Below are 43325 nucleotides of genomic sequence, written 5' to 3'. Positions count from 1 at the left end.
CTCACCGGATCACCAAGGGAAACCAGATCAGGTCTTCCATCCCCGCCCAGATCCATAAACTGAAGCTGCTTTGCGCTTGCCAGTGATGGATACTCTGTTACCTGTTTAACAGGAGCAAAAGAGACCCTGAGGTCTTCACTATCAATATGCAGAGGACTCATATTGCGTTTATAATACCATCCACCCTCTTCCCTGACAACCATACCAGTGGTTCCATCACCATACAGATCAGTCCACTCAGCAGCACTCCCCTGCCCCGAAAACCGTATCCCTTCAAGCTCACCCGGATCGGTTTCTCTGATTACTGTATCGATCTGCGCCTGCGAATACTCAAACTGAAGTGGTGGAAGTGCTTTTTTGTTGTATTCGCTTTCAGAAACTTTTTTGTATCCACATTGTTCTATCGAGGTAATAAAGGTATATACCTCCATCCTCTCTCTTTCTCTCTCTCTTTCTCTCTCTCTTTCGCTATCGCTATCGCTATCGGTATCGCTATCGTCTCTATCTTCCTCCCCCTCCCCCACAGTAGAGTACCGAATATCAGTAGACCTCACCAAACAGTTCTCCCCAACACCGATTTCACCCTCAAAATGATGAAACATCAGAACCCGGCGACACAACCGGTAGGTGCGAATCTCAAAACCCGCTCTGAATGAAGAAAACGGGTCCACTCTGCATGGCCACGGGTTTTCTAATTCACCATCGTCATTTAGTGTCGTATCATCATCGGGCATAGGGTTATTTTTATCATGCTCACCGTAATCGAAAACGGTTTCAAACATAAAATCAGACCGGTCAAAACTGGTATCCGGGACAAGTGAAGGATTAAGAAAAGGCGTCTTATTACCGTACCATATCCGCTTTATGTAACGATTTGCTGATCTTGAAATGTCGGTGCGATTCTTTTCACTGATACACTCCGGTATAGTATCTGAATTTTCACTTCTGTACTGATAAAATATCACATTCCCCTTGTCATCATAACTCATTGTAATCAGCCATTTGAATATTCGGGGATTACCGGATGAATTCTCAGGATCTGCTATTCTTGAGTTTTCATTGAGGCCATAGACAGAGGTAATATTCTCTTTTGATATGACTCTCCAGTGAGAAGCATTGGAATCGATATGAGTCCATCGCTCTATGCGTGCAAACAGCCCTTCGGTGCGGGGGCGGTATCGTTTGATATCATATAGATTCTGGTCATAATTATTAAAGGGTACATCAGGTATCCACTCATCCCCATCCAATTTCAGAGCCGGCACCAGATCTTCCGCTTCAGAAAGAATGAACACATCGGATTCTTTGCTGTCCAAATAGCGAGGCAATCCCTTATCGGTCTTTCTGGTGATTGAAGGAAGAGAGAGGTTCCACCCCATACCGAAAATCCCATTACCTGCACCCGAATCGTAGGATAACGAAAGCTGTGGAGAAAACTCAGAGCGCCCCGGAGTAACATAGATAGGAACAGACATGGAACCAGTTCCTGTAACGGGATTGGCGGCAAACTTTTCCCCGATACCTCGAATCGCCCCACCACCTTTGGGAAGGGAGATGGAGGGGGTGGAGGATTGTTTTTCCGAAGATTCGGTTTTAGAGTTTTCGGCAGATGTATTCATATGGACCTTTGTGAAAAAATAGATATCCAATCATCAACATTTATTTTTAGTTTAATGCAAAGAGTTCAGTATTGTACATTCTAAGAGACAAAAAATTACTATTATTATGCCTTAACCGCAGCCATTTCTTCTAAATATTCATTAATCTTTCTAACAGATGGTGCCTGCCTCTCCATTTCTTTAAAATGCAGACTCAATCTCCATCTCCTTGTCCACGTAAGAGTTTCCGCATTAATAATAGCATCTTGGAGAGATTCCTTTGTAAGATTATCAAGCATTTTCATAATACCTACTTTTACATTCACCACTCTTAAAGCATTGTCCATTTGATCTTTTCCGAAAGGTATTATTACCATCGGTACGTTGTAATATATACATTCTTTTATGGTAGCAAGCCCGCCATGCACAACAGCAACACTTGAGTTTTGAAGCACTTGAGTTTGATTAGCCCATCGGACAACTTCAATTCTGGAATCACGCCTAAAAAAAATTGGTGGCCTATAAAGGCCAAACAAAGAATAACCAACTGCGAAATAAAATTCTTTTTCATAAACCGCTGAGAGTTCACGAGTAGTATCGAATAACTTTCTTGCCTTATCTTCATAATCCCGTACTCTTGACCCTGCTGTTACAAACACTTTCCTTGAACCTGTGGCCGGTTCGGCGTCTAAAATACAAGGCTCTACATAGATTGTTTTGCTCCGATGCACGAATTCAGGGTGATCCAACTCCTGAGGGCACGTGATAAGCTCATGTACATCTTCAAGTGGTGCAATAAACTGCACGATACTGTCTGTTGATCCATTGTACTCATTTCCCCCTGTAACAGCATTCATAAGCCACGCACTCTCTTCAGGAGAATGAAAGGCCATAAAGCGCAGAGAGGTTATGGCAGGATCTTCATCAGGATGACGAAGAAACGTTGTAGTGATCATCATCGGAACATCGTATTTGTAATGAATAAGTAAAGCCTCTAAGGAAACAAAAAATCCAGCCAGAATTAGGTCCGGCTGAAAATCGTTTATAATATCATCAAGCTCGCCATTTGCAATTCTTCGGCAATGCTCCATCCTTGAATGAGCATCGTGAGGCCTTTCCACCTCCAGGCTTGAATACCCGATGTCATACAGGCCATCAAAGGCAACGTCTCTGGGCCATTCCGGATCATGTGCGTCCAGGATTCTTTCACACTCCGGAGTACAAAGAAATCGGACCTCAAAATTATCATCAATACCATAAGTACTGGGGTTCAGTAATTTTTCCGCAATTGCCATCACAGGACGCCAATGTCCGGGTTCATATCGTATATCAGGCCAAATCAATACTTTTTTTGTTGTACCCATTATATTTTACCTTTCAAAAAATTATCGTGTGACCATTTTCTCTATACTGTTTACACTACTTGTACTGCTCTCAGATTTTGAAGGATAATTAAAGATCAGGAAAATATCCTCGACTTCAGCATCTTCTGGTGTATCTAGTTCAAATTCCCAGTCACCCAATGGAGAATCATATTCTCGGCTAAAGTCAGAGAGATTAAATACTTTAACCAAATTACCAATATCATCTGATGCACCAAATTCAGTACCATCAACTTTGAGCGTAAAATCACCAGAAACAGTTTCTTTTAGCTTAAGAATTACCGATATTCCTCCTATCTCAAGATCGTTTTCATTTGCTCGTTTAATGTAATCGGCAATAATATGGTAGATGTGGTTTTCTTTAAGGGTCACTGTTTCAGCATTACCCGTTAGAATTCCTTCAAGCTGAGCAGGAAAAGAATTCTTCAGACTTATAAGATGTGGAACATCATACATGTTATCTTCTAAACAATTTTTTAAATAGTTTGTAACAGTTGTTATAAATTGTGGAGATGAGGCTTCGCGAGCAGTATAATCAACAGTAACTATAACATCCGATATTGTATTATAATCAAATTGTCTGAATTCTTCCGGCAGTTCAAGCCTCCATTCACTGATTGCTCCAGCTCCCTCAAATGGCAAATATCTCTCATCATTGAAATTAAGCTCGAAAGTTCCGGAATCCATCTGAGCATTACTGGTCGCTATAGACATTGGAGTAATCGGATTGACTAAAAACCGCTTATCCTGTTCATCATCAGACTCAGCGTACCTTCCTTTGGTTAATTCCGAACTTACCCTTACTTTACTGTTAACTAATTGTAGTTTTGCATTTATACTGGTGTATGGACCACTTACACAAGGTATTGTAACTCGAACAGATTTGATTCTTCTGAAAAAGTGCCCCTGATAATCGAAATCAAATATTTCTTCAGGCAAACTAAAATCACAGGTTCCATTTTCTTTCAAGCGCAGCAGAGATAAGGGTTCAAGCATTCTTAAAGATACACTTTTGGTAATCTCATGCTCTCTTCTGTTTCTTTCTGAATACGAATTATCTAATTGCCGCAATTGTAACATCAATCTATTTCCGGCCAACAATCCTTTTTTTGAGGATTCCCATACTTCGGGAGTAATATAGGAACTACCTTTTATACCAAGCTCAAACTGATAAGCTCTTTCAGCTTTCTTTGCTGCACTATACGCAAGATCATAAAGAGTATTATAGGTCTTAGTAAGCTCATCAGACATCCATTGATATAATTGTTCATTGGAAAATTTTGACTCCATAAGCTCTTTAACTTCCAAAGCCTGCTTTACTTGTTGTTTATGGTTATCTAACTCCAATTGTGCAATTTGTATTCTGATTTCAGACGCGAGGATCTGATTATCTATATGTTTAATTTCTTTCTTCGCAACTTCTTCCTGTAGCTTCCAATCATTCCAGCGACGCTCATAAGAAGCTGTTGTTCCAAGAATGCTCGCAGCTCTGTCAAAGATTCCAGCAGTTTGTGTTAGAGCATTTCCAGCTTTTTCCAATGATTCAGAAGTCTTACTACCTCCCCCAAAAAGCCCAAACGCTAACGCTCCTCCTGTCATACCCAACAATGCTCCTCCAAACCCATCAGGTATAAGTGAAGCTGGTCCTGATGCCATTGTCAGCATCTGACCAACAAGATGGGTCACAGCAGCATTAGACATATAATTAAGCTGAGATTTTTCCTGATCAGTATATTTATCAATCTCTTTATAATATTCATACCTCTCTTCGGTAATACTCCTTTGCTTTTTAAGAACCTCTTTAGCTTCAACAGCCTCATCTAACGCACATTTTCGTATATCTGTGGCTAATTTAAGCATTTCGCTTTCATGATTTTGTCTCAAAACAGCAAGCTGTTCTGCATCTTTCTTCTCTATTGCAGAAAGTAACTCTGAACCAAAAGACTTGAGTTCATTGCATAGTTCGACTGCTTTTTGATAAACGATCGAATAACGATAGACACTTGGAGAAGTTTGCATATCCCTGAGAATAGTACCAATGTCTAATCCTGATCCTACCGCCCTTGCAACCATTCCCGGATCTATAGGTGGTGCAAACAGAGGGATCACTCTTTTTACACCATCAATGTTCATACTGTGACGAATTTTAAACAATCTGTCTTCAACCACGTTCCAATAAGAGAGAAGATTTGGATTGGTTGGAATGCAGAAATAATGCATTGTTGGTGCCATTCTTAACAGCTGAATAGAACGATAGGGAACATTTTCAACTGTAGGATCGTATCCATAATTGTAATGATAGTAGTAGTATCGTGAGGGATTTCTTCTCGCTCTCCAGAACCTAACCTTCAATGGTGGAGGTGGAGGTATGTAGTTTTCAAGCTGAATAGTAGTATTAGAAAATTCATCTAATCCTTTATCTTTCAGTTGTTGGTAGGTCATTCCCGGCATCTCATGTAGTTTAGGTAAAATCCTTGGTTTTTCACCTAAGACCTCTGTAGCTTGAACGTAAATATTAGTAGCCTCATTTATGGCTTCCATGTGATCAAGCCTGAATAGGCTATCCCCCCAGTTGATAAGATTATCAAGGTACTTCATTACTACTGCTTTTTGATAAGCAGCGACTCTTATTCTTGCAATAAGATGTGGTTTGAAAGGATCATTTTTCCAGATATCAATCAATGATCCTAACGGTGTATCATCATCTTTATTACCAGATTTTGCCACAGCCTTATATATCGAATCCTGTACTCCTCTGTTTGCAAAGAGTGGCAGAAAATTCCAATATCGTGCTCCTGGAGGAAGCGACCATGCCCAACGCTGCGTTTTCTCATAGGTGGTAAACTCACTACCAGGATTGAATATGAAATGAAACCAACGCATTGCTTCTTCAAACTGATGATCTTTACTCAGTCTTGTCGCTATATATAATGGTAAATGGAAAAACATCTCCCAATTATAGATTCCATAGGGACTTTCCAGGCAAAAATCATTAACCGGCGCAGGATAATTGCCAATGATAGCATTTGAAGGCAAGTATTGGTAAGCAAAAGAGAGATTAGCAAGATGGCGGGCGTGTTCATCGCCGGCTATTTGATACCCCATGGGATAAGCCTCTTTTGCATTAGCCTGTGTTGCTCGGTTAAGAAGATCATCTATTGAGCTTAAATTTGCTTTTCTCTCTAATTCATCAGCAAGAGGATGATAAAAGTTTTTTATTTCATGATGAACAGTAGGATCATTCTCCGCAACTACGCGCTTGTCACAGCTAACAGGATTCAAGTAGAATGTTTTTCCATTCTGCTGAAAGAAAAAAGGCCTGTAGCTTCCATCGAGAAAAGATAGATTAGATGGAAAGCACACATACGTTTCTGGTGTTTGTTTGAACAGAGGGTTATTCTTTGGATATTCCAAAGAATCAATTTCTGTTTCGTTATTTTCATCACATTCTTCTGCCCTGTTGTGGCGCATCGAAGTATTAGATGGAATTGTCGGAGCCTCCATAACATCAGGACTCTCATCAATTGAGTGGAGAGTTGCGCTATTATCGTATCCGAACTCAAACCTTGCAATAGAATTTATTGACTCATGTTCTTTTGTAAACACCTCTTCAACTTCTTCATAGTAATATCTTTTCCTTCTTCTTCGAAATAATCTACGCAACCTCCTCCTTAAAACTTTCTTTTTTACCACTATCTCTTCAATAACACGACTAAATGCATATACAACAACATCAACTTTTTCTGCGGTTACTTCGGCTTTGAAATGAAATAAATCAGTTGGCTCAATCTGTTCGTGATCAATATTTTCAAGCGCATGGATCAAAGTATTTTGAGAGATTCTTTTTGCGCTCCATTTTCCATTAGAGTATTCACTCCAGGCCAGTTTTAGTTCAAAATACCTGATAGTTTCTTCATATTTTTCATCATCATCAGATTTTTTATTACCTTCTTCTTCAGATACATCCCTTTCAATAACCTTCTCTTTAAGTTCGATAATAGGCCAAAACAGATATATTTTATTACGAAATGGCACCGGAATTACCAGATCAGAGTTGATGTCAAGATCCACCTTATCCCATGGGCTCCAATGGCTCAGTCCCGTTTTATTCTCGACATTTCTCCTGTAATAATAGGAATGGGGCGAATGATAGGTTCTGCCAACAACATGTAAAACGCTTTGACTTTCATTTCCCTCGTGGTATGAACCAATGATCTCCAAATTGGAAACATCACTGAGCCCGGATGCATAAGCCTTGAACGCTTCTTCTGTTGAATGCTTATTTAAATCCTTTTTCATCAGTTCTGTTTCAAGTTCCTGGAAAAGAGGTGTTTTGTCATCCCTGAATTCGGGATCCAACCAGTTCTCGGGATAAAGAAAGATTTTGCGATTCGCTTCCCAAAGCCTGTAATTTTTCATCCACTTCCATTGGAGTTTCGTTTTATCATCAATAAGCACATCAGGTTCAAAATTAAGTACTGCTCTTTGAACAAACATTTGAATTGTACTGTTAGCCTGAACTATTCTTGTTGTTTTTACGACCGAATCCATACTTACATCGATAAGAAACCGTGAATAAATAGCGGCTATATTGTAAAACTCTTCTCTGCAATCAAGAAACACCCAAATATCCTCATTGAGCACACAGTCTTCGTTAAGACCATAATAATCCTTTAGTTTTGGCAAATTTGCTTTAACTGTCTCAAGAAGAGGAGTCCCTTCCTCACCCCTTTCAAACTCATCTCCAAGTTTGTGTAAAAGTAGTGTACTGAGTATTTCAAGCTGAGAAATAGTAGGATCTGGATTTGGACCTTCTTCATCATCGAGATTTCCAATATACCTTTCTGTGAACAAATAGGCACACAGAGCGTCTCTAAGTCTTAATCTGATTTTATCTCTAATTGGTTCGCCATAGTCTGCCCATTCCTGAGGTGTAAAATGAGATTGAACAGCAGACATAAGAGCCTGGCTTTCATGCAAAGAATTATTTGATTTCGGTTCTGGCGGTGGTGGAGGTTCTGCGCCATCTCCATCAATTTCAGGGTAATCATAAAAAATATTGTACCCCAGGTTCGCCGAAACACCTGTTTTATCCAACAGAGTGATGGCATTATTTAATAAAACAAATGTAGAAACAGATTGTAAGTCATCATCATCTAAATCAAAATGAGTCATAATTTCTTCAATGTCATCAATTGACCAGTTTAGCATTCTTCCAACTTGCCGTTTTTTCGCGATTAAATTAGAATATGTAAACTTTAATATTTCAAAAAAATCAATAATTTCTCTTGCAAATGGTAACTCAGTATTGAGTATATATATGTCAACTAGTCTTAAAAACCTTCTAAAATTAGCTTGTAAAACAGGACCATCGAACTCGACTCCAAGTAAATTCATTAGTACTCTTATATTTACTAACTTATTATCAATAAGCTCCTGTAACAAAAACTTAATTTCACCAGATGCGATATTCATCTTTTTTATCAGATAAGCACTATTTGCTATTTTATTTAGATCTAACTCTGTATAGCGTACAGTGTTTTCTGCACCTAAGAGATCAACTACGTAATCATCACTTTCTAAATCCCGCCACAAACAACTTATATTAATTATCTGTGAAATATCTTCTAATCCATCACCTTCAGGTGCAATCCAATTGATGGTAACAGGATACACTTTCCCCTTTTCAAGATTCAAATCATCTGGATCCAGTTCAATAATTTCCCCATCTTCATCTTTTTCGGTGACCGTTACTATGATTTCTCCTATATCGGGCAATTCATATTCCTCATCTACCCACGAGTTAACAGTAAGTTCATAATTACCACTTTTTTCAACAAAAAGATTAGTCTCCCAAAGCGCATTGCGAGTATCAACTGGTAGTTTTTGCACTTCAATTTCACTACCAGCAATAATCTGCACGGAAGGTATATAGTTTGGCTCTGATATAATCTTTCCTGATTTTAGACTTCTTTCCGTAGAATATCTTCTGCTCCACCCGCCTTTACTGTTTTCTACCCATCTACCCAGAAGTTTTTCGCTATATTCAGTACAATTTAAAACCTGCTCCATCAAAATTTGAGTTAAATCATCAGCAATACCTACTTCAGAAGAGATCACATTTATTATTGCTTTCTCAATAAGATCTTCACTGTTATTTTCGTATTCTTCATCCTGCTTCAGCAGTTTGACTTCATGATGTGCTTGAAGTATAGTCTTTAATTCATCCTTTTCAGAAGGCACCCAACGTATATCTTCAGAGTTTTTTCCTGTTAATAAGTATTCAAACTCTTTTAAATTTATTTTAAATTTTCTTAACTTTTTAACAACATCTCTCATTCCATATAGAAAGTCTGTATCAAAGTAATTATTAAAAAGAGGCTTGAGTCTATAAAAATCAGTTATACTGATACCTAAAGTTTTTGAGAAATCTGCCACTCTAAACAGTGTACCAAGATTTGGAGCAGACAAATCTGTTTGCCTTAAAATAGCAACAGCATCTTTTACTATAGTAACATCAGGAAATTCATGAACACAAATCAAAGTAAGATCTTCATAGCTGATTCTCATAGCAGCTAAAAGCGTTTGCACATCCCCACCAAGTTTGTTACGACTATCAGTTTGGAATTTACCACGAGGTTTATAGGTGGTATCGTTTAACATTTCCCTCCATACCGATGCCCGTTCAGGAGAGTGAATTTTGGAGATAAACAAATCTTCAAGCTGAGATGAAACTCCACGATTGAGGTTCACAACGTTAACTCTGCTGCTGTACCATGTAGCTGCTTGTAACGGTGATACAGAGAAATCCTCAGCAACCCTGAGATAAATATAAAGATCATCAATATTTAATCTTTTATCAGGATCAATATCGTATGACAGTAACTGGTCAACAGTAAAAAAATCAAGATTTAAATAGGTACAAAGTCTTAAAAAGCGAGCCATAACGGTAAACCTATCAGAATCAGTACCCCCTATTCGCATCTCATCTACCGCACCTCTTTCATAACTATCATCCTCTTCACCTTCATTTTCCCCTTCAATATAGAGAGCACCGTCCCAATTAACTATCGCGGTAGACAGAATATCCAAAACACCATCAAACGACAATCCAGACCGTCTCATGAATACGCCTACATTTGAAAGATCGCTTATCCATCTTCCTTCTCCTTCATGCTCTAAGCCATACCCCCATAGTTCACATGGCCTACATCTATTATGTTCAGAAGGTTCACTGGCCACAAGATCCCACATGCTATCTGTCATTTCGAAAAAGGAGCATTTCTCCTCTTTACAGCTTTTGTCTAAAATGTTTGTACTCTTATTTAATACATGGTAGAGCTGATATCTTTTGCATTCTCTAAGCTGTAAAAATTCATTTATTTCAACAAAGGGAAGACTAAAGGGAAGTTTGGCAGGATAAACTGGTATATCCATTACTTCATAGGCACCGTTAACATTATGTTCGGGTATCACCCTGCGTTTTTGTGCATCTTTTCCGGTTTGCGGGTATGGCTCAATATAGTATAGATTACCTTGACCATCCGCCTCAGTCTCCTCCACCATTTTAATGACATATCGCCATCCATCTCCAATCAAATGACAAATTATGTCATCGTTTTCATCATTTGCATCCTCAGCTATGATCTTCGAATCGTCATTTTCCTCTGGTTCTTCTTCAGGCTTTAAAGGCTGTCGATAAAAGGAGTCATCAATGAAAAAACCTTTTGCTGCAAATGATTGGCGCACGAATGGAGGAAGATCAATCTCTTCAATTTTACTGAAATCAGAATCCAAATAATTCTCGAAATCTTTGTCCCCATTATCCCTGAAAAAGAAACTACGTATACATGCTGCATTCTGTAAGGCCTCATTGACCAGATCTATATAGGCAACGGGTCCGTTAGTGTTTCTGCAGGAAAGATCAGTCTGGGCAAGATCGGGTCTTCTTTCAAACAGGGTTGTGCGGGTTTCACGGTTCAAAAACTCCAGAAGATCTACTGTGTATGCTGACGGGCTAAATACAGACTGGCACTCTTCGCACTTACACTGATTTTGATTACCAAAAAGTGTGACGATGTCAGGAATAGCAGGGGGTATAGCTCTGGGCCTCTCTTGTGGCTGTACTTCCTCACTTTGCTTCGACACCTCCTTTGTTGCAGTGCTCATTGCACCAAAAGTAGTGGTCGCAATACCAGTTGATAATTTTTCAGGGGCATTAGTTTCTGTTATTGGGGGAAGTGATTGACCTTTAAAATCAGACTGTTGATTAAAAGTCCCCATCAAAAACAATGCCTGGCTTGCGGTATGCACCGCAGCATCATGAATCGTATGCGCATCATCAATACCATCTGCAATCTCAGCAAAATCTCTAACGAATTCATCACCGTTACGATGAGCTATAGCCATAGCAGACGTTAGCTTTTTCTTCAAAAGACCATTTATAGCTTTAAAACGGGGGGTTAGTCGGTAAATTCTTTGTACTGTCAAAAGTTTGTTATATAAATTTGCCCGTTCCTTGCTGAATTCACCATCCTCCAACAATGTATCTGGGTCGATGGTTTCTGCAAAATCAAAGTCTTCTCGGCCTTCTTCATTTAAAAAACTTTTCACTTCCTGCCAACCAGCCCAATGGTCGTTTTCTTCTAATTCTAATGCGTTTAATTCATACCTGAACCGTTGCATTGCAAAGGTAGCAATGATTCTCTTATACAGAATATGAGCATAATTTTTCCTCTTCTCTAAATCGGATTCACCAGGAACATTTTCAGGCCACCTTTTTACTTCATATTCTCCATCCTCAGATACGGTAGTGCTCTCACTTTTTACTTCATCATCATCCACAGGTTCGTCTTCAGAATCGTCCTCATCTTCATCTCCAGACTCAACGTCATCAAAGTTCTCAATTCCATCGATTATTTCATCCCAATCATCTTTTTCGAGAGTTACAAAATCTTCCAGTGATTCAAATTGAAAGTCAGTGCATTCGCTATTTTGGCTTTTAGCATATTCAATCATGCTGGTAGATAACGGTTCAAATTCATCTGCAAAGAAATAGATGTCAAAATAGAATTGCAGCCGCTTGATTTCTTCCTTTGGAGAAGGACCATCTTCAGTTGTTGTTGCCAACTTAATAGCTCCCTCTTCCTCATCCTCCTCTTCAATCTCTTTCTCAATGTGTTCCCAAAACTCATCTATACTATGGGAATATCTTGCATATATCTCTCGTACTTTTTCATCAAGAGTTCCAAGTTCAGCCAAATGTAAAAGCCTACTTGTATCCGTCTCCTCATCAATCCCCAGTAGCTCCTTATAAATAGTTTCCCACTCCTGAGATATTTCACTAAGGTTTTCTTCCAGATCGGAAGGTAAAATATCCTGAACAATTGCAGAAACAAGTATACTGTGTAGTCTGCTTGGCGAAAGATTTCTCAGTTCATAAAAGGTATTGATAGTTCCGGCTTTTATCAGTGCATATATAACCCTACTATCTATCAAATCAGGGAGATCAGGTGCTGTATCTTTCAATGCATTCTTAAGGTCATTAAATAATATCAATGCACGGGAGCGGTTTAAAATTTTATTTTTAGGTTGGTTTGTGACCTCAGCTATATATTGCAATATCTCAGTTTTCCAAAATGCTTTAATTACAAGTTCATCAGTTAAGCCAGCCTCTTCAAATGCCTCAGACAAGTCATTGTATTCAGATAAATCTGTATTGGAAGGTAAATCTACCCTTAAATCTATGGTAAGATTTTTTCTGGGATTTCTATAAAGAGATGATTTTGTCAGAACTTCCGGGACTCCATCTTCCGGGACTCCATCTTCCGGGACTCCATCTTCCGGGACTCCATCTTCCGGATCTCCATCTTCCGGATCTCCATCTTCCGGATCTCCATCTTCCGGATCTCCATCTTCAGGATCTCCATCTTCAGGATCTCCATCTTCAGGATCTCCATCTTCAGGATCTCCATCTTCAGGATCTCCATCTTCGGTTCTCTCAATTTTGGCAAAGATACTAAGCTGTTCCGGTGAATTTATACCTAAAACTGACAAAGGGTCATATTCAATGGCATATTCACCTCTGTTAGATGTTTCAGCTGTGCCTATTAGTGTCTCCTGGAATTCCCCGTCCCTTAAGGCCAAATTTACCAGTTTTACTTCTATTGAACTCACCGGGTAATCTAAGGTGTTGGTTACCGTACCAGTGACTTTATACATTTCGGGTGGTTGAGGTAGTGTAACATTAAAAATCTCATTAGCTGAAGGTGGGTACTGTACATTGCCCTGAGCTAGCAGATGATCACTCTCGTTATAAACCCTCACAATGAGGTTTGGATAGGGTCTTGTTGTCTCACCATGCTGAAAATCATCTGATGTATAGCTTAAGCTGTATACACCTGTGGCATCAGTTTCTACTGAGCCCAAAAGATATTCTGTAGTACCAACCAAATCAAAAATTTTCACAACACCTGTACTATGGGGCGTGTTGTCTGCATTATGTACTACTCCGCTAATGCTCCAGCTTGAAGGTTCATCATCATCATCATCATCGTCGTCATCCTCGCCCCCACTGTCGAGGGTAACATTGTAATGAAAAGGTTGTGTTACATCGGTGATAACTGATGATGACCAGATCACCCGTTCATCATAATCTAAAATCTTAATAACCAGATTTGGACTCGTACGGTTTACATCACCACGCTGAAATTGTGATTTTGAATAGGTGATAGTATAGTTTCCATCATGTCCGATGCCATTTTCACCCAGGTAGTACTCCACCCCATGATAACTATCAAAAGCCTGAATTTTTCCCCTGTTAAAGGGAGTTCCATCTACATTATATACAGTTCCATAAATATTCCACACATCAGGTACCGGTGAAGACATCGTGTGCCCCTTTCAGTTTTTCAATATCGAACAATGTAAATAGTTTCTAAACGCTTAAATATATTCTTAAAGACAAAAACAGATGTTACCAATTGTACTCTATAAAGAACTACTGTTACAGCTCATCTGAAATGCATCAATTTGGGTGTCAATTGAAGTTAGCCTGAAGTATGTAATGCATTCCGAAAATTTTATATTTAACTTTTAAGTAACATACTATCAATCTAACTACGAAGTCAAACTTTTTTTTTCCATTTTTTATTTTTTATGAAAAGCAGCTCATTTTTGACGTTTTTAAACCGTTTTATAACCACTTTTTAAGGTCCGCGTCTAAATTTTTGGAAAACCACTCGAAATGGAAGGCATTGATTTAGTACGGGATGGAGGATCACAAAAAGGCCAGTAATTAAAACTGGAGGTGACTTGTAAGGAAAAGTGCTTAGAGATCACTGTGGTAATATAGGTAAACCTTTTTTGTTATCTAAAGGGTTTTTGCATGGAGATAGTAGAATACAGCCAAGAGGTGTAGTGTTAGAGAAATACCCTCCCACACACATCACTCCCAATGCTGAAGCAAGACACATAAAATAAAGTTACTTTTGGTTAACGATCAGTGCTACGTATCAATTTTTGGTCTAAGTTTTACCTCGGATACATAAGCCACATCCTCCCAAAAACCGCCGTTTGAGAAGCATTAAATGAATATTATATTATGAGTATAATTCCAAAGGACATCGTCGCGAATACTGATCAGGAGCGCATTACTATGACTATACAAAAAATATCCCTTGATGGCGATTGGCAGTTTTCGCAGGCTTCTGAGGATGTTTTTTATCCGGCCAGAGTACCTGGCTGTGTTCATACAGATCTTTTTAGAGCAAACCTTATAAAAAATCCCTTTTGGGGGTGTAATGAGAAAAATCTTCAGTGGATAGAGAACTGTGACTGGATCTATAAAAGAACCATCAATATCCCAAAGACACTTCTTAAAAGGGAACATATTGAACTTGTCATGGAAGGGGTCGATACACTCTCTACAGTGTATTTTAACGGAAATACAGTAGGTTCTACGGAAAATATGTTTACCGGGTATCGTTTCGATATAGCGCCCTATATTCGTGAAGGCCATAACAGTATTACCGTTAAATTTCATAACCCGATGGATTACATTGCCCAAAAGCGAAAAAGTCACTCCTTCGATGAGTGGAACGATCCTGTGGGCGGAGCTTCCAACATTCGAAAAGAGCAGTGCTCTTTTGGCTGGGACTGGGGGCCTCGGTTTGCCACCTGTGGAATCTATAAACCGATCTCTGTTCAGGGATGGTCCCACAACAGAATCGAATCGGTCGAAATCAGTCAGAAACACTACTGTGATCATGTCAGATTATCAATTAACCCATCACTTGTTAAAGAAAACAGAAAAGACTACCATTTCCAGTACTCTGTTTCTCTAAATAGTACCGTTATAGCGAAGTCAGCTACTTCTGAGATGCTAATCAATGATCCTCAGCTTTGGTGGCCAAACGGTCTTGGTAAACAGCCGCTCTATAACCTGGATGTTTCGCTTTTTTACAAAGACACATTAATTGACAGTTACAGTAGCGGCATTGGTTTGCGTACCATAATTCTTGACAGGCATACCGATTCCCAGGGTGAAACGTTTCAGTTTGTCGTTAATGGCAAAGCTGTTTTTGCCAAAGGTGCTAACTGGATACCAGCAGACAGTTTTGTGACCCGAACAGATGAACACACCTATGATAATCTGCTTTGTTCAGCCAAAGATGCTAATATGAACATGATAAGAGTCTGGGGTGGCGGAATTTATGAAATGGATATCTTTTATGATTTATGTGACAGGTACGGACTATTAGTATGGCAGGATTTTATGTTTGCCTGCTCTCTTTACCCGGGAGATGATCATTTTTTGAGTTTGGTTTCTGATGAGGCAACCGGTCAAATAAAAAGACTGCGTAACCATCCCTGCATGGCTTTATGGTGTGGTAACAATGAGCTTGAACAGATTCAGGATCTTAGGACCGGCAGCTCAAAAGTCAAACTGAATTACGAAAAGGTGTTTTACCGTTTACTGCCTGAATTAGTAAAAAACTATAGTCCACCGATCCCCTACTGGCCCTCATCACCCCATAACCCGGAGGGTTACAACTCAGGGTTCAACAGTGAATCTAAAGGTGATGCTCATTTTTGGGATGTGTGGCACAGCAGAAAACCAGTAAAAACCTATGAACAAACCAATTTTAGATTTTGTTCTGAATTTGGAATGCAATCATACTGCTCCGAAGAAACTGCCAGAAGTTATACCGATGATCTTAATGTTTTTGCCCCTGCTATGGAAAACCATCAGAAACATCCGGCGGGAAACCTTATAATTATGGAGTATATATCAAGATTGTACCGTTTCCCCAAAGACTTCTTCTCTCTTTCATACCTTTCACAACTCAATCAGGCATATTGTATGAAAATTGGTGTAGAGCATTTCAGACGATCTATGCCCCATACTATGGGAGCACTCTATTGGCAACTGAATGATTGCTGGCCCGGAGCATCCTGGTCGGGTATTGAATATGGAGGACGATGGAAAGCGCTTCACTTTCATGCAAAACGTTTCTTTGCCCCGGTGCTGGTATCTGCTCGGCTAAAAGGTGATGAATACGCGGCTAAAGCAAATACAATCATAAATACTATATTCACCGCGGATCTGTACACTACAAGCGATCTTCCCGAAACACTCCCTGTAAAGTTATGCTGGACACTCTTTTATAAAAACGAAATTGTCGCTCAATCGAGTATTAAATGTATTCTTAACTACGGTGAATCCAGGCATCAATCCAGTATCGATTGTACCGACCATATAAACCGGCATGGAAGAAACAATTTAGTATTACGTATCTATCTCAAACATAACGACAGTGTCATTTCGCAGAACACAGCGCTGTTTACCGCCCCCAGGTTCCTTGATCTTCAAAAACCTCATATCACCTACGATATAAAACGCGTCTCATCATCACACTATTCGATTCTGTTTAACAGTGACACCTATGTTCACCAGTTGTTTTTCTCTATTGACGGGATTTCTGTTAATGCAAGTGACAACTATTTTGATCTTTTTCCGGGTGTCGACCATAAGGTGTTATTCACTACGAAAGAAAAATTGGCGGAAGAGGATATGGGGAAAAGAGTGCGGTTATTTTCTCTTACAGACAGTTCATATTGAATGAACCGGAAGTGTGTACCCTAAAATAAACAGACAGTTTGCGATTTCTATAAAGCAGGTCTAAGAAGCCAACTTTAGCTCTTAGTTAGGCTGAACCCTGCACTATTGTTCCCATTTTAACCACTTCATTTCGCTTGCCTTAGAGTCCACATTTAGAACAGTTCACAATATTTTACTAAATTTTAGCCTTTAGTGCCCAATAGTATTAATACATTTTTCTTCCTTCAGCCCGGGTAAAATGGTAATTTTATAGGTATGGCAACCAAACTAAAGATCATTAAGGATTGGGATTAAGCGCTAAGCTAACGGTTTAATGTGTATCATACCAGCTCTGTGCTTTTTCAATACATAAAACTCATGAATACTAAAACAGCAGCTTTTAAGAAAACCCTTCTGCTCAGTGCGGTGATTCTATCCAGCGCCACTCTGCTTTCAATAATCTTGTTTAGTTTTCGCCCAGCAGAAGAGAAGATCACCTACACTCTTTTCCCTGCCGACCCTCTTAAAGTAAGCACAGTGGAAGATTCACATGATGGTGGAAACTCACGTGTAGTATCCTTTAAAATGGATTCACTTCTTCATTTTCAATATACCCTAAAAGGCGGCTTTAACTATCCCTATGCAGGAATAAAGATAAGGCTGGGTGAAACCGATACCTGCGGAATAAACTTTTCACGCTACGACAGCATCGCCCTGAGTATCACTTCAAACTCAACAGACGCGGTGCGGGTATTCTTAAAAGAATATCATGCCACAATTTTTGATCCCAATGACCCTACCTCCTATATCTATAAAGAGATAGAGTATGTTCCGGGAACCGGCCAAAACGAAAGAGTGTTTTCGCTTCAAGACTTTACCTCCCCTGCATGGTGGGTAATCGATAAAGAGTTAGAGAAGGAGATATTTCATCCACTACAAAGAGTCTCCTATATTGAAATACTAAATGGCCTGATTCGCTCAGATGAGGACACCATAGGGGTAGTGGTTTCAAACATTGAATTAAGGGGTAAAGACACCAAATTTTCCTCATTAATAACGGGGTTACAGCTTTTTATATGGATTGGAGCCATTTTTTGGACCCTGCCACTACTAATCAGAGCCTACAGAAGAGAACTAAAGTTTAAAAAAAGACATTTAAGCATGCTTCAAAGCAGCACCCGTGTTGAGCTAAGTGATAGCGAAAACGAGAGTGCTTCACGGATTTTTCAGTACCTGGGTCAAAACTTTACTAACCCCGAGCTCACTCTTGAGAAAGTTGCCCGGGGTGCAGGTGTTGCCCGTAACCGTGTAAGCGAAGAGATACGCTCACAGCTTAACACAACATTCAAAGGCTACCTCAACGACCTTCGTCTCAATGAAGCTTCCAGGCTTCTTACCCACACCCAACGGCGCATTACCGAGATCGCACTTGCCGTTGGCTTTAATAATATCAGCCACTTCAACCGCCTGTTTAAGGAACGATACAAACAGTCCCCAAGAGAATACCGCACCTCTACGCAAAAACAACAAAACAGTGAAGAGGTAAGGGACTGTACTTGCAGTAAAACATGACCTTAGGATAACTTAACATTTAAGCAACGCCTTACATACTTATTATTAAGTTCTTATTCCTTTACAAACCTTGCCCCGAAAATACCATCCATTCCATGTTCAAAAGGATTAATCCTTACCAACCCTTCACTGTCCACATAAAAATCGGGGATAGAATCGGGCACTTCATCGAGTTTAAATTCAGGATAATTGGAAAGAAACCATTCAACCTGTTGTTCGTTTTCCTCGGGTTCCAGAGAGCAGGTAGCATAAACCACAACTCCCTGTTCACCCACTAATCCCGCGGCACTGCCAAGAAGCTCTCTTTGCAGCGTTACTATGTGCTCGATATCCTCTGGTGTTCGAGCCCAGCGTCCATCGGGGTGGCGCTGTAGCACACCGGTGCCGCTACAGGGAGCATCAAGAAGCACCTTGTCGAAGTGCCCTGTAAATGGTGGATTAACACCATCACTCACCAGAGGATAGATATTACCGGGATGCATACGGGATGCGGTCTGCAGTACCTTTCTTAGCCTGGGTAGTTTAAGCTCAGCTGCTACGACCGTGCCCGCTTCCTGTAGCAATTCGGCCATAAGTATGGTTTTTCCACCCGGTGCAGAACACATATCGAGTATATGTTCACCACGCTTTATATCCATAAGGGCAACAATCCACCCTGATGAGGGTGCCTGCACATTGCATAAGCCGTGTTTAATGAGGCGGATATTTTCAGGATCGAGAGACTTTTTCAGTCTGTAATAAAGGTTGAGATATCCGGTGGCCTGATCGCAAATATCCCGTACATCAGCCTCAAACTGTTGACGGGAAATATCGCGTAATTTTCGGCGCAAGTAGGTTGAAGGCTTCTGATTATTAAATGTTAAAAGTTTTTTAGTCCGGGCCAGCCCGTACCGCTCCAACCACCTCTCCACAATCCATCGGGGGTGGGAGAATTCAACAGACAACCGTTCTATAAGATCTTTTTGTGGATCGGGAAGAGAAATTTTGTGTTTATCTTTTATAACATTTCTCAGTACCGCATTTACCAGCCCCGAAGCAGCCCGGGTGTCTTTAGCAGCCTTAGCCTGATTGACAGACTCATTTACAGCGGCATGATCGGGTACTTTATCCATGAAAATTATCTGGTATACTCCGGTTTGCAGTATACGACGCAGCGCATCTGAGTGCCTGCCCTGATCTGCCGATACATACTTATCAATAATATAATCAAGCAGTTTTCTCTGTCGCACCACACCATATACAAGCTCAAACACAAACCTGCGGTCTCGGTGATCCATTCTGCTGCTCTTTATTGCTCTATCCAAAATAGCCTGTAAATTTTTATTTTGACGATCGAAGTCGGATAATACCTGTATTGCAAGTTGTCTTGTATTCATCCTAAAACAGTTCCTTTTTTTAACTTTGTTCCACGCACAAATGCCCCCGCGTCCATCTTTTTTCTTCCCTCTGGTTTCACTTCAAGAATTTTTAAGCACCCGCTACCACACTTAACCATGAAGTAATCCCGTTCTACTGCGCAAATTTCACCCACCTGGCCACTACATTCACACTCCCGGTGAGCTTCTGCCCATTCAACAGAGAGTCTCTTTTTATTATATATTGTATAGCTTCCGGGAAAAGGCTTAAATGCTCGTATTTTGTTAAAGATCTGCCCTGAAGTAAGCCCCCAGTCTATTAATGCTTCACTTCTTGAAAGTTTAGGAGCTTTTGACTCCAACTCATCACTTTGCCTTATACTCTGTATAGTGCCGGTATGGAATTTTTCCACTACCTCCTCTATAGCATCCGCTCCCAGAGTACTTAATCTTGTATAAAGCTCAGGGGTGGTTTCCTTTGAGCCCACAGCAGTTTTTTTCTGCAGCAGGATCTCTCCGGTATCGATGCCTTCATCTATTCTAAAAACTGTTACTCCGGTTTCCTTCTCTCCAGCTTCAATAGCTCGGTGAATAGGGGCTGCACCCCTGTATTTGGGAAGCAGTGAAGCATGCACATTGATCGTTCCAAACTCAGGGATCGAGAATATCTCCCTGGGCAGTATTCTGTAGGCGATAACCACAAATACTTCTGCGTTTAGATTTTTCAGTTGTTCTGCAAATTGTGGGTCTTTAAGCCTGGGGGGTTTTAAAATCGGACCCAGACGATGAGTTTTGGCGTACTCAAACACCGGTGATTCTGCAAGTTTAAGTCCCCTGCCTCTGGGTTTGGCAGGAGTAGTAACCACACCCTTTATCGTGTGCTTGTGTGCCAGTTTCTCTAAAGCAGGTATTCCAAAATCTGCACTACCCATAAAAACTATGTTCATAACCAAAAACCATTATTTTCCGGATTAGGGGTTTTCTTTAGTTAAAAAGAAAGAAAATACGATATTGAAACCCTATACCCTACAAATTTTAACCCAATATGGTGTTATTACGCCACCTTTGGTTTATAGAGGTTGCTTCTTAGCGCTCCATGAGCTAATTTGAAAGAACCGCATATTTTTCATTTCTCAGCAGCTCTTGGGAGGCATTATGACAAGCCCGTTTACTCCTATTGAAAACCCCAGCCTTTTCTGTCGGTTCTGTTCTAAAATAGTTCCCGCACAGCTTGATAGAGGAATCGCAGAGAATGGAAAAACTATCGACAAAAAATCGACCTTTGAATACAGTTGCTCAAAATGCTTTAAAACATCCTGCTACTGTGGAAAAGATTTGCTTGAAATAAACGGTGAGGATGAAACTGATGAAACCCGCACCTATTCACCTCGTGAACATTATTTCATCGGCGAGGAAATTTTCCATAAGACATTTGATGAAAACGGTCTGGTTGTAGGCAAGGAAAACGGTTCTAACGGTAAAATACTGGTGCATTTTGAAAAAGCTGGCCTCAAAAAACTCATTCAGGATATCTGATATAGCCGATACCGATGAATTTTCTCACAATTTTACTGCTGGCTGTTGGTCTGGCAATGGATGCCTTTGCCGTTTCTATTGCAAGCGGCATTTCAATTAAATCCATGCATATCTATCAGCCGTTTGTGATTGCATCATTTTTTGGCATCTTCCAGGCACTGATGCCTGTTTTAGGATGGTGCCTGGGAATTAGAATCGCTGATACCGTGGCTGGTTTTGACCATTGGATCATTTTTGCGGTTCTTTCATTTATAGGGCTAAAGATGATCTATGAGGCCACCTTTCTTAAAGAAAGTGAAAAGGTTTCGGCCTCATTAGGGATATACACCCTTTTTATCCTGGCCGTTGCAACAAGCATCGATGCCTTTGCTGTAGGCATCACCCTCTCTCTTCTTCACTCTAATATTTGGTTTGTCGTTGTAACCATTGGGCTGGTGACTTTTATACTATCGCTGGGTGGTGTCTACTTGGGAAAATCGTTTGGCCACCTCTTTGAAAACAAAATTGAGATCGCAGGGGGTATACTTCTTATAGCGTTGGGGACAAAAATTCTCGTGGAAAACTTATATGGATGGCAGATCTTTTAAATTTTCGGGGCTAAAATGCCGAGATAACAGAAAAGAGCAGCGCTGGCCTGGATACATCTGAATAAAACTGAATGGCCATATCCAATTTAAGTTCAGTTCTCTGAATACCAGTAATGACTCCCCCACCGATGGAAAGAGTAGACATGTTACTTTTTTGGTAAGTATCATCTCTTTCACCACGCAATACATCGATAGCGTTGCCAAGGTCTTTAGAACTTAAATTGTAGCCGGCCCTGAGAAACACATCGGATAGAATCATCAACTCCAAACCGGGTCTGAAATTAAGATAATCCCCTCTCCTTTTATCCACATCCAAAGCGAGTCGTAAATTGGTTGTATTCTGCGGCACATAGGAGATTCCAGCACTAATCCCCGTGGGCAGCGGGTAAGAATTGGAGTCGTAGCCCGAGCGCATGAACCCTACGTTTTGAACTGCAAGTCCCAGGATAAGCCGGTTGTTATTTGTTCGGTACTGAATACCACCATCAAGTGCCAAACCGTCTGCAAAATACCGATCGGTTTCGGTTCCAAGCCTGTTATAGATCCACTTAAAAGTGGCACCTGCAGAGAGATCATCGAGCACTTTCATACCCCAGCTTGCAGCTACTGATGCGTAATCACTTCTGGCATGGCCTCCTGTTGCTTCACCCCGCTCATTAAACTCCTCAATCTCTCCACTGGATAACACAATCAGGTTTGCAGCAAAATTGCCATACCGATCAGATGTACCAAGATAGGCTAAAGGACCACCCCATACCCCCATAACTACCGGACGAAAACCAGCCATAATCTGAGATGTTTGAACAAACCCAATAGCACCAGGATTTGAAAGCACTCCATATATATCGTTTGGAACCGCAGTTGCGGCACCACCCATGGCCACAGCCCTTGCATCGTAACCCAAATTAAGAAAAGGGAAAGCGACGGTACCTGCACGAGAGTGCTGGGAGTAAACTAAAGCAGTGCATAGAAGAAGAGCGGATATCGTAATTTTAATTTTTTTCATTCAGGAAACCTGTTGTGCAGAGATAAAGTCGTATCTGATAAAAACATAGTTGCTGCTGTCATCCATAAAGGTAATTTCCCTGGGAAATCCATCGTTAAAAGCACTAAATGTTACAGACCAGTGTTTATTATCAGCAGACGTGTAGTTAAATTCTACGGTTTCAAGTGTTTCGGTACGCCTTAGAACGGTTGCCGTTACATCGGCCGTTTCTGTGTACCATAACAACTTAGCCCTTCTGGATTCATTTACAATGGAATCTGGTCTACTTTTGAGGATAGTGCCGTTTTCGGGCATTTTACCCAAAAGAAAACTGATAAACTCAGAAAGGGTCAAAGAGTGAGCCCAGGTATAATCAAGGGCACCCAGTTTTTCATCCATAAATATATAAAAGTCTTCACCATCCATTGCAACTCTCCCCCCAACAGAGTCACCCTCGACAACGCCAATCTGTGTTCCAAAGGGAGAGTAGAAAATTGCTCTGAAACTATTGTTAGAATCCAAAATAACATCAGCTTTGCCACTGTTTCGCCGCCCCTGATAGGAGATAAAAATATCTCCAGATCCTTTAAACGATTTAAACTCGGGCTGTGGATGGCTTAAGGGGGCTACAATAGATGACGCCGCATCGAGCTGCAGTGCTGGACGCTGTGTGCATCCAAAGAAAATAGCGATAAGTAAGAAAAATGAAAACAGGAAACTCTTGCGGTACAAATTCTTACCAGCCTTTCTACTCCTGAAAGTATCTTAATTCAATAATTCTGTTTCGGATTCGGTCACTTTCATCCGAACCAAGATCAAGACTCTTTTTATAGGCTTCAAGCGCATCGTTATAGTTCCCCAACTCATAAAGCATATCCCCCAAATGGCTGAAAAGAATAGCATCATTATTGAGTCGTTTCAGAGCTTTGTTCTGATAGAAGAGGGCTTTTTGATAGTCACCAAGTTGGTAAAATACCCAGGCATAGGAATCAAGGTACGCACCATTTCGAGGATCAGCTTTAAGCGCGTCCTCAATCAAAATCCTGGCGGAATCGAGATTTATTCCCTGTTCTGCCCACATGTAGCCAAGATAATTGGACGCCAAAGGGTTTGCTGGTTTAATCGTAAGTGCGGTTCTGAACGCATCTGATGCTTCATCATAACGCTTACTTCTTTCTAATGCACTCCCCAGTTCAAACCAGAGATAAAAATCGGTGCTGTCCTTTTCGAGTGCAATTTGTATGACTTCCGCAGCCTTAGCAAACTCTTCCTGGTGAATAAATATGTATCCCTGAAGCCTTCTTGCCATAATCCTTGAAGGGTAGTGCTTAACATATTTTTCCACCATTTCGGTGGCCTTCTCATACTTTCTTCTTCTAAGATAGTGCAACGAAAGCTGCTCTATTGCTCCGGCGTGGGTTGAGTCGACCTTAAGTACCTCATGTTGCAGCGAATAGGCAGTATCTCTCATCCCTTTTGCTAAATAGATTTTCCCCAAATAATGCTTTAAATCGGGATTATTGGGAGAGTAATCGAGCAATTTTAGAAGTAATGACTTAGCCTGATCAAATTCCTGCTCATAGAAATAGAGTATCGCAAGGGGGGTAGAGTATAAATAGCCGCTGGGACTCGATTCAATAAGTCGTTCATAGGCTTTAATGGCAACTTCATAGTCCTCGTTTTGAACATAGGCCTGAGCGCTTCCCTGCAACGCCTCTTCCAATTCAGGATCAAGCTCCAGTGCCGATTCGTAATACTCTATGGCAGAGTCAAATTGTCCCATTCTGGATTTGATTTGCCCGCGCAACGCCAAAAGTACAGCATTTTCCTGGTGGTGTTGGAAAAGCAGCCCGGCAACAGAGTCTGCAATTTCAAACTGTTCCAACTGCATTTTGTAACGAATAAGGCGCAACCCGACCTGAAAAGAGGCTGTATTGTTAAAGTAAAACTCCGACAACAGCTCAAGGGACTTTTCCACTTCTCCCATCGATTCGTAGATCAGACTCAACGTGTAGACTACTTCTTCACTCTTTTGCTCAATTATTTCCAATGCTTGCGCTGCTTTATCCAACTTTTTTAACCCAAAATAGACTGAAGCAAGCTGCCTTAGTTCAGCCTCAGTAAGTTCATGAAGCTCTCTGTTGGTGGTTAAAAGTTCTAATGCGGGTTCCAGATCTGAGGTTTGAAGATAGCTTCTAAGGAGTATATCTCTAAGTGTTTCTGAGGTAGGATCCAACTCAAAAGCCATCTCATAGAATCGTCTGGCCATTAGTTCCCGCCCCTGTCGCTCTTCACTTCTGGCACGAATGAAATAATCCTGCGCCCGCCTGAGCGCTACTACAGAGTCGGAATCCATCTGGGCATTGGGAAGTATTACCGGGAACTGAGGTTTTTTTGTTGCTGCACAACCGGTTAATGATAGTACAATCAGAGGGCACACTAACCAGATCAGCAAAGAAACAGCTCTCTTTGTAACATTTTTTTTTACCACAGGCCAGCCCTTTCTAAATACATAAACCAGATTACGCCTTGTGCAAACTATTTATTTTTTTGTTTCTTCTTACCTTACCGGAAAAATCGATAACGACTAACGAATTACAGAAACTACCAGATTGATTGAACTCTCAAAAGGCACTTGTGTTCCAGGTGATACTGATTGAGAAATAACCGTGCCAGGACTAAGAGAGGGATTATTTTCATGGTTTACCTGCCCCACTGTAAGACCATTTTCCTCGATTCTCTCACGTGCACTTTCAAGGTTCTCACCGATTAGATTTGGCACTTCGGTGTGGGTGGGCCGTGCACCCCTGGAGACCAGGATAGTAACCTCCATAGCGCGGGAGATCTTTGTTCCACCCGGTGGGTCGGTATCGATTACTTTATCTGCATCTCTTGATTCAGAATAGATCCTTCGTACCGACCCCACAGTAAAACCCTCTCTGCGTAACCTTAAACGAGCCTGATTTTCGGTATAATCTATCATTTCTGGTATTGTGGCAATCTCTTTACCACGACTTACAGTTACAGCAATTCTCCTGCCCTGTTTCACTTCTTTACCAGTTTCGGGCAACTGAGTAATAATCGCCCCACTCTCCACCTCATCATTAAACTCCCTGCCGCGCCGCTCAATGCGAAGCCCAACACTCAACAACCTGTCTCTGGCCTCATCAAACTGTAACCCGGTTATATCCGGCACCTGCACAATACCTCTGTTTACGCCAACAATATTTGGCATCACCAGGCGATCTACTATAAATAGTCCTAAAAACAACCCTATACAACCCAAAACGATTGTAAGAGGTACATACAATTTCCAAAACTTACCTGCCGGTATACTAATAGTATAGTTTTTCTTCATGAAGAATCACCAACTTCCTTCTGTCTATAGTGATATATCGTTTTTTTTGCAACTGTGAAAGTATCCTGGAAACAGTCTCTCTGCTCGCGCCTACCATATCAGCCATCTGCTGGTGAGTGGGGCGATTTGAAATCACGGTCGTAGTGCCAACCCGTACCCCCTTCTCCTTTCCCAATTCGATTATCGCTTCTGCAACTCGCCCATACACACTCATTAGCGATAAAGTGTTTATCTGGCGGTTGGATTTGCGCAAACGACGAGATAACTCCTTAAGCATAGAGATAGAAATTTTGGGACAGGCCTCAAGAAGTTGAAGGAAAACACTTCTATATAGAAGCATTACTACACAATCCTGTGCAGCCACAACCGAGGCACTTCTTGGCTCGCCATCCAAAATTGCCATCTCACCGAAAAAATCACCCTTGTTTAAGGTTGCAAGAATCGCCTGTTTCCCCTCAGAGGAATTCACTATTACATGAACCGATCCCGAAGCAATGATAAAAAATGAAAGATTCTCATCATCCTCCTGAAAAAGAATAGAGTTCTGTGCCTCAAATTTTCTGACTATCATTGCGGAACAAACAGTTCTAATCTCGTTGGTATCCAGATTGGAAAACAACGGTACACCAGAGGCCAGTGATTCTATTTCTTCGGCAGTCATCTCTTTAGTAATTATTCCTGTTAAATACTATAAAAATATAGCATAATGAACCTCTTCAGTTCATCCCCTGAGCTCATTTTCCTCTACAAATATAGTAAATCGCCCAAAATATAAACTAACGGCTACCTATAAATAGCAAAAAAAGTAATCATAGCTACTAAAGGGGTAATGTTCAATCAACTCAGTATAACTGTTGCGATACAGGTGGAACGCTCATGACTGATTGAAAGGTGAAACGTTTCTACAGAAAATTCTTTAAGCTTTCTGCTCAACTCCATGTCGATGATCTCAATAACAGGACGTTTGGCCCTGTGATCAGGTACAATCTGAATACTTTTCCAGGTAGAAAAGGGCTGAATTGAGTCTGGTAACGCCTTATAAAAGGCCTCCTTAGTCGCCCACCTTCCCGCATAATGAGTAGCAGGAACGGCCTTTGTTTCACACCACTGAACCTCTTTTTGGGTAAAAATCTTCTCTATAAAAAGCTCCCCATACTTATCAATAAGTCTGGATATTCTCGCTATTTCAACTATATCAACTCCCAAACCTTTAATCATAGTACCCCATGGTTATCATTTGCTCTGTTTAGTTCTTTGGTATATTTTATAAGGAAAAATTTTGCACCTGTAATAAAAGAAAAATCAAAGGCACACTTGCTAAATGCCCGATTTAACAATTCTAATCACCCTTTTAACGATACTACTGCTTCTATACACCCTTTTTATAGCTTTATTCACTATTCTTAACTGGATTTATCACTGCCGCGCGCACAATCCAAACAAATCCACCGCTTCCCTCTCACCGGTTTCTGTCATCATACCTTTTAGAGATGAAGCAGCTAAACTGCCTTCACTGGTTAGCTCTTTAAGCAAACAAAAATATAATGATAAAATAGAATACATCTTCATCGATGACAACTCAACAGATGAAGGTAGCTCAATTTTAAAAAAACTCTGTGCCCGATATAACCTTTCTGCCAGAATTATCCCTTTAACGATCGATCCAACCCTTAAGCTGACCAGTAAACAACAAGCTCTTGATCTCGGTGTATTGGAGTCTCAAACAGACCTAATCGTTTTTACTGACGCAGATATGGTGTTTGATCCACTCTGGGTCTCATCGCTTGTATCTTCCATGGCCCATGAGTGTGATTTTGTATTTGGACATACATCAATAATCGAGAAGAAAAAAAGTACACTATTGACCCGGCTCGAATCCTTTCAGCTTGAAACCCTTTTTTGCTTTGCTCATGCCTTTTCAGCCGCACATATCACCGGCTCATGCATGGGCAACAACATCATCTTCAAAAAAGAAAACTATCTAAGGATTGGAGGGCAAAAATCAATTGGTTACAGCATAATCGAAGACCGGCAACTTCTGTATCACTTCAGAAAAAACGGATACAAAACCAGGGCTCAGGTCCCCTTTAGCCCCAAAGCATTTACATACCCATCCCCATCATTGCGATCCTTCTCAAATCAAGCCAGACGCTGGGCTCGGGGAGGCCTTGGAGGCGGGGGGAGCCTGTTGTTTTTCGCCCTCCTGTTTTTTGCCCAAAATGTTACTTTTCTGGCGATTATTCCAGACACTTTGCCCCTCTCAGTTAAAGTTGTGGCAATGTTAAACTTTCTTTTAACGTGGCTTTTCGTTGCATCAGGTTTTAAAGCTTTTAAAGCTAAAGAAATGGTTGCTTTATTCCCTCTTTATTATATTTTCCTGATAGTAGAAACTATTATCTTTGGCCTACTGCTCGTAAGCGGCTCAAAGATTGAATGGAAAAGCCGAAGAGTGAGCTGAGGGTAAAACTTCGTGAAACCTATCCTTCTTCACTACTATATAACAAACCGATGTAATGCACGATGTACTTTCTGCGATATCTGGCAACAGTTACCTAAGACTGATGCCAAAAGCTCTGAAGTCTTTTTAAATCTTGAACACGCACGCAAAGCCGGGTGTAAATTTGTAGATTTCACTGGTGGAGAGCCACTACTTCACCCCCTTTTACCCGACTTTTTATCCTATGCAAAAAAGCTTGGCTATATAACTTCAGTCACCACCAATTGTACCATTTTTGAGAAAAAAGTCGATAACCTTAGAGGGAAAATCGATCTTCTGCATTTCAGTCTTGATGCTGATAGTGCCGAACAACATAATAAAATCAGAGGATGTGATTCTTTTGACAGTGTCCTTTCCAGTATCGATGTCGCTCTGGATAAGGGGTTGATCCCTGATATACTTTTCACCTATACTCAGGAAAACCTCGAGTTTTTTGAAGGGGTATACCGCTTAGCCAGAGAGAAGAAGGTGATGATTATCCTTGATCCGGTATTTGCAATCGAAAGTGCCGATCAATTAGATTCAAAAATACATCAAAAGGCAGTACAGTTTTCAAAACGAAGAGGTGTATATTTAAACAAAGCACATATAGTGTTGCGCCAAAGGGGAGGCAATCGGATAGAAGCTCCACGCTGTCGTGCGGTATCATCGACTGTAGTACTATTACCCGATAATACCATGGCACTTCCCTGTTATCATCATCGAGAAGAGCTGGTGCCCGTAGACGGCGACCTTTTTAATCGATTAAGTGGGCAAAGGCGCAGACGTGCAAAGGAAAATGAGGGAACATATAGCTTTTGTGAGGGGTGCCATATAAACTGTTATATGGATCCTTCATACCAGTATCGGTTCGATCGCTATTTTAGGGTATCGATTACAAGCAAGTTAAAATATGCATGGGATAAATATTTTCATTTTAAGAGGCCATTGCCATAAAGAACAACATAAATTGATTTATAATTAAGGTATTTTGTTGCCTACAGGTCAGAACTAAATTAAATTATATGAATGATTAAGTTACCGGGTTCCGGAGAAGTTGGCTACTTAATCGAATAAACTGATACCGAGGGGTTGTATGAACCACAAATCTCACTTTCAATACGCATTGTTGATGTGCATCTGCTTTCTGTTTTTTGCACATGCGGACATTGTTATCGTACCGTCTGAAGGTATTACAAGTATTACTGAAGCCATGAGTGTTGCGAAACGAGGTGATACGGTATTAGTGAAGGATGGTATATACCGAGAAGAGGTCCAGGTAAATCCCGGAGTTATTCTTAGAGCAGAAAATCAATTCAAAGCTGTTATAAACGGACGTGGACGAGGAAACGTTGTGACCTTAAGCACTGGTTCCGTTATTATTGGTTTTGAAATTAAAAACGGAACGATCGGTGTTTTTTCAAGTTCATCGCAAGCGGCGATACTAAGAAATCTTATCGTGAATAACCAGCAATCCGGTATTCTCTCAGTGGGTCATCTACCTAAAATAGAAGATAATGTTATTGCCTATAACAGTGGCTCCGGTATCCAGGGATGGGACGTAAGAACAACCAGTGCAGTAATTAGTCATAACACTATTGCATTTAACAAGAATCATGGTATTTCACTGGGTGGAAATTCAGATATTTCTGTAGAGTACAACATTATCGCGCTTAACGACCAATTTGGCATCAGGGCATCTGATGAAACGGTGCGAATAGATCTGATCGGTAACAACTTTTTTAATAACACAAAATTCACCGGTACACTTCCCGGTGATAACGTTTCCCATGATCCGATGTTTGTCGATGCTCAGCGTATGAATTTTAACCTGATGAGTGAATCAAAAAGTATTGGTCTGGGAAAAAACCACCAAAATCTTGGTGCTAGATTGGTAAACTGATATTGAACGTTTATAACCATACACGGGAGTTTAATTTATGAAGATCGGTATTTATACCGCACTATCGTGTGCTGTAGGTTTATTGATGTTTTCACAAACTTACGCAGCAAGCATTACCGTCCCTTCGGCTGAAGCAAGTACTATCTCCGAAGCTATGATCCATGCAAGAAGAGGTGATACTATTTGGGTTGAGAGGGGTGTGTATCGCGAGCATGTTTTGATGGCCCCTGGGGTAGCTTTGATTTCTCGTTCACTGTTCGGTGCTGTTATCGACGGCGGTGGAAAAGGAACTGTAGTTACTATGGGACGCAATAACATAATTTCTGGTTTTGAGATCAAAAATGGCACCATCGGCATTTTCTCTGACGGACCGGGTGTTGAAATCAGAGATTGCAGAATAGTTAATAACTGGCAAACAGGTATTATTACTGTTAGACACTTGCCTGTTATTGAAGACAACATCATCGCCTTTAACCGCGGCTCGGGAATTCAGGGCTGGGATGTGCGAACCACTGCTTCTTCAATAAACCATAACTCAATCGCTTTTAATGGTAATCATGGAATTGCACTGGGTGGAAATTCTGAAGTGATAATTGAAAACAATGTCGTAGCTTATAATGAAAGATTCGGTCTTAAAGTGCTTGATCATGAGGAAAATGTACAGGTTGTGGATAATAATTTTTATCGCAATCTTTACTCACCACATCCCTATCCACCGGGAAATTTCTCTTTTGATCCGGCTTTCATTGCTCCACGAACGAGTATGAACTTTAAGAGTGATCCGACTCTTTGCTGCAAGACAAAAAGCTCTGATAATGAAGATCTTGGTGCGCGCTTAAACTATTAAATTCATAAGGATATATAACCATGATGATTAACCGTAGAACCCCAAGGACCATTCTTGTCCTGACAATCCTCTGCGGGATGGGAATTCTTAATTCAGTTAGATCCGCCGGCCTTCCCGGCGAACATTTGCTTACTGAAAGATGGAGATACCTTTTTGCATCTCGCTCGGCTCTTTCTAATCCTGCTAACATTAATGAAGAGAACTATACATCTGTGCGGTTTCTCTTTTCTAACACATTAAGTGAGTTTAATAAAATTGAACTGGGTGTGACTGTACCACTTGGATTACATCAGGCTGTAGGACTCTCATGGTACAGTCTTGGCGTAAGCCCATATGATGGGACACGGGTCATAGATGGCATAATTGAAGAAACGGGTCAAACAATAAGCGATCAGAATAACTTTTTTGTCCTTACCTATGCCAACAACATCTGGAACCGCCTCACGGTTGGTGCGAATGTAAACTTTATTACTCAAAACGTTCCAAGTCCCGATAGTGACACTCGTACAGGTTTCGGTGCAGATATTGGTCTAACTTACAGAGCGCTACGTAATCCGCTTATCGGTGATCACATGATCGGTGTTTCCACAAACAACCTGATCAACGTTATAAATGATTCTGAAGAGAGCTATGCAAGAGGACTAAGGTTTTCACTCATCTCTAATTACTGGGAAAACAGAATTGAAAGCAGTGTCGATTTCACTTTGAAGGATTTTCTCGCTGATGGGAAAAACTTTGAAGATGGAGTTGTAACCGATTGGGATCTGACTGCTAAACTCGGTTTTTGGGTAATGAGAATGGGTAATGTTTATGGTCTTATTGGCCTCAACGATGAGACCGGGCTCGATTACACCGGTTTTGGGGTTGGTTTTAACATTCCCAGTTTTACAGGAGGACGTGATCTTCAGGCACTTTTTCAGCTGATCAATATGACTGAAGGCGATGCAACTCCGGTTTCGGTATACTTACGAAGTGATATTGGTCGTCACAGAGAAGAAATTTATGCCCGTAAAATGGCTCGTCTGATCAGCCTTGGTCCTAACCAGGCATATAATCAGGCAAGAGAGTTATTCTATGAAGGCAGATACTGGGACGCTAACATTATCTTTATGCAGATAAAACTCGAACATCCCGATTTTGGACCTAATGACTGGGTTAGCAAATATATCGGTAGATGTTTGGAAGAGCTGGATTTGCAGGAAGCAGCCGAAGAAGCGCTTACCCAGGCAAAAGCGGATTTTTCAAGAAGCGTAACCGTTCCATATGTAGACCTCAGTCTTATGAGAGTATACTACCGCCAGCAGGATTGGGGCAAAGTCCAACAGCAGTTTAATGAGCTCAATAAACTTGGTGTACCAGATTCCTTAAAATACCATGCTCACTACATTATGGGCCAGGCTGCTATACAAGAATCAGATTATCGTCGTGCAAGGCAGCTTTTTACACAAATCCCTGAAGGACACCCTGATTATGTTTTCGCCTATCATTCTGCCGCAGTAGTGAATATGCTTAATGATAATATTCAGGGAGCGATCAGTGATCTTGAGCACTGTATTCAAATTGAGCCAAGAAATAAAGCAGAGGAGGAGATCATTAACCGCTCCTATGTTTTTCTTGGATATCTCTTCTATGAAGACCTCAGTGTTGAAGGTGCCCTTGCAAGAGCGGTAACCGCTTTAAGGGAAGTACCAAGCAACAGCTACTATTATGAAGACGCCCTTATGGGGCTTGGTTGGACCGCTCTAAAGGCTCGTCAGTGGGCTGATTTAAGAGAAGCTGGTTCTAAACTTGTTGATGTGGCTACTAACAATGTGCTCAAAGCTGAAGGTAAACTCCTGCAGTCTTATTCATTCATGATGCAGGGTCAAGATGGTAATGCTGCTTCTCTTCTTGAGGACGCATCTAACTACCTTGAAACTCATCAAAAACCCTCTGAGGATGCATTGTCCCAGCGTAGATCTAACTATCAAAGGACAAGATCGAGCTACGAACAGCTTGGAAACAGGGTTCTCGAACTGGGTGAAGCACGTCAGTCTGCAGTTGTACTGGGACAGCTCGACAGCCTTCATAATCATCAGCAAAACTTCAGTAACGAAATCGATGAATTCCACACGTTTGTGGATGAGTTCCAGCGTAACACCTTCTTCTCAAGATCCTTTGAAGAGGTTGAAGACGATGTTAACTATGCATGGGCTCGTGCGCAAAGAGCAGCTACTACACATACCGATGATAGAAGCAGAGAAGAAGCAGAAGAGCTGGACAGAGAACTTGAAGAGCTGAGAAGACAGCTTGAAGAGATGGATGATGAGTAAATACCTCCTCTGTTGATCAGCACATAAGCAGTTGTTCCAATTGGAGCAACTGCTTTTTTTTTACAATGAAACACTACCAGGAGTTATTAATTGAAAAAAGCCACTCTCTTGATTTTATTTTTAATCACTCTGGCTTACCCCTTTTTTAGCCCCCGCTATTATCAGATAACTGGTATTTTAGTAACTCAGAGAAGGCCTGAAGGTGACCGGAGCAGAGGGTTTAACCTTCAAAGCCTCTACTTTAGAATCGATAATCACTCAATTAAAGTTTATGGAAGACAAACTGGCAAAACTATAGAAGAAGAGTTTGAGGTAAGCCGAACTGTTAATGATACCCTGTATATCAGACCAGATCATAGAATGGTTCAAAATGAGTACATAAAGCTACATTTCAGTGGAGATACAATTTATAGCAATAATAACTTTTTAACTAAGGATGGCCCTTCAGGCAATATCGAAGTCATAATGAGCGTCAGAGAACTTGATGCAAGAAAAGACAGGGCAATTATTGAGCTGTTTTAATACCTCTTGGCGCCAAAGGTGCACAAGGTGAAATCTAAAACAACTCAACCTTATCTTTCCATCCTTCACTAACATAGATATCACCGTTTGCATCAACGACCAAACACTCAATATCAGAATTGGCTTCAACATAGGCTTTTATTTCTGCCTTATCCATACAGAAAAGCCCGGTACTTAAGATATCAGCATCAATGGCCCGTTGAGTCCAGACAGTTACGCTTCTGTTTTTATTACAGCTATAACCGGTTTTAGGATCAAAGATGTGATGATATTTGATACCATCGACAACTCTGTATCGTTCATAATCTCCACTTGTAACTATGGCACCACTATCAATGGCAACTCTGCCGATCATTGCAGAACGATCAATTGGATGTTGTATTCCGATTACCCACGGTGTGCCATCTTTTTTTCTTCCTGATACGGCAATATCACCTCCTGCAACAATAAGGTAGTCGTTCACCCCTTCTTTTTCCAATAATTTTTGAAGTTCTTCAACAACAAAGCCCTTAGCTACCCCCCCTACATCAATTTTTAACTCAGAGGACGCGAAATAAACAGAATCCATAGATTTTGAAAGGGAAACCCCCTTGTAATTAACCTTTTCAAGGGTTTCTTGAACAAGAGCCGAATCAGGTATAGAGCGCGCTGATGCAAAACTGTTTTCTCCCAAACCCCACAATTCTTTAATCGGTAAGATCGTTATATCGAAAGCGCCCTGAAGCTCCTGGCCATACTTAAGAGAAGCACTTATCATCTCTGCAAGTTCCTCACCTACGGCGACACTATCACTCTCTCTTTGATTTATTACCCTGACCTCTGAATCGCTGTGGGTGACAGAAAATCTTCTCTCACTTACTGCAAGATACGTATCGATATCTTCCCATAATTTTTGAACATCAAAGCTCCTTGGAACAGAGATAGTTATTTCAGTAACTGTATCCATACGATAGAAAATATGGCTTTTCTGCACCAATTTATCTCCCCCACAAGAAATCATAACAGAGAAAATTACTGCACAAGCTAACGCAGAGGAAGCATTCAATATAGTTGTACTTTTTTTCATTTTTAAGCCTGTTCTTTGTTTTGTTGCCTGTTATGCCACTGAACGACTTCTTTATAAGGCAATGTGCCGCCAAATATATCAAGAGCACTGCCAATTGTTGCATCAACTCGTGATTTCCCCAGCTCTTTTGTGATCTCGAGGTCTTGAATTGATCGTATTCCACCTGCATAGGTAACATTCAGTGGTGATATTTCTCCAAGCAGTGCAATCAGCTCCTGATCCACCCCTCCTTTGAGCCCCTCAATATCTGCTGCATGAATAAGGAACTCATCACAATAGGAGCCAAGTTTTTCAAGCAGCTGAGCATTTATGGTCTGAGACGTGAGGACCTGCCATCGATCGGTCACTATAACGTAGGAATCACCCTTTTTTCTGCAACTTAGATCAAGAACGATTCTCTTTTTACCCAAAGCCCGTACCAGCTCCTCAAGCCGTTCCCATTGAATATGTCCCCCAAAAAACACATAGGAGGTAACGATTACGTGTGATGCTCCAATATCTAAGTAACGCATTGCATTCTCAGCATTAATACCACCACCAACCTGAAATCCTTCAGGAAAAGCAGCAATCGCTTCACTTGCAGCGTGTTCGTTTCCAGGGCCAAGCATTATTACGTGTCCGCCATACAATTTATCGTCACAATACATCGAAGCAAAATGCGCAGGTGATCGTGGTGATTCAAAATTAGTTATAAGTTTCTCAGAATCGGCATCCGAAAGCGATCCCCCCACTATTTGTTTCACTTTTCCCTGATGAAGATCAATACATGGTCTGAAGCGCATTATCTTATATCCTTCCTGGTACAGAGAACAATTTTCAGTCTAAGCATATAAAAATACTATATTTGTACCCGTTTATTACAATCGGTCCCAAAGATAGTTGTATTCAAATTTGCTAAATAGTGTAATATTTGTATATTTTTATCATACACAGTCCAAACCACGTTGACGTTAACTGGTATGGTTATTTCTATTAAATATTTTCAGAACCGAAACAAAACGTACGATATACATTTAAAAACGAAGTATGCCCTATGATTAAAAAGAGAAGATATAGGTTACAAAGAAAGAAAAAAGTTGGTAATATACTCAAAGTTTTTACCTTGTTTATTCCTGTTATTCTTGCAATAACAGTAATCAGATTAAATTCTTCACCATCACTTGCAAGCAATACAGCAGATCAAGAGCTTTCAGAAATTACTGAATACCTTGATTCCCTAAACAGGGAGATCGATTTAGTGAAAAAGGATTTAGCGTATCTGCGCTATGTCAGAAGGGGTGAAATTGGTCCCGGACAGGGCATGTTTCAAGTTTTGGATGATATGGGTATTTCCACAGTTATGAGCCTCGCAATTGTTAACACACTTACAGACACAGTTGAAATTGTAAATCACAGAGTGGCAGAAAAATTTGAAGCACTTATGGATTCTACAGAACCCGAACGAGTGGTATCTTTTTCCTACAAGCCCAACCCCTCTGTTGAGCATCGATTAAAAGATGATGGATCTGGCGAGTTTGTGTATCAGCGCATCGACCACCCTACAACCATTGAACATAGAATCTATGAGGGTGTTTTGGAACAGGGAGCATCACTTGACCAAACACTTCGAGCTATGGAAATCCCCGGATCAATGGTTGGTGTTGTCAATGGAATTTTACAGTGCAAAATATCTTTCAGAACCGATGCGCGCGCCGGAGATCGATTTAAGGTGCTGCTTAGAGAGCGTTTTTTTCAGGATTCAATACGAATTGAAAGCCATGTACTTTATGCGCACTACAATGGTGTCAGAGCAGGAACTCATGAAGCGTACCGATATGAAGACTTCGATCCAAAATCTTCCTATACTGCCCACTATACCAGAGAAGGTGAGGCACTTATTTATTCTGGTCTCAGATACCCTCTTGATCGGTTGCATATTACATCTCCTTACGGTATGAGACGCCATCCAATTACTGGTGTACGAAGTATGCATTGGGGGGTAGATTACCGAGCAGCTACCGGAACACCGGTTTACGCAGTTGCAGAAGGTGTTGTGGTTAAATCAGCCTACAACCGAACCAATGGAAATTACATTGCTGTAAGACACAGTGACAATTACACCTCCTATTACCTGCACCTCCACAGGCGCTCAGTAAGAAGAGGGCAGAGAGTTCAAAGTCGACAGGTTATCGGAACCGTTGGAAGCACAGGACTTTCAACAGGACCACATTTACATTTTGGATTTAAGAGACCTAACGGCTCCTGGATGGACCCTCTTAAAAAACGTATGATTGCAACTCCAAAGCTTGAGGGTGAACGCTTAGTGAGACTTAATGATCAGATCGCTGAGATAGATACTTTTCTGGATAGCCTAAGCACAGAACAACCTTCTATTTTAGCCCAAAAAAAGGAAAACTGACCCCAAAAAGTGCGACTCTTTTGTCGCCCACCAGCCCAAACTCGTTGCCTTAAAGCTGTGCGTTAGTTATTATATACTATAACCAATTCACAGCTAACCGGGAAATCACAAGATCTATTCTTGACATTTTCTATAAAATGGAGGTCAGTATATGAATGTTATTCCCAAGATCGGCACGGTTTGCGAATCTCAGAGACATTATCATCGTTCTATGCTATTTCTTCTCACTGTGCTGACCTTTCTGATGACTTTACCTCGCACCGCTTCTTCAGACATAAAAAGCGATATGGAGGAGCATTTTTCATCTCTGGAAGTAATTCTTAACAGTATTGCCGAAATGCCGCAAACCCGTGCAACTAACCTAAGAAATGTTGATCAGCACTTTATCTCATTGCTACGGGAACACCCCTCAATTAACTCCATTCTGCGTACCAATTCAAATGGTGTTCTTATTAACCAGGTTATACGCGGCCGTTCTCCAATACGTGCCACTCGCAATGTCTCGGGACAAAGATGGTACAGAACTGTAAGTAACTCCGATGAAACCTATTTTGGCTACACCAGAGAACGAGGCAGATACTTTCTTTTCTGGGCAAAACAGCTTTTTAATCCAGCAGGGCGATATGTCGGAACAGTGGTTGTCAAGTATGATCTGGAGGAATCACTGCGGGATTTTGCATCAGAAACCGATGACCCCTTTGTCGTAAGCATTTCTGATGATGTAATTTTTTCACACAATTGGGATGCTAATGAAAACATCTCAGAGCAAAAACTAAATGTCCCCGGAATCGACGATCTGGTTCTCAAGGCTACTCATAAAACAGATGTAGCACAAGAGGAGCAAGTGTCGGCTAACGATTTAGCAGCGGCTGTAGATGAAGAGGAAGCTACAACAGAGGAAACGGCTGTTGCTGAAGAAAACGAAGAAGGAAGATCTATTTTACCCATCTTTCTTTTTATATTCGCTGGAATTGGTCTGGTTGGTACTGTCGTAGGAGTTAAAATAAACATAGCCAAGAAAAACGAACGGCTTTTAAAAGAACTCGAATCTGACTAACCTTTAGTTTTTTTTTACCCTTGTTCCAAATTCACAGGAACAAGGGTCACTCCCCTGCTTAGTTTTTACCCGCTAAGCCATGTTTAGCAAAATGCTATCATCAGACCAGCACTCAAAACCTCTGTACAAAACTCCCTTTTTTGGTTATGAATAGAGCTTCATTAAATGATAGTACCCAAATGCCCTCTTCTATCAGAACAAGACTGTGAAACGAGCTAAATAATGATGCTATCCAACTACATCCATTATAAGGATGGTAAAATTTTGGATTGATAACTCTGACTTACCTGCCGTGACCATAGAAGATTAAGAAGATGTTAGCTAATCTATAAAAGAGTTGCCAGGAGCAGGCCATACCATGGCACCTTTATGGTCTCTGTAGTTTTCAAGAAGAGAAAGTCCCTTTACCTTAGATTCCAGCGTTTTATGTCAGAGCTAACAACTCGTTTAGACTTGTGTTGAACATATCTTCGCTGCTTGTAAGAATAGTTGCATGCCCTACTTTTCTACCAGGCCTGCTTTTTTTCTGATAGTTATGGAGATGAGCACCAGGAATTTTCAATACCTTCTCTAAATCGGCAGTGTGGCCTACAAAATTTACCATAGCACAGTGCCCCCTTGCAGATGCATCACCCAGAGGCAACCCCAGTACAGCCCTGAGATGGTTTTCAAACTGGCTTGTTTGGGCACCTTCAATGGTCCAGTGGCCCGAGTTATGTACCCTTGGCGCAATCTCGTTAGCAAGTAGTTTTCCTCCGGCATCAAACAGCTCAAGCGCCAATACTCCCACATAGTTTAATTTATCGAGCAAACTTTTACAGTACTCCTGAGCCACACTTTGCATCGGATCATCAGTTTTGCATACTGAGAGATGTAAGATACCCTTTTTATGGGTATTTTCACTCACCGGATAAAAGACCGTTTCACCATTGCGGGATCGAGCAGCGATGACAGATATTTCTCTTGTGAAAGGGACAAATGCCTCCAGAATACAGGGGACAGAACCTAGCCGTTCAAATGAATTTTCAATATCCTCAGTGCTATTTAGTACGACCTGTCCTTTACCATCATACCCCAGAGTCCGGGATTTTAATACAGCTGGAAATCCTATGGATTTTAATGCTCCCGGGAGATCGTCTGCAGTATTTATGGCGACAAAATCGGGCGTTTGGATACCCAACTCACGAAAAAGGCTCTTTTCGATAAGCCTGTCACGGGACACAGCCAAAGCATCTGATGAAGGATACACCGGCACTTCCCCCTTAAGAAAACTAACACTTTCAGCAGGGATGTTTTCAAATTCGTAGGTAACTATATCCACTAATTCAGAAAACTGCTTTAACCCACAACGATCATCATAGGCACTAACCACATGATTAGCCACCGCTTTTGCACAGGCATCCTTTGCAGGATCAAGAACGGTAAAATTGGCCCCTAAAGGATGTCCGGCCAGGGCAAGCATACGGGCAAGTTGCCCACCACCGAGAATTCCAATGTTCATTATTTAGCCCTTGGGTCAGGTTTGGACAGTACAGTGTCGGTCTGTTTTTTTCTGTATTCATTCAATGCATTGCGAAACTCGGTATGTTTATTGCCCAAAATCGAGACGGCGAGAAGAGCAGCATTAATTGCCCCTGAACGGCCTATGGCCATTGTTCCAACCGGTACCCCCGCTGGCATCTGAACAATGGAAAGAAGTGAATCCATACCGTTTAGAGCTTTGGATTGCACCGGCACCCCAAGTACTGGCACTGGGGTTTTTGATGCAGTCATTCCAGGCAAATGAGCAGCACCACCAGCACCCGCAATTATAACTTCTATACCACGAGCCTCTGCACTCTCTGCATATTCAAATAGTTTGTCGGGGGTACGGTGAGCAGAAACAACCTCAACTTCAAAAGGTACTTTCATCTCCTCCATGATTTGGGCAGCATGGCTCATAGTCTCCCAGTCAGAGACAGAACCCATAATTATACCTACCAATGGCTGCATCATTTTACTCCTTTTTCCTCGATTTGAAACCCTGCTGTAAATAAGTAGTAAAACCGATCATACCGATGAATAATTTGCCTGTAGTAACAGCTACATTTCTGAAGTGACAGCTTCAAGTGGTTCATCAGCAGTTTGACCCGTCCCTTTTTTGGAAAAACCAATATAAATAAGTGCAAGTGCAAAAAACACAATTCCGGCACTTGAAATTAATGCATATGAATAGGAGCCGGAAAGATCAGCCATCCATCCACCCACTGCGGGACCTATCAGGGCTGCAAAACCATATGCCATAAAACATATCGGATAGAGACGCGGAAGGAGGTCGACCCCAAACTTCTCTACCACAGATGAAGCGTACACCACAAAGCTGGCACCAAAACCAAACCCAACCAGTGCAGATGTAAGAAATGCCCCTGTAGGCCCCCTCACCCATAAAATAGGCAGAACCGATACCCCAAGATAGAGAAGTGAGATAACAACCGTATTACGTGATTTTAAATGATCGTGTATTTGTCCCCAAACAAGTCTTCCAATAGTATTTCCAATAGCAAAAAGCGAAATGGTGAGGGTAGCATGAGCATCACTAAGCCCTAAACTAAGCTTCATCGGTTTAAGATTTCCCGAGATTAGTAACCCTGCAAAAGTACTTGCAAACATCGCAAAGATGATAAGCAGAAACTGCGAAGAGAACAGATAGGCTCGTATGCTAACCTTTGACTGAACACCCTGGCCGGAATTTTTCTGCTTAGATGGCTCACTCATAAACATTGCCGATACAAATGCCAGTCCCCCGAGAATCAGTCCAATTATACGAAACACCAATAGTACATCCATTGTAAGAAGAAGTCTCTCAGCAATTGAGGAGAGAAGTATCGCTCCTACTCCAAATCCTGCTACCGAAATACCGGTCACAAGACCCTTATTCTCAGGAAACCATTTCATGCCCACCGTAAGCGGGCACACATAGGCAAAACCGATACCTGTACCTACTACTATTCCAAGACTGGCAATCAAAAACAGATAATTTCCTCCGGAAAAAGAGGACAGTACATAACCTGCAGCAAAAAGTAGTGCTCCGATTCCTGCCGTTATACGTGGACCAACCTTAACAAGAAGACTTCCTGCAGGCAGGGTTGCGACCGTAAAAGTTGCAACCATAACACCAAAAATCAGCCCGCATTGTGCATTGGTCAGATTATAGGTGTTTACAAAATGAGGTACAAATGTGCTCCAGGCATAAATCCCTCCCAGAGCAGTTTGACACATCACTCCTGCTATAAGCACAAACCATCTTTTCATGTTTTGTTAACCTTCCTTTTAATTTGACTCAACTTCGGGCTCAGTTATATCGGTATGTTCTGAAGAAGATTTAAGTAACTCTATCACCTCATTTATACTCTTGTGTTGCTCTAATGGGTGTCGGAGCTTAAGCGTTCCGTTTATTCTGTAACTATTACATCTTCCCTCACGTTTTCGCTCAATATATCCGGCATCAACCAAATCTGAAATTATAAGTTGAACAGATCGCTCCGTTATCCCCACCTCTAAAGCAATCTCACGCACCCGAACCGTGTTTTTACGCGCAAGGCACAGTAAAACATGGGTATGGTTAGTTAGAAAAGTCCAACTGTTTTTATTTTTTTTAAATTCATGCATACAATAACAACGTGTGGATTAGAAGTAGAAGTATTGTTTACTATTTAGTTTGAGTTTATTGAAAATTGATAACACAACTAAATTTCACGTAAAAATATACACGAATTTTTTTTCTTAAACAAGAAAAAACACTCAGCATTCAGTTTGAATAACTGTAACTTTTCGGGAAGATATCAGCTAAACTTACTTTTTTTTTAATCTTTCTTGATTTTGCAGTATATTATATGTAAGACTATAAATATTAATAAATCGTAAGTTGTTACAAACAATGTACTTTCGGCTCCAACATTTAGTTATTTTTCTCAGAGTAGGTATCTTTCCAAAATATGGGTTAAGTAATTTTCTTTACTCCAATTAAAAGAAACACGCTGTATCGTTCATAAGATTTTACTGGGATTTTGTTTGCTGATAGATCATTTTAACATTTAAAAATTGGAGTACAATGTGAATGAGAAAAAAAAGACGATCGTTACTTTTTTCATTTTACTAACTTCGTTTGTTATGTCGGTTTTTTGGTTTGGAATCGACAATACAGTTTCAAATATTTGTGTATGGAAGATCAGCCTTCCTTTGGCTATTGTCGCTGTTATTTTCTTTACTTTATTTCTACACTTTAAGAGTG

At 40.9% G+C, this 43325-nt stretch carries 29 protein-coding genes; 12 read left to right on the top strand and 17 right to left on the bottom strand.

Features of this window, described 5'->3' with window-relative positions:
* From QA601_15245 to QA601_15235, 3 genes are all read right to left on the bottom strand, one after another.
* Positions 1 to 1619: SpvB/TcaC N-terminal domain-containing protein (locus tag QA601_15245; protein MDG5816451.1), on the bottom strand; the 1619-nt coding region annotated here is incomplete at its 3' end.
* A 104-nt stretch (positions 1620 to 1723) separates the two neighbouring features.
* Positions 1724 to 2962 carry a glycosyltransferase gene (locus QA601_15240; GenBank protein ID MDG5816450.1) on the bottom strand — a complete coding sequence of 413 codons (1239 nt, stop codon included), beginning with the start codon at positions 2960 to 2962 and terminating at the stop codon, positions 1724 to 1726.
* Between the two features lie 21 nt (positions 2963 to 2983).
* Entirely contained in the window at positions 2984 to 13870 is a 10887-nt protein-coding gene (locus QA601_15235) for a neuraminidase-like domain-containing protein (GenBank protein MDG5816449.1), read from the bottom strand.
* Positions 13871 to 14636: 766 nt separating this feature from the next.
* Here QA601_15235 and QA601_15230 point away from each other — a divergent pair.
* Together QA601_15230 and QA601_15225 are read left to right on the top strand one after the other, a co-directional pair.
* Positions 14637 to 17102: a hypothetical protein gene (locus QA601_15230; GenBank protein MDG5816448.1), complete on the top strand. Its 2466-nt coding sequence runs from the start codon at positions 14637 to 14639 to the stop codon at positions 17100 to 17102.
* A 357-nt stretch (positions 17103 to 17459) separates the two neighbouring features.
* Positions 17460 to 18653, top strand: coding sequence for an AraC family transcriptional regulator (locus QA601_15225; GenBank protein ID MDG5816447.1), 1194 nt, complete (start codon positions 17460 to 17462; stop codon positions 18651 to 18653).
* A 53-nt stretch (positions 18654 to 18706) separates the two neighbouring features.
* On the opposite strand, the gene rsmB is transcribed toward QA601_15225, so the two are convergent.
* Entirely contained in the window at positions 18707 to 20029 is a 1323-nt protein-coding gene (gene rsmB, locus QA601_15220; protein ID MDG5816446.1) for a 16S rRNA (cytosine(967)-C(5))-methyltransferase RsmB, read from the bottom strand.
* A complete protein-coding gene (fmt, locus tag QA601_15215; GenBank protein MDG5816445.1) occupies positions 20026 to 20955 on the bottom strand; it encodes a methionyl-tRNA formyltransferase in 930 nt (309 codons plus the stop codon). Before fmt ends, rsmB begins: the two co-directional genes overlap by 4 nt.
* 208 nt (positions 20956 to 21163) lie before the next feature.
* Between fmt and QA601_15210 the strand changes: the two genes are divergently transcribed.
* Entirely contained in the window at positions 21164 to 21544 is a 381-nt protein-coding gene (locus QA601_15210; protein ID MDG5816444.1) for a hypothetical protein, read from the top strand.
* Between the two features lie 14 nt (positions 21545 to 21558).
* The gene (locus QA601_15205; protein ID MDG5816443.1) at positions 21559 to 22131 is read left to right on the top strand and encodes a manganese efflux pump MntP family protein; all 573 of its coding nucleotides are present in this window, start codon (positions 21559 to 21561) and stop codon (positions 22129 to 22131) included.
* Between the two features lie 10 nt (positions 22132 to 22141).
* Here QA601_15205 and QA601_15200 read toward each other — a convergent pair whose 3' ends face one another.
* The 6 genes from QA601_15200 to acpS form a co-directional block, all read right to left on the bottom strand.
* A complete protein-coding gene (locus QA601_15200; GenBank protein ID MDG5816442.1) occupies positions 22142 to 23137 on the bottom strand; it encodes a PorV/PorQ family protein in 996 nt (331 codons plus the stop codon).
* Positions 23138 to 23848 carry a hypothetical protein gene (locus tag QA601_15195; protein MDG5816441.1) on the bottom strand — a complete coding sequence of 237 codons (711 nt, stop codon included), beginning with the start codon at positions 23846 to 23848 and terminating at the stop codon, positions 23138 to 23140.
* A 16-nt stretch (positions 23849 to 23864) separates the two neighbouring features.
* The gene (locus tag QA601_15190; GenBank protein MDG5816440.1) at positions 23865 to 25607 is read right to left on the bottom strand and encodes a tetratricopeptide repeat protein; all 1743 of its coding nucleotides are present in this window, start codon (positions 25605 to 25607) and stop codon (positions 23865 to 23867) included.
* Between the two features lie 96 nt (positions 25608 to 25703).
* Positions 25704 to 26474, bottom strand: coding sequence for a PASTA domain-containing protein (locus QA601_15185; protein MDG5816439.1), 771 nt, complete (start codon positions 26472 to 26474; stop codon positions 25704 to 25706).
* Positions 26452 to 27135: a Crp/Fnr family transcriptional regulator gene (locus QA601_15180; protein ID MDG5816438.1), complete on the bottom strand. Its 684-nt coding sequence runs from the start codon at positions 27133 to 27135 to the stop codon at positions 26452 to 26454. Before QA601_15180 ends, QA601_15185 begins: the two co-directional genes overlap by 23 nt.
* A gap of 176 nt (positions 27136 to 27311) precedes the next feature.
* A complete protein-coding gene (gene acpS, locus QA601_15175; protein MDG5816437.1) occupies positions 27312 to 27692 on the bottom strand; it encodes a holo-ACP synthase in 381 nt (126 codons plus the stop codon).
* Positions 27693 to 27795: 103 nt separating this feature from the next.
* Between acpS and QA601_15170 the strand changes: the two genes are divergently transcribed.
* The 6 genes from QA601_15170 to QA601_15145 all read left to right on the top strand — a co-directional run bounded on the left by QA601_15170 (position 27796) and on the right by QA601_15145 (position 34534).
* On the top strand, positions 27796 to 28932 hold the full coding sequence (locus tag QA601_15170) for a glycosyltransferase (GenBank protein MDG5816436.1): 1137 nt from the start codon (positions 27796 to 27798) through the stop codon (positions 28930 to 28932).
* A gap of 12 nt (positions 28933 to 28944) precedes the next feature.
* A complete protein-coding gene (locus tag QA601_15165) occupies positions 28945 to 29907 on the top strand; it encodes a radical SAM protein (GenBank protein MDG5816435.1) in 963 nt (320 codons plus the stop codon).
* Positions 29908 to 30046: 139 nt separating this feature from the next.
* Positions 30047 to 30853 carry a right-handed parallel beta-helix repeat-containing protein gene (locus tag QA601_15160; GenBank protein MDG5816434.1) on the top strand — a complete coding sequence of 269 codons (807 nt, stop codon included), beginning with the start codon at positions 30047 to 30049 and terminating at the stop codon, positions 30851 to 30853.
* Between the two features lie 37 nt (positions 30854 to 30890).
* Positions 30891 to 31700 carry a right-handed parallel beta-helix repeat-containing protein gene (locus QA601_15155; protein MDG5816433.1) on the top strand — a complete coding sequence of 270 codons (810 nt, stop codon included), beginning with the start codon at positions 30891 to 30893 and terminating at the stop codon, positions 31698 to 31700.
* A gap of 20 nt (positions 31701 to 31720) precedes the next feature.
* On the top strand, positions 31721 to 34012 hold the full coding sequence (locus QA601_15150; protein MDG5816432.1) for a hypothetical protein: 2292 nt from the start codon (positions 31721 to 31723) through the stop codon (positions 34010 to 34012).
* A gap of 90 nt (positions 34013 to 34102) precedes the next feature.
* Positions 34103 to 34534, top strand: a complete 432-nt coding sequence (locus QA601_15145) for a hypothetical protein (protein MDG5816431.1) — start codon at positions 34103 to 34105, stop codon at positions 34532 to 34534.
* A gap of 34 nt (positions 34535 to 34568) precedes the next feature.
* Here QA601_15145 and QA601_15140 read toward each other — a convergent pair whose 3' ends face one another.
* Together QA601_15140 and hisA are read right to left on the bottom strand one after the other, a co-directional pair.
* Positions 34569 to 35600, bottom strand: coding sequence for an FAD:protein FMN transferase (locus QA601_15140; GenBank protein ID MDG5816430.1), 1032 nt, complete (start codon positions 35598 to 35600; stop codon positions 34569 to 34571).
* Between the two features lie 2 nt (positions 35601 to 35602).
* The gene (gene hisA / locus QA601_15135; protein MDG5816429.1) at positions 35603 to 36382 is read right to left on the bottom strand and encodes a phosphoribosylformimino-5-aminoimidazole carboxamide ribotide isomerase; all 780 of its coding nucleotides are present in this window, start codon (positions 36380 to 36382) and stop codon (positions 35603 to 35605) included.
* Positions 36383 to 36633: 251 nt separating this feature from the next.
* Here hisA and QA601_15130 point away from each other — a divergent pair, with 251 nt between their 5' ends.
* Both QA601_15130 and QA601_15125 read left to right on the top strand, forming a co-directional pair.
* Complete coding sequence (locus tag QA601_15130; GenBank protein ID MDG5816428.1) at positions 36634 to 37998, top strand: M23 family metallopeptidase; 1365 nt, start codon at positions 36634 to 36636, stop codon at positions 37996 to 37998.
* A gap of 151 nt (positions 37999 to 38149) precedes the next feature.
* Positions 38150 to 39055 carry a cache domain-containing protein gene (locus QA601_15125; protein ID MDG5816427.1) on the top strand — a complete coding sequence of 302 codons (906 nt, stop codon included), beginning with the start codon at positions 38150 to 38152 and terminating at the stop codon, positions 39053 to 39055.
* A gap of 424 nt (positions 39056 to 39479) precedes the next feature.
* Here QA601_15125 and QA601_15120 read toward each other — a convergent pair whose 3' ends face one another.
* The 4 genes from QA601_15120 to QA601_15105 all read right to left on the bottom strand — a co-directional run bounded on the left by QA601_15120 (position 39480) and on the right by QA601_15105 (position 42703).
* A complete protein-coding gene (locus QA601_15120; GenBank protein ID MDG5816426.1) occupies positions 39480 to 40556 on the bottom strand; it encodes a 5-(carboxyamino)imidazole ribonucleotide synthase in 1077 nt (358 codons plus the stop codon).
* Positions 40556 to 41050 (bottom strand): 5-(carboxyamino)imidazole ribonucleotide mutase, encoded by a 495-nt coding sequence (gene purE / locus QA601_15115; protein MDG5816425.1) that lies wholly within the window; start codon positions 41048 to 41050, stop codon positions 40556 to 40558. The genes QA601_15120 and purE overlap by 1 nt, the downstream gene beginning before the upstream one ends.
* Before the next feature lie 87 nt (positions 41051 to 41137).
* Complete coding sequence (locus QA601_15110) at positions 41138 to 42346, bottom strand: MFS transporter (GenBank protein MDG5816424.1); 1209 nt, start codon at positions 42344 to 42346, stop codon at positions 41138 to 41140.
* 18 nt (positions 42347 to 42364) lie between these two features.
* Positions 42365 to 42703, bottom strand: coding sequence for a winged helix-turn-helix domain-containing protein (locus QA601_15105; protein ID MDG5816423.1), 339 nt, complete (start codon positions 42701 to 42703; stop codon positions 42365 to 42367).
* Positions 42704 to 43325: the final 622 nt, after the last annotated feature.

Source organism: Chitinispirillales bacterium ANBcel5 (genome assembly GCA_029688955.1).
Lineage (GTDB): Bacteria > Fibrobacterota > Chitinivibrionia > Chitinivibrionales > Chitinispirillaceae > Cellulosispirillum > Cellulosispirillum alkaliphilum.
Note: the sequence above shows the minus strand (reverse complement) of the source record. Positions and strands in the feature narration are given on the sequence as shown.

Coding starts and splice junctions, on each gene's coding strand:
- QA601_15185 (MDG5816439.1), bottom strand. CDS start 26,474: ATGAAGAAAAACTATACTATTAGTATACCGGCAGGTAAGTTTTGGAAA.
- QA601_15110 (MDG5816424.1), bottom strand. CDS start 42,346: ATGAAAAGATGGTTTGTGCTTATAGCAGGAGTGATGTGTCAAACTGCT.
- QA601_15180 (MDG5816438.1), bottom strand. CDS start 27,135: ATGACTGCCGAAGAAATAGAATCACTGGCCTCTGGTGTACCGTTGTTT.
- QA601_15200 (MDG5816442.1), bottom strand. CDS start 23,137: ATGAAAAAAATTAAAATTACGATATCCGCTCTTCTTCTATGCACTGCT.
- QA601_15155 (MDG5816433.1), top strand. CDS start 30,891: ATGAAGATCGGTATTTATACCGCACTATCGTGTGCTGTAGGTTTATTG.
- QA601_15170 (MDG5816436.1), top strand. CDS start 27,796: ATGCCCGATTTAACAATTCTAATCACCCTTTTAACGATACTACTGCTT.
- QA601_15230 (MDG5816448.1), top strand. CDS start 14,637: ATGACTATACAAAAAATATCCCTTGATGGCGATTGGCAGTTTTCGCAG.
- rsmB (MDG5816446.1), bottom strand. CDS start 20,029: ATGAATACAAGACAACTTGCAATACAGGTATTATCCGACTTCGATCGT.
- QA601_15205 (MDG5816443.1), top strand. CDS start 21,559: ATGAATTTTCTCACAATTTTACTGCTGGCTGTTGGTCTGGCAATGGAT.
- QA601_15235 (MDG5816449.1), bottom strand. CDS start 13,870: ATGTCTTCACCGGTACCTGATGTGTGGAATATTTATGGAACTGTATAT.
- QA601_15210 (MDG5816444.1), top strand. CDS start 21,164: ATGACAAGCCCGTTTACTCCTATTGAAAACCCCAGCCTTTTCTGTCGG.
- hisA (MDG5816429.1), bottom strand. CDS start 36,382: ATGCGCTTCAGACCATGTATTGATCTTCATCAGGGAAAAGTGAAACAA.
- QA601_15150 (MDG5816432.1), top strand. CDS start 31,721: ATGATGATTAACCGTAGAACCCCAAGGACCATTCTTGTCCTGACAATC.
- acpS (MDG5816437.1), bottom strand. CDS start 27,692: ATGATTAAAGGTTTGGGAGTTGATATAGTTGAAATAGCGAGAATATCC.
- QA601_15130 (MDG5816428.1), top strand. CDS start 36,634: ATGATTAAAAAGAGAAGATATAGGTTACAAAGAAAGAAAAAAGTTGGT.
- QA601_15125 (MDG5816427.1), top strand. CDS start 38,150: ATGAATGTTATTCCCAAGATCGGCACGGTTTGCGAATCTCAGAGACAT.
- QA601_15240 (MDG5816450.1), bottom strand. CDS start 2,962: ATGGGTACAACAAAAAAAGTATTGATTTGGCCTGATATACGATATGAA.
- QA601_15140 (MDG5816430.1), bottom strand. CDS start 35,600: ATGAAAAAAAGTACAACTATATTGAATGCTTCCTCTGCGTTAGCTTGT.
- QA601_15225 (MDG5816447.1), top strand. CDS start 17,460: ATGAATACTAAAACAGCAGCTTTTAAGAAAACCCTTCTGCTCAGTGCG.
- QA601_15120 (MDG5816426.1), bottom strand. CDS start 40,556: ATGAACATTGGAATTCTCGGTGGTGGGCAACTTGCCCGTATGCTTGCC.
- QA601_15160 (MDG5816434.1), top strand. CDS start 30,047: ATGAACCACAAATCTCACTTTCAATACGCATTGTTGATGTGCATCTGC.
- fmt (MDG5816445.1), bottom strand. CDS start 20,955: ATGAACATAGTTTTTATGGGTAGTGCAGATTTTGGAATACCTGCTTTA.
- purE (MDG5816425.1), bottom strand. CDS start 41,050: ATGATGCAGCCATTGGTAGGTATAATTATGGGTTCTGTCTCTGACTGG.
- QA601_15105 (MDG5816423.1), bottom strand. CDS start 42,703: ATGCATGAATTTAAAAAAAATAAAAACAGTTGGACTTTTCTAACTAAC.